The organism is Arthrobacter sp. KKT183 (genome assembly GCF_055657625.1).
The window spans coordinates 3,536,379-3,591,062 of record NZ_CM145770.1; the positions used below are offsets into that span (position 1 = coordinate 3,536,379).

Annotated in this window: 57 protein-coding genes and 1 riboswitch (2 of these 58 running past the window's edge); of the genes, 21 read left to right on the forward strand and 36 right to left on the reverse strand. The window is 63.4% G+C overall.

The genetic code is table 11. From position 1 onward, the window contains the following. The 3 genes from ACZ2GY_RS16705 to murJ form a co-directional block, all read left to right on the forward strand. Positions 1-425: the 3' portion of an IclR family transcriptional regulator gene (locus ACZ2GY_RS16705; protein WP_277357567.1), read on the forward strand. Its footprint begins 337 nt before the window's first position; the window shows 425 of its 762 coding nt (coding positions 338-762); its start codon lies beyond the left edge, outside the window; the stop codon is at positions 423-425. A 23-nt stretch (positions 426-448) separates the two neighbouring features. After that, on the forward strand, positions 449-1,036 hold the full coding sequence (locus tag ACZ2GY_RS16710) for a DinB family protein (RefSeq protein ID WP_471672568.1): 588 nt from the start codon (positions 449-451) through the stop codon (positions 1,034-1,036). A 214-nt stretch (positions 1,037-1,250) separates the two neighbouring features. Continuing rightward, positions 1,251-2,783: a murein biosynthesis integral membrane protein MurJ gene (gene murJ, locus ACZ2GY_RS16715; protein ID WP_471672569.1), complete on the forward strand. Its 1,533-nt coding sequence runs from the start codon at positions 1,251-1,253 to the stop codon at positions 2,781-2,783. A 28-nt stretch (positions 2,784-2,811) separates the two neighbouring features. Here the strand turns inward: murJ and ACZ2GY_RS16720 are convergent, their stop codons facing one another. The 6 genes from ACZ2GY_RS16720 to uraD all read right to left on the reverse strand — a co-directional run bounded on the left by ACZ2GY_RS16720 (position 2,812) and on the right by uraD (position 9,196). Then, on the reverse strand, positions 2,812-4,008 hold the full coding sequence (locus tag ACZ2GY_RS16720; RefSeq protein ID WP_471672570.1) for an ATP-grasp domain-containing protein: 1,197 nt from the start codon (positions 4,006-4,008) through the stop codon (positions 2,812-2,814). A gap of 187 nt (positions 4,009-4,195) precedes the next feature. Further along, positions 4,196-5,542: an 8-oxoguanine deaminase gene (locus tag ACZ2GY_RS16725; RefSeq protein ID WP_471672571.1), complete on the reverse strand. Its 1,347-nt coding sequence runs from the start codon at positions 5,540-5,542 to the stop codon at positions 4,196-4,198. A gap of 172 nt (positions 5,543-5,714) precedes the next feature. Then, positions 5,715-7,268, reverse strand: coding sequence for a nucleobase:cation symporter-2 family protein (locus ACZ2GY_RS16730; RefSeq protein ID WP_471672572.1), 1,554 nt, complete (start codon positions 7,266-7,268; stop codon positions 5,715-5,717). A gap of 139 nt (positions 7,269-7,407) precedes the next feature. Beyond that, complete coding sequence (gene pucL, locus ACZ2GY_RS16735; protein ID WP_471672573.1) at positions 7,408-8,361, reverse strand: factor-independent urate hydroxylase; 954 nt, start codon at positions 8,359-8,361, stop codon at positions 7,408-7,410. 2 nt (positions 8,362-8,363) lie between these two features. Next, positions 8,364-8,705, reverse strand: coding sequence for a hydroxyisourate hydrolase (uraH, locus tag ACZ2GY_RS16740; RefSeq protein WP_277357574.1), 342 nt, complete (start codon positions 8,703-8,705; stop codon positions 8,364-8,366). After that, the gene (uraD, locus tag ACZ2GY_RS16745; protein ID WP_346027732.1) at positions 8,702-9,196 is read right to left on the reverse strand and encodes a 2-oxo-4-hydroxy-4-carboxy-5-ureidoimidazoline decarboxylase; all 495 of its coding nucleotides are present in this window, start codon (positions 9,194-9,196) and stop codon (positions 8,702-8,704) included. Before uraD ends, uraH begins: the two co-directional genes overlap by 4 nt. Before the next feature lie 255 nt (positions 9,197-9,451). Between uraD and ACZ2GY_RS16750 the strand changes: the two genes are divergently transcribed. Further along, positions 9,452-10,471, forward strand: coding sequence for a PHP domain-containing protein (locus ACZ2GY_RS16750; protein ID WP_471672574.1), 1,020 nt, complete (start codon positions 9,452-9,454; stop codon positions 10,469-10,471). Positions 10,472-10,487: 16 nt separating this feature from the next. Here the strand turns inward: ACZ2GY_RS16750 and ACZ2GY_RS16755 are convergent, their stop codons facing one another. Further along, positions 10,488-11,813, reverse strand: a complete 1,326-nt coding sequence (locus ACZ2GY_RS16755) for a bifunctional o-acetylhomoserine/o-acetylserine sulfhydrylase (RefSeq protein WP_277357577.1) — start codon at positions 11,811-11,813, stop codon at positions 10,488-10,490. 43 nt (positions 11,814-11,856) lie between these two features. Beyond that, a riboswitch (SAM riboswitch) is annotated at positions 11,857-11,972 on the reverse strand. A gap of 136 nt (positions 11,973-12,108) precedes the next feature. Then, on the reverse strand, positions 12,109-14,808 hold the full coding sequence (aceE, locus tag ACZ2GY_RS16760) for a pyruvate dehydrogenase (acetyl-transferring), homodimeric type (protein ID WP_471672575.1): 2,700 nt from the start codon (positions 14,806-14,808) through the stop codon (positions 12,109-12,111). Between the two features lie 203 nt (positions 14,809-15,011). Between aceE and ACZ2GY_RS16765 the strand changes: the two genes are divergently transcribed. Beyond that, positions 15,012-15,776 (forward strand): SDR family oxidoreductase, encoded by a 765-nt coding sequence (locus ACZ2GY_RS16765; protein WP_471672576.1) that lies wholly within the window; start codon positions 15,012-15,014, stop codon positions 15,774-15,776. A 493-nt stretch (positions 15,777-16,269) separates the two neighbouring features. Continuing rightward, positions 16,270-16,653, forward strand: a complete 384-nt coding sequence (locus ACZ2GY_RS16770; RefSeq protein WP_471672577.1) for a helix-turn-helix domain-containing protein — start codon at positions 16,270-16,272, stop codon at positions 16,651-16,653. Here the strand turns inward: ACZ2GY_RS16770 and ACZ2GY_RS16775 are convergent. After that, positions 16,633-17,844 carry a PucR family transcriptional regulator gene (locus ACZ2GY_RS16775; RefSeq protein WP_471672579.1) on the reverse strand — a complete coding sequence of 404 codons (1,212 nt, stop codon included), beginning with the start codon at positions 17,842-17,844 and terminating at the stop codon, positions 16,633-16,635. The two genes, ACZ2GY_RS16770 and ACZ2GY_RS16775, sit on opposite strands and share 21 nt — an antisense overlap. Positions 17,845-18,151: 307 nt before the next feature. On the opposite strand from ACZ2GY_RS16775, the gene ald reads away from it, so the two are divergent. Beyond that, positions 18,152-19,273: an alanine dehydrogenase gene (gene ald / locus ACZ2GY_RS16780; RefSeq protein ID WP_346027735.1), complete on the forward strand. Its 1,122-nt coding sequence runs from the start codon at positions 18,152-18,154 to the stop codon at positions 19,271-19,273. Here the strand turns inward: ald and ACZ2GY_RS16785 are convergent. Continuing rightward, positions 19,261-20,283 (reverse strand): Gfo/Idh/MocA family protein, encoded by a 1,023-nt coding sequence (locus ACZ2GY_RS16785; protein WP_471672580.1) that lies wholly within the window; start codon positions 20,281-20,283, stop codon positions 19,261-19,263. The two genes, ald and ACZ2GY_RS16785, sit on opposite strands and share 13 nt — an antisense overlap. Before the next feature lie 139 nt (positions 20,284-20,422). Here ACZ2GY_RS16785 and ACZ2GY_RS16790 point away from each other — a divergent pair, with 139 nt between their 5' ends. Next, positions 20,423-20,923, forward strand: a complete 501-nt coding sequence (locus ACZ2GY_RS16790) for a hypothetical protein (protein ID WP_346027737.1) — start codon at positions 20,423-20,425, stop codon at positions 20,921-20,923. A gap of 37 nt (positions 20,924-20,960) precedes the next feature. On the opposite strand, the gene ACZ2GY_RS16795 is transcribed toward ACZ2GY_RS16790, so the two are convergent. After that, positions 20,961-21,152 (reverse strand): hypothetical protein, encoded by a 192-nt coding sequence (locus ACZ2GY_RS16795; RefSeq protein ID WP_056545370.1) that lies wholly within the window; start codon positions 21,150-21,152, stop codon positions 20,961-20,963. A gap of 53 nt (positions 21,153-21,205) precedes the next feature. After that, the gene (locus tag ACZ2GY_RS16800; protein WP_346027738.1) at positions 21,206-22,168 is read right to left on the reverse strand and encodes a lantibiotic dehydratase C-terminal domain-containing protein; all 963 of its coding nucleotides are present in this window, start codon (positions 22,166-22,168) and stop codon (positions 21,206-21,208) included. Positions 22,169-22,785: 617 nt separating this feature from the next. On the opposite strand from ACZ2GY_RS16800, the gene ACZ2GY_RS16805 reads away from it, so the two are divergent. Both ACZ2GY_RS16805 and ACZ2GY_RS16810 read left to right on the forward strand, forming a co-directional pair. Beyond that, entirely contained in the window at positions 22,786-23,754 is a 969-nt protein-coding gene (locus tag ACZ2GY_RS16805) for a helix-turn-helix transcriptional regulator (RefSeq protein WP_346027739.1), read from the forward strand. A 46-nt stretch (positions 23,755-23,800) separates the two neighbouring features. Then, on the forward strand, positions 23,801-25,102 hold the full coding sequence (locus tag ACZ2GY_RS16810) for an aminotransferase-like domain-containing protein (protein ID WP_277357586.1): 1,302 nt from the start codon (positions 23,801-23,803) through the stop codon (positions 25,100-25,102). A gap of 58 nt (positions 25,103-25,160) precedes the next feature. Here the strand turns inward: ACZ2GY_RS16810 and ACZ2GY_RS16815 are convergent, their stop codons facing one another. The 4 genes from ACZ2GY_RS16815 to ACZ2GY_RS16830 all read right to left on the reverse strand — a co-directional run bounded on the left by ACZ2GY_RS16815 (position 25,161) and on the right by ACZ2GY_RS16830 (position 29,996). Next, positions 25,161-26,576, reverse strand: coding sequence for a dihydrolipoamide acetyltransferase family protein (locus ACZ2GY_RS16815; RefSeq protein WP_471672581.1), 1,416 nt, complete (start codon positions 26,574-26,576; stop codon positions 25,161-25,163). Between the two features lie 10 nt (positions 26,577-26,586). After that, positions 26,587-27,561 carry an alpha-ketoacid dehydrogenase subunit beta gene (locus tag ACZ2GY_RS16820; RefSeq protein ID WP_277358960.1) on the reverse strand — a complete coding sequence of 325 codons (975 nt, stop codon included), beginning with the start codon at positions 27,559-27,561 and terminating at the stop codon, positions 26,587-26,589. Further along, a complete protein-coding gene (pdhA, locus tag ACZ2GY_RS16825) occupies positions 27,561-28,733 on the reverse strand; it encodes a pyruvate dehydrogenase (acetyl-transferring) E1 component subunit alpha (RefSeq protein WP_471672582.1) in 1,173 nt (390 codons plus the stop codon). Before pdhA ends, ACZ2GY_RS16820 begins: the two co-directional genes overlap by 1 nt. A 123-nt stretch (positions 28,734-28,856) precedes the next feature. Next, a complete protein-coding gene (locus ACZ2GY_RS16830) occupies positions 28,857-29,996 on the reverse strand; it encodes a histidinol-phosphate transaminase (protein WP_277358962.1) in 1,140 nt (379 codons plus the stop codon). A 104-nt stretch (positions 29,997-30,100) separates the two neighbouring features. On the opposite strand from ACZ2GY_RS16830, the gene ACZ2GY_RS16835 reads away from it, so the two are divergent. Continuing rightward, positions 30,101-30,505, forward strand: coding sequence for a phage holin family protein (locus tag ACZ2GY_RS16835; protein WP_471672583.1), 405 nt, complete (start codon positions 30,101-30,103; stop codon positions 30,503-30,505). Here ACZ2GY_RS16835 and ACZ2GY_RS16840 read toward each other — a convergent pair. Together ACZ2GY_RS16840 and ACZ2GY_RS16845 are read right to left on the reverse strand one after the other, a co-directional pair. Then, positions 30,467-31,741 carry an alpha/beta hydrolase family protein gene (locus ACZ2GY_RS16840; protein WP_471672584.1) on the reverse strand — a complete coding sequence of 425 codons (1,275 nt, stop codon included), beginning with the start codon at positions 31,739-31,741 and terminating at the stop codon, positions 30,467-30,469. The two genes, ACZ2GY_RS16835 and ACZ2GY_RS16840, sit on opposite strands and share 39 nt — an antisense overlap. After that, positions 31,738-32,037, reverse strand: a complete 300-nt coding sequence (locus ACZ2GY_RS16845) for a hypothetical protein (RefSeq protein ID WP_471672586.1) — start codon at positions 32,035-32,037, stop codon at positions 31,738-31,740. Before ACZ2GY_RS16845 ends, ACZ2GY_RS16840 begins: the two co-directional genes overlap by 4 nt. Before the next feature lie 170 nt (positions 32,038-32,207). Between ACZ2GY_RS16845 and purB the strand changes: the two genes are divergently transcribed. After that, positions 32,208-33,647: an adenylosuccinate lyase gene (gene purB, locus ACZ2GY_RS16850; RefSeq protein WP_346027746.1), complete on the forward strand. Its 1,440-nt coding sequence runs from the start codon at positions 32,208-32,210 to the stop codon at positions 33,645-33,647. Here the strand turns inward: purB and ACZ2GY_RS16855 are convergent. The 3 genes from ACZ2GY_RS16855 to ACZ2GY_RS16865 are packed head-to-tail and all read right to left on the reverse strand — an operon-like array spanning position 33,644 to position 35,322. Further along, positions 33,644-34,159 (reverse strand): 2'-5' RNA ligase family protein, encoded by a 516-nt coding sequence (locus ACZ2GY_RS16855; RefSeq protein WP_346027747.1) that lies wholly within the window; start codon positions 34,157-34,159, stop codon positions 33,644-33,646. The genes purB and ACZ2GY_RS16855 overlap by 4 nt on opposite strands. Before the next feature lie 11 nt (positions 34,160-34,170). Continuing rightward, positions 34,171-35,073: an FHA domain-containing protein gene (locus ACZ2GY_RS16860; RefSeq protein WP_471672587.1), complete on the reverse strand. Its 903-nt coding sequence runs from the start codon at positions 35,071-35,073 to the stop codon at positions 34,171-34,173. A gap of 3 nt (positions 35,074-35,076) precedes the next feature. Beyond that, positions 35,077-35,322, reverse strand: coding sequence for a hypothetical protein (locus tag ACZ2GY_RS16865; RefSeq protein ID WP_277358969.1), 246 nt, complete (start codon positions 35,320-35,322; stop codon positions 35,077-35,079). 284 nt (positions 35,323-35,606) lie between these two features. On the opposite strand from ACZ2GY_RS16865, the gene ACZ2GY_RS16870 reads away from it, so the two are divergent. Further along, positions 35,607-35,993, forward strand: coding sequence for a hypothetical protein (locus ACZ2GY_RS16870; protein WP_471672588.1), 387 nt, complete (start codon positions 35,607-35,609; stop codon positions 35,991-35,993). Here the strand turns inward: ACZ2GY_RS16870 and ACZ2GY_RS16875 are convergent. Both ACZ2GY_RS16875 and ACZ2GY_RS16880 read right to left on the reverse strand, forming a co-directional pair. Next, entirely contained in the window at positions 35,990-36,718 is a 729-nt protein-coding gene (locus ACZ2GY_RS16875) for a response regulator (RefSeq protein ID WP_277358970.1), read from the reverse strand. The two genes, ACZ2GY_RS16870 and ACZ2GY_RS16875, sit on opposite strands and share 4 nt — an antisense overlap. Beyond that, positions 36,715-38,325 carry an ATP-binding protein gene (locus ACZ2GY_RS16880; protein WP_471672589.1) on the reverse strand — a complete coding sequence of 537 codons (1,611 nt, stop codon included), beginning with the start codon at positions 38,323-38,325 and terminating at the stop codon, positions 36,715-36,717. The genes ACZ2GY_RS16875 and ACZ2GY_RS16880 overlap by 4 nt, the downstream gene beginning before the upstream one ends. Positions 38,326-38,535: 210 nt before the next feature. On the opposite strand from ACZ2GY_RS16880, the gene ACZ2GY_RS16885 reads away from it, so the two are divergent. From ACZ2GY_RS16885 to ACZ2GY_RS16900, 4 genes are read left to right on the forward strand one after another with little or no spacing between them, the layout of a single operon-like run. Beyond that, positions 38,536-39,534, forward strand: a complete 999-nt coding sequence (locus ACZ2GY_RS16885; RefSeq protein ID WP_277358972.1) for a Bug family tripartite tricarboxylate transporter substrate binding protein — start codon at positions 38,536-38,538, stop codon at positions 39,532-39,534. Positions 39,535-39,539: 5 nt separating this feature from the next. Next, the gene (locus tag ACZ2GY_RS16890; RefSeq protein WP_277358973.1) at positions 39,540-40,088 is read left to right on the forward strand and encodes a tripartite tricarboxylate transporter TctB family protein; all 549 of its coding nucleotides are present in this window, start codon (positions 39,540-39,542) and stop codon (positions 40,086-40,088) included. Continuing rightward, positions 40,081-41,640 (forward strand): tripartite tricarboxylate transporter permease, encoded by a 1,560-nt coding sequence (locus ACZ2GY_RS16895; protein ID WP_056545406.1) that lies wholly within the window; start codon positions 40,081-40,083, stop codon positions 41,638-41,640. Before ACZ2GY_RS16890 ends, ACZ2GY_RS16895 begins: the two co-directional genes overlap by 8 nt. Then, positions 41,637-42,029, forward strand: a complete 393-nt coding sequence (locus ACZ2GY_RS16900) for a universal stress protein (RefSeq protein WP_471672590.1) — start codon at positions 41,637-41,639, stop codon at positions 42,027-42,029. The genes ACZ2GY_RS16895 and ACZ2GY_RS16900 overlap by 4 nt, the downstream gene beginning before the upstream one ends. A gap of 60 nt (positions 42,030-42,089) precedes the next feature. Here ACZ2GY_RS16900 and ACZ2GY_RS16905 read toward each other — a convergent pair whose 3' ends face one another. The 4 genes from ACZ2GY_RS16905 to ACZ2GY_RS16920 all read right to left on the reverse strand — a co-directional run bounded on the left by ACZ2GY_RS16905 (position 42,090) and on the right by ACZ2GY_RS16920 (position 44,179). Further along, a complete protein-coding gene (locus tag ACZ2GY_RS16905; protein WP_277358976.1) occupies positions 42,090-42,590 on the reverse strand; it encodes an SRPBCC family protein in 501 nt (166 codons plus the stop codon). A gap of 24 nt (positions 42,591-42,614) precedes the next feature. Continuing rightward, on the reverse strand, positions 42,615-42,950 hold the full coding sequence (locus ACZ2GY_RS16910) for an ArsR/SmtB family transcription factor (protein ID WP_277358977.1): 336 nt from the start codon (positions 42,948-42,950) through the stop codon (positions 42,615-42,617). 55 nt (positions 42,951-43,005) lie between these two features. Continuing rightward, positions 43,006-43,548, reverse strand: a complete 543-nt coding sequence (locus ACZ2GY_RS16915) for a dihydrofolate reductase family protein (RefSeq protein ID WP_471672591.1) — start codon at positions 43,546-43,548, stop codon at positions 43,006-43,008. Between the two features lie 73 nt (positions 43,549-43,621). Next, complete coding sequence (locus tag ACZ2GY_RS16920) at positions 43,622-44,179, reverse strand: TetR/AcrR family transcriptional regulator (protein ID WP_277358979.1); 558 nt, start codon at positions 44,177-44,179, stop codon at positions 43,622-43,624. Between the two features lie 63 nt (positions 44,180-44,242). Between ACZ2GY_RS16920 and ACZ2GY_RS16925 the strand changes: the two genes are divergently transcribed. Beyond that, positions 44,243-45,790, forward strand: coding sequence for an MFS transporter (locus tag ACZ2GY_RS16925; RefSeq protein ID WP_277358980.1), 1,548 nt, complete (start codon positions 44,243-44,245; stop codon positions 45,788-45,790). Positions 45,791-45,860: 70 nt separating this feature from the next. Here ACZ2GY_RS16925 and ACZ2GY_RS16930 read toward each other — a convergent pair whose 3' ends face one another. Beyond that, complete coding sequence (locus ACZ2GY_RS16930) at positions 45,861-46,505, reverse strand: DUF3105 domain-containing protein (protein WP_277358981.1); 645 nt, start codon at positions 46,503-46,505, stop codon at positions 45,861-45,863. 59 nt (positions 46,506-46,564) lie between these two features. Further along, complete coding sequence (locus ACZ2GY_RS16935; protein WP_346027755.1) at positions 46,565-47,224, reverse strand: DUF305 domain-containing protein; 660 nt, start codon at positions 47,222-47,224, stop codon at positions 46,565-46,567. A gap of 130 nt (positions 47,225-47,354) precedes the next feature. Between ACZ2GY_RS16935 and ACZ2GY_RS16940 the strand changes: the two genes are divergently transcribed. Genes ACZ2GY_RS16940 through ACZ2GY_RS16950 form a run of 3 tightly spaced genes read left to right on the forward strand, consistent with a single transcriptional unit; the run spans position 47,355 to position 50,234 of the window. After that, positions 47,355-47,666, forward strand: a complete 312-nt coding sequence (locus tag ACZ2GY_RS16940) for a metal-sensitive transcriptional regulator (RefSeq protein ID WP_056545419.1) — start codon at positions 47,355-47,357, stop codon at positions 47,664-47,666. Positions 47,667-47,695: 29 nt separating this feature from the next. Continuing rightward, positions 47,696-47,920, forward strand: a complete 225-nt coding sequence (locus ACZ2GY_RS16945; RefSeq protein ID WP_056545421.1) for a heavy-metal-associated domain-containing protein — start codon at positions 47,696-47,698, stop codon at positions 47,918-47,920. A gap of 37 nt (positions 47,921-47,957) precedes the next feature. Further along, on the forward strand, positions 47,958-50,234 hold the full coding sequence (locus ACZ2GY_RS16950) for a heavy metal translocating P-type ATPase (RefSeq protein ID WP_471672592.1): 2,277 nt from the start codon (positions 47,958-47,960) through the stop codon (positions 50,232-50,234). Between the two features lie 48 nt (positions 50,235-50,282). Here ACZ2GY_RS16950 and ACZ2GY_RS16955 read toward each other — a convergent pair whose 3' ends face one another. The 7 genes from ACZ2GY_RS16955 to ACZ2GY_RS16985 form a co-directional block, all read right to left on the reverse strand. Next, on the reverse strand, positions 50,283-51,260 hold the full coding sequence (locus tag ACZ2GY_RS16955; protein ID WP_471672593.1) for an EamA family transporter: 978 nt from the start codon (positions 51,258-51,260) through the stop codon (positions 50,283-50,285). Positions 51,261-51,361: 101 nt separating this feature from the next. Then, on the reverse strand, positions 51,362-51,940 hold the full coding sequence (locus ACZ2GY_RS16960; RefSeq protein WP_056545479.1) for an HhH-GPD-type base excision DNA repair protein: 579 nt from the start codon (positions 51,938-51,940) through the stop codon (positions 51,362-51,364). Positions 51,941-51,950: 10 nt separating this feature from the next. Further along, entirely contained in the window at positions 51,951-52,328 is a 378-nt protein-coding gene (locus ACZ2GY_RS16965) for a helix-turn-helix transcriptional regulator (RefSeq protein ID WP_277358985.1), read from the reverse strand. Positions 52,329-52,348: 20 nt separating this feature from the next. After that, a complete protein-coding gene (locus ACZ2GY_RS16970; RefSeq protein ID WP_471672594.1) occupies positions 52,349-53,392 on the reverse strand; it encodes a TerC family protein in 1,044 nt (347 codons plus the stop codon). Between the two features lie 225 nt (positions 53,393-53,617). Next, positions 53,618-53,953, reverse strand: coding sequence for a hypothetical protein (locus ACZ2GY_RS16975; protein ID WP_277358987.1), 336 nt, complete (start codon positions 53,951-53,953; stop codon positions 53,618-53,620). Positions 53,954-53,992: 39 nt separating this feature from the next. Then, complete coding sequence (locus ACZ2GY_RS16980; protein WP_346027758.1) at positions 53,993-54,583, reverse strand: hypothetical protein; 591 nt, start codon at positions 54,581-54,583, stop codon at positions 53,993-53,995. 43 nt (positions 54,584-54,626) lie between these two features. Then, positions 54,627-54,684, reverse strand: the 3' portion of a protein-coding gene (locus ACZ2GY_RS16985) for an MATE family efflux transporter (RefSeq protein WP_471672595.1). Its footprint extends 1,280 nt past the window's final position; the window shows 58 of its 1,338 coding nt (coding positions 1,281-1,338); the start codon falls outside the window, past its right edge; the stop codon is at positions 54,627-54,629.

A 54,684-nucleotide genomic window follows, 5' to 3' on the forward strand; every position in this document is an offset into this window, starting at 1 on the left:
TCGTTTACATTGCTCAGGTGCCGTCGTCGCACTCCATGCGCATGTTCACCGAAGTGGGGCGCCGGGCGCATACCCATGACACCGGCGTCGGGAAGGCCATCCTGGCCCAGCTCGACAATGAGACCGTGCGCAACATCGTGACCAGGGCTGGCATGCCCACGCCCACGGAGAAGAGCATCAAGTCCGTGGACCAGCTCCTCTCCGAACTCGACAACATCCGCGAGCGCGGCTACTCCATTGATGAGCAGGAGCAGGAACTGGGGGTTCGCTGTTTCGCGATGGCCGTGCCCAACGCTCCCACCCCTACGGCCATCTCCGTCTCAGGACCAATCTCCCGCGTGGACGAAGGGTTCGCTGACAAGGCCATTCCACTGCTGCGCTCCGCGGCGCAGGCGATCTCGGATGACCTCAACCTCGCAAGCTAGGTGCAGCCAGTAGAGTGCCACCCATGAATGACAAAGAGGTTCTGCACCGCTACCTGCGCCTGCGCCGCGCTGACCTGCTCGCGAAAGTGGACGGCCTCGGCGACTATGACGCGCGCCGGCCGCTGACCCCCACGGGCACCAACCTGCTGGGCCTCGTGAAGCATGTCGCCAGCGTGCAGCTGGGTTACTTCGGTGAGGTTTTCAACCGGCCCAGCGGCCGGGAGCTGCCGTGGTTCGACGACGACGCCACCCCGGAAGCCGATCTGTGGCTCACCGCTGAGGAGACCCCGGAGGAGATCATTGAGCTGCACCACTTCTCCGCGGCGCACACTGACGCCACCATCGAGGCACTGCCGCTCGACGCCGACGGGGAGGTCCCATGGTGGGCACCTGAGCGCCGGCAGGTGACCTTGCAGCAGATGCTCGTGCACATGTGCGTTGAGACGGCCCAGCACCTCGGGCACGCTGACATCCTTCGTGAACAGCTCGACGGCGCCACCGGCCGCGGCCCGGATGATCCGAACATGCCGCAGCGCAGCGCCGAGGAGTGGTCGGAGCACTGGGAACGGATCGAAACGGCGGCCCGGCATGCCGAGCAGGGCGCCACCTGACCCCCTCGCCGCAAAGCTGCTGCGGAAGCATCGCCGGCCACATACCATTCCATGCAGGTTTGGAGCGCTGGTACGGCGTGTCCTCCAAGACACGCCGAAGATAGGGGGCGTTGGCCAGCAAACCTGCACACAGCGGTTTCGTATCCCGCCAATCGTGCACGGAACGGGCGTGGATGCAGCGCTTCACCGCCCAGACAGGATAGCGTGGGATCCCGTGGCCAGACCCGGAGGTAAGTCGATCTCCAGGGTCGCCGTGCTTGTCACCGGTCTCACCGCGGTGTCCACGCTTCTCGGATTCCTTCGGGACGTCGTCATCGCAGCAGTTTTCGGCGCAGGCGCCGAGCTGGACGCCTACCTCGTAGCGCAGGGCCTGATGAACATCGTGCTGGGGCTCGTTGCCTACGCAATGGCCCGTTCAGCTACACCGGCGGTCTCCCGCGAAGCGGCCGCAGAGGACAACGGATGCAAGGGACACACCGGCTTCGATGTCGCCTTCACCCTCACCATGGTGGTGCTCGGGATCGGCGGCGTGGTCATGGCGATCTTCGCCGGTCCTGTGGCCTCGCTGCTCGCACCAGGATTCGACGCCGAGACCACAGCCACAGCTGCCACGCTCACGCGCATCGTGCTGGTGGCAACGGTGCTCGTGGCGGGTACCGATCTGCTGGCCGCACTGGCCCAGTCGCACGGACGCTTCGCCTGGGCATCCCTCCAGGGCGTCCCGTTCAACCTGATCATGATCGCGGCGGCCGGGCTCTTCGGCCCCCGCTACGGCATTGCGGCTCTCGCCGTGGGATTCGTTGTGGGCTCCGGCGCACGGCTCCTGCTGCAGTTGCCCCCGCTGCGCAGCCTCGGCACACGGGTGCGCCCCCGCCTGCAGCTGAAGGATCCAGGCTTCCGGGAGATCGCCGTACTGGTCCCGGCAATGCTGGTGGGCAGCGCGGTCGGGAATGTGAACACACTGGTGGACCGGGCTGTGGGTTCCACGCTTGAGGAGGGCGCGATCACTGCGCTCTCCTACGGTTGGCGGCTCGTGAACCTCCCCGAACAGCTGCTGATCGCCTCCCTGCTCGTGCCGCTGTATCCGGCGATCAGCGCTTCGGTGCGCGATCTTCCAGAGCTCAGGCGGCTCGTGAACCGCGGCCTCTCAGTGACTGTGACCATCCTGGTTCCACTCTGCGTTGTCCTGGCGGTCGCTGCGGAGCCGCTCGTGGAAGTAGCCTTCGGCCGTGGCGCCTTCTCCCCGGAGGACATCGAGGCCACCGCCACCGCAGTGCTCTGGTACGCGCCGGCACTCCTGGCGCTGGGCATCCGCCAGGTAGTAGTGAGTACGGCGTACGCCCTGGGCGACGCCAGGGCTCCCGTAGTGATCTCCGTGCTGGCCATGGTGGTCAACGTTGTGGGTGACATTCTGCTGGCACCGGTGATGGGAGTCGCAGGCATTGCGCTGGCCACCAGCGCCTCACTGGTCCTCGCCGCCGTTGCGAATGCGTGGCTTCTCAGAAGCAGGCACGACGGCGTGAACCTGCGCGAGGCTTTCGTCCTCCTTCTCCGCGCTGCCCTGTTGGCGGCTGTTGCCGGTGCTGTCGGGGTTGTCCTGGCGAGCCTCGTTGCCGGTCCGGCGCTGATGACGTCCGTCGTCGTGGTGTTTGGGGTGTGCGGCACCTACGCGCTCGGGCTGGTTGTGCTGCGCGCTCCCGAGGGCCGGGTGCCCCTCGACATGCTGCGGGCGGCACGACGCCGCTGAGCGGGGGTGCTGCCTTCGACGCTGTTGCTTATGCGGCGGACGGGCGAAGCGTCACCGGTTTGTCCCGCGTGAACCGCGCAAAAATCAGGTTCAGGGTGGGGCCCGGATCCTTCACGTCCCACACACTGTGCTGTGCACGGCTTGCCCAACGGACGGTGTCGATGAGGTCCGCGGCAAGCCCGCCCCGCCGCTCGATGCGCGCGCGGCGTAAATCTCCCGCAGTCCACGCGTACCTAAAGCCGGCGGGCGCGTCCGCAAGATGCGGCACCGTCTCGCCCAGAGCCAGCCTGCCCCATGCGTCGGCCAGGCCGGGGCGGGCTGCATTGGTGAGAGCGATGGACCCGAAGAACCGGCCGTTGAAGTCGATCAGGTGGGAAACGCCGTCGTCGTCTGTCAAGAACTGCAGCTCCACCAGTCCCCACCAGCCGATCTCCGTAAGCAGCGCGTCAACCTGTTGCGCCAGCACCGCGTCGACTGCGACTGTCTGTGCACGAGCTGACGCTCCGTTGGGTGTGGGCCAGAGCCGCGGCGTTTCCTGCTGGACCCTTCCTTCAAGGTGTCCGTCGCGGAAGAAGCCGATGAGCGCGCCGAGTTGTCCTCGTATGGGCTCCTGGAGGAGTGGCTCGGCGCCGAGTTCCTCCATGTGGTTGACGCGTTCCTTGGCGGCGTTCATGCTGTCGAACAGCCGGGCCTCGATGCGGTGCGGCCTCGTCTGCCCCGGAGACCAGTGCGCACGCGACTTCACCACAACGGGACCCTCCCAGTCAGCGATCGCCTCCGGCGTGGCAGGCACTGTGCGGGGCGCCGCCAGTCCCACCCGGCCGGCGCTCTCCGCGAGCAGGACCTTGTCCAGCGCCCGCTCGACCGCGTCCGGGGAAGGGTGTGCCACCGTCGTCGGGATTTGGTGCCGGTAGGTTGCGAGCGCAGCCATCCAGTCGTCGCCGCCGCCGAAAACCACGTCATACCCGCCGGCCTTCACCGCGGCCGCTACTCCGTTGATGAAGGCCTTACCGTCGCCTCGGGGACGAGGAACTGTGTGACAGACGGCGACGGCGCGTGAGGAGCAGAGCATCCCCCTTCCCTCAGGCGTGCCCACCCCCACGGTCCAACCGGCTGCGCGCAGCGAACGAGCGGCCGCGAGCGCACCGCGGTCACGGGATGTGCTGACGATCAGTGCACGGCGGTGCGCGTGTGAAGCGTCATCAATTCTGGGCTGCGTGTCCACACGGCCTTCCGATAGGCGGGAAACGTCTTGTCCCAGCCTAGGAAGCGCAGATGAGAAACAGATGATAGAGCGATTGAACGGCGAGTCGCAAGCACCGGAACCGCCCTGGCAGGCGGAAGGTCTTCCGGAAAAGTGCATCCTCTGCATGCACTGCATGCGCCTGCCAGGATCAGGGGTGCTGCAGCTTTCAGCCAACCAGCCGCCGTGCTGCTGCCGTGTGCTCAGCGATCAGCGATTCGAGATCCAGCCCGACAACGACGCCGTCCTCCACCCGCCATTGGCCACCGATCATCACCCGGTCGGCGCGGTCAGCACCGCAGAGCAGCAGCGCCGACAGAGGGTCGTGGCTGCCCGAGAATCGAAGGTCATCCAGCCGGAACATCGCAAGGTCAGCCTGTTTGCCCACAGCCAGTTCCCCGATGTCGCTCCGGCCCAACGCGGCGGCCGATCCGCGCGTTGCCCACCCCAGAGCACGGGAAGGGGTGGCGCGCTCGGCGCCGTACCGCAGCCGTTGGATATAGAGAGCCTGGCGCGCTTCGAGGATCAGATTGGATGCATCGTTGGAGGCGGACCCATCCACACCAAGGCCCACCGCTACGCCGGCCTCCTCGAGTTCGATGGCCCGGCAGATCCCTGAGGCCAGGCGCATATTCGATGTGGGGCAATGCGCCACGCCGACCCCCGCGGCTCCGAGCTGGGCAATCTCGCTGTCGTCGAAGTGGATGCCGTGGGCCAACCAGGTTCTCGGCCCCAACCAGCCGACGCTGTCGAGGTACTCGACCGTCCTCATGCCGAACCGCTCCCGGCAGAAGTCTTCTTCGTCAAGCGTCTCAGCGAGATGGGTATGCAGCCGGACGTCATGGAGGTCGGCAAGTGCAGCGCTGGCCTTCATGATCTCCGTAGTGACCGAAAACGGTGAGCACGGCGCCAGCGCAATCTGAACCTGCGCACCTGCAGCGCGTTCGTGGTACTGCCGGATCAGCCTCTCACTGTCAGCGAGGATCACTTCGGGGTCCTGCACCGTCTGCTGGGGCGGCAGGCCGCCGTCGTCCTCCCCCAGTGTCATGGAACCGCGCGTCAGGGTGGCGCGCATGCCGAGTCTGCGCACCACGGACACCTGCACGTCGATGGATTCCTCCATACCGCCCGGGAACAGGTAGTGGTGGTCGGCCGCCGTGGTGCAGCCTGAGAGGAGGAGCTCAGCGAGCGCGGCCGTCGTCGCCAGTTCGAGATCGCGAGGCGTGAGCCGCGCCCATACCGGGTACAGGTTCACCAGCCAGGGGAAAAGCGGCACGTTGACCACTGGCGCCCACGCGCGGGTGAGCGTCTGGTAAAAGTGATGGTGCGTATTGATCAGTCCGGGCAGCACCACGTGGCCCCGGGCGTCGAAGACGGAGTCGTACCGTTCGGCCGGCATTGCTCCCGTCGGGACCAGTTCCATAATGGTGGCGCCTTCGATCACGAGCCCGGCGCCGGCGTCGGATTCATTCGCGGTGAAGATGGCGAGCGGGTCTCGTACCCAGATGCGTTGCATGATTGGATTTCCGTTCCGTGATTGTCAGGGGATGACGCTTGAGGGGGACGAAACGGCACAGGACCACCGGCGTGACGGCGGAGTGTGCCGTCAGCTCAGTGGTCCTGTCTGCTGATCCAGGGTGCGGTTCCCTGCCTGCCCTCACTCTCGCGAAGGCAGGCAGGGACCGAAGTCAGTGCTGGTGGCCGGGAGTCTCGTCGCAGATTTTGCGAATGTCCTCGACGCAGCTGATCTCGCCGTTCTCGAGTTTCTCCTTGACTACGGTGTACTGCGCCGCGGTCACCACGGGGATCTCGGTACCGTCTGCTGCCACGAGCTTTCCGCCCTGGAAGCTGTCGCCGTCCTGGAGGGCGGTGAGCTCGTCTGCCCGCACCATGCGCGGTGGGCTGGCAACAAAGACGGAGGAATTCTTGCTGTTTCCGGTCTTGAGGTGGTTGAAGAGCAGGTTCATCAGCACCGCCATGATGGCCGCCGAGCTGATTCCCGAGTGGAAGATGATACCGAACCAGGTGGGGAAGGCATCGTAGAAGGTGGGCGAAACGACGGGAATCGTGCCGAAGGCGAGCGCCACTGCAACGATCACGAGGTTCATGTTGCCCTCATAGTCGACCTTTGCCAGCGTGCGGATGCCGCTCGCTGCCACGGTGCCGAAGAGAACGATTCCAGCTCCGCCGAGTACCGGCGTCGGAACTGCGGCAACCAGGCGTCCCAGGATGGGCAGGAGCCCAAGGATAACCATGATGAGACCGCCTGCGGCCACTACGTAGCGGCTGCGGATGCCAGTGATTGCCACCAGGCCCACGTTCTGTGCGAAGGCAGTCTGCGGGAAGGAGTTGAAGATCGGGGCGACGGCGCTGGAGAGCATGTCGGCGCGGAGGCCGTCGGCGATACGGCGTGAATCGACCTTTGTACGGGCGATTTCACCGACGGCGAGGATGTCTGCCGTGGTTTCGGTCATGCAGACAAGGATCACAATGGTCATCGAAATGATCGCAGCGATATCAAAGACAGGCCAGCCGAAGGCGAACGGCTGTGGGAAGGCGAAGATGGCGCCCTCAGCGACGTTGGAGAAGTCAGCGAGACCCAGGAGCGCCGCGATAATGGTTCCTGCCACAATGGCGAGCAGGATCGACAGGCGGGAGATTGCCGCGCTGCCCAGCTTGCTCATGAGGAGAACCAGAGCCAGCGTTCCGGCGGCCAGCCCGATGTTCGTGAGGCTGCCGTAGTTGTCAGCGGTCCGGTTTCCGCCCATTGCCCAGTTGGCAGCGACAGGCATGAGGGTCAGGCCGATGGTGGTGATGATGACGCCAGTCACTACCGGCGGGAAGAACCGGATGATCTTCGCGAAGAACGGCGCAAGGACCAGACCGATCACGGAGGCCACGAGGACTGCGCCGAAAATGGTCTGTAGTCCTCCACCGCCGCTGATGATCGCAGTCATGGTGGCAACGCCGGCAAAGGAGACGCCCTGCACCAACGGGAGCTGGGAGCCGAAGAACTTCACACCGTAGCTCTGCAGGATGGTTGCGGCACCGCCTACGAAGAGGCAGGAGGCAATCAGGACGGCGATGTCGTCCTGGGATACGCCGGCGGCAGTTCCGACGATGAGCGGAACGGCGATGATTCCGCCGTACATGGTGAGGACGTGCTGGAACCCGTAGGCGAACGATCGTCCGAGGGGCAGCCGTTCATCCTCGGGGCGCTGGGGTTTGGCCTGATGTTTCATAGAGCTGACTGCTTTCATGAGTATGACTTCCTTGTCTCACATGAGTAGTGGGGTGAACGGCCGGGCACGGGCTTGTGCCCGGCCGTTCACGGTTGGGGCGGCGTTCCTGCCGCGCAGGCGCCCGTTCCCAACCGTTTTCTCAGCAGAAGCCGGGGATGTTTGCCCAGATTGCTGCTTCGTTGGTTGATCCGTCGGCGCGCTCGCGTTCTACGGTCGCCTCGATCAGTCCGTACGGCCGGTCGGCCGCGAAGAAGACCTCGCCCGGGTTGTCGACGCCGAACGGCTCGAGATCCACGAGGAAGTGGTGCTTGTTCGGCAGGGAGAGCTTGATCTCCTCGATTTCCGGATGCGCCTCCAGCGCCTGCTTGCCCATCTGGAACATGGTCTGCTGCAGAGCGAGCGAGTGGGTCTGGGCGAAAGCATCGAGGAAGATCTTGCGAACGCTGGCGTACACCGCGTTGAAGTCGATGTCCGTGGTGTCCGCTGCGTAGCGCCAACGGGCGGTCACATCGGTCGCAAGGATGCGGTCGGTGGTTTCCTGGAGGGTGGTGTACTGATCCCGCGGGAACCCGTGGAACTCAGAGCCGGTCGACTTCAATACGGTCAGATCCTCGATTCCGGCGACGATGTGGCGCGTGCCGTTCTCAATGAGCAGCACAGCCGTGCGGGTCTCCGACTTGTTGCGCGAGAACGCGTGATCGTGGTCGCTGATGCGGTCCCAGAAGTACTGCTCCGCCTCCCAGCGTCCGCCGGAAACCCAGTCGAAGCTTTCGGTGAAGTGCTTGCCGAGGCGCAGGAGGAACTGCTCAGGAGAGCCGATACCTTCGCGGGAGAACGCGTACACCGTGTTCTTCTGCGTGTCAGTGGCAACAACGTGTGAGTTGTCTCCCTCGGTGTGGGCGCTCTCGAAGTCGCCGTGCAGCTGCGAGGTGACGTTCAGGTCCTCGATCTGGTGCCGCGCAGTGTCGCGGGTGATCTTCACGAGCCTGCATTCGGCCTTGCCGTACTGGTTCCGGCCCAGGACGATGCGGCCGCTGTTACCTGCGGTGTTCTCGTTGGTGTTGGCATTTGTTTCGATGGTCGGTGTCGTCATTGTCAGCTTCCTCGGTAGGTGGAATAGGCGAAGGGACTAATCAGGAGCGGCACGTGATAGTGCTGCGCTGGGTCGGTAAGTTCAAAGATCAGTGAGACGGAGGGGAAGAATGTTTCCGTGCCGGTCGCCGCGAAGTAGGTGCCGGTCTGGAAGTCAATCCGGTAAGTGCCCGCCTCCAGCGCTTCAGGGCCCAGGGAGGTGATGCGGCCGTCGTCGTCGGTGTTTCCCTCCCCGATGTCCTCCCAACCATCCGCACCCAGCCGGTGCAGTGCGGCAGCGACGCCGGCGGCGGGACGTCCCGTACCGGTGTCGAGCACGTGGGTGGTTATGTGGCTGCGGCTCATGCTGCGAGGACCCCCTTGAGTCGAAGGATGGCGATTTCACGCAGTTGCTGGGCGATGATTTCCAGCTCCTGCGCGGGCGTATTCTGCAGCCGCTCATCGAGAGCGGCGAGGATGTCCTCGGCGCTTCGACCGGCGGCCCGGATGAGGAAAACCCTCCCGAACTTCTCCTCGTAGGCACGGTTGCCTGCCTGGAGCGCGGTCTGGGTTTCGACGGCGGTGCTGACGCCGGCCTGCTCACCACGCGACATGGTGGCTTCAGTGGTATTCCCCTGCGCCCGGTCACCGATGCGCGGGTGATGCGCCAGGGCGCCGTCGATCTCGGCTTCCGTCCAGGGATAGGCTGCCTTTTCGGCGAACGCAATCAGGTCGGCTTCCGAGGAGAAGGGCCGCGCGTCCACGATGGCCTCAACCCAGCGCGGGATGTCAACGCATGGCGTGAGTTGGGCAGCGGCCACTTCGGGGGTACAGGTATTGAGGGTTGCAAGAGGCATGGGTGTCAGCTTTCTATGAAGCGCTATCGCCAGCGCTGAACACCCTTACCCTCGAACGAATTCGATTTGACTCGATGTTTCCGGCGACAGTCCAGGAACCGTGTGGCTCTGGTTCAGTTTCTATATCGTGGAATTTTTATTCCGATTTCATTGTAGCCCTGATCACATGGCAGCTGTCAAGCGTTACCTGGATCACATGATAGGGCTGCTTCTCTACACCAGGCCACCACCGCGTAAATGGTGGAAGATGGGCCTATGGATGCCACCGCCGCATTGAATGAGATCGCCTTCTGGCTGGAACGGGAACTGGCTCCGAGTTTCAAGGTTCAGGCGTTCCGCAAGGCCGCAGCGGCCATTGCCGAGCTGGAGCCCGACGAACTCGCACAACGCGCCCGCGACGGCCGGCTCAAGCGGATGAAGGGCATCGGAGCGCGCTCCCATGAGGTCATCACCCAAGCGCTCAACGGTGAAGTGCCGGCCTATCTCGCCGACCTCCGCGAGCGCTCGAAAGAAGCCCTGGCCAGCGGCGGCTCGGAGCTGAGGGCCCTCCTCCGCGGTGACCTGCACAGTCACAGCAACTGGTCCGACGGCGGGAGTCCCATCCCGCTCATGGTCGACGCCGCGCGTGCGCTCAATCATGAATACCTGGCGCTCACGGACCACTCCCCCACCCTGAAGATCGCGAACGGCCTGAGCGCGGAGCGCCTCACGGAGCAACTCCAGACCGTGGACCAGATCAACAACGACGACGGCGGCAACGGCTTCCGCCTTTTGAAGGGCATCGAGGTGGACATCCTTGAAGACGGAACACTGGATCAGTCGCCGGAGATGCTCGATGAGCTGGACATCGTTGTCGCCAGTGTCCACTCCAAGCTGCGCTCCGACCGCCGCACCATGACCGCACGCATGCTGGGCGGCATTCGCGATCCCCATACCAACGTCCTTGGCCACTGCACGGGCCGTCTTGTCCAGGGTTCCCGCGGCCAGCGTCCACAGTCCGAGTTCGACGCCCGGAAGGTGTTCACCGCCTGTGCCGAGAACAACGTAGCGGTGGAAATCAATTCACGTCCCGAGCGGCAGGATCCGCCGGATGACCTGATCCAGCTGGCACTCGAAGCCGGGTGTCTCTTCAGCATCGACAGCGACGCGCACGCCCCCGGTCAGCTGGATTTCCTCCAGTACGGGGCGGAGCGCGCCGAAACAAACGGCGTGCCGGCGGACCGCATCATTACGACGTGGCCGTTGGACAAGCTGCTCGCCTGGGCGCGCTCCTGAGAGCTTCCCAAGCTCCTTAGGCGTCCAGGAATTCCTTGGCTGCCCTGAAACCGGCTTCAAGGTCCGCCAGAATGTCATCAATGTGTTCAATACCCACTGAGAGCCGCACCAGCCCGGGGTTAACGCCGGCAATGACCTGCTGCTCCGGCGATAGCTGGCTATGGGTGGTCGACGCCGGGTGGATCACCAGCGAGCGCACGTCGCCGAGGTTCGCCACATGCGAGTGCAGGTCAAGGGCATCGACGAAGCGCTTCCCGGCCTCCGCACCGCCGGCCAGGTTGAAGGAAACGATGGCGCCGATTCCCTTCGGACCGTACGTGCGTCCGCGCTCATACCAGGGGCTTGAGGGCAGCCCGGCATAGGCAACCGACTCGACATCCTCACGCGCTTCCAGCCACTGAGCCACTTCGACAGCGTTGGAGACGTGCCGCTCCATCCGCAGGCTCAGGGTTTCCAGGCCCTGGGCGATCAGGAACGCGTTGAACGGGGATACCGCCGAGCCGAGGTCCCGCAGCAACTGGACCCGGGCCTTGAGGATGTAGGACAGGTTGGCCCCGAGGGCACCATCCGCACCCAGATCCCGTGCGTACACCAGACCGTTGTATGTCGGGTCCGGCGTATTGAAGCCCGGGAAACGGTTGGGATCCTTGCCGAAATCAAACTTTCCCGAGTCAACGATCACGCCGGCGATCGCCGTACCGTGGCCGCCCAGGTATTTGGTGGCCGAGTGGACAACGATGTCCGCGCCCCACTCCAGGGGCCGGATGAGGTAAGGGGTGGCAAGGGTGTTGTCCACGATCAGCGGCACACCGGCGTCGTGAGCGGTCCGGGACACGCCCTCAATGTCGAGTACGTCCTGCCGCGGGTTGGAGACGACCTCCGCGAAGAACAGCTTGGTGTTGGGCTGCACAGCGTCCCGCCACTGGTCCAGATTGTCCGGATCCGCCACGAAGGTGACCGAAATGCCGAACTTCTTCAGCGTATGGGCCAGCAGGTTGTAGGTTCCGCCGTACAGGCTCGGACTGGCGACGACGTGATCGCCGGCCTCCGCGACATTCAGGATCGCGAAGGTCTCCGCCGCCTGACCTGAGCTGAGCAGCAGCGCGCCCAGCCCGCCTTCAAGGCTGGCGATCCGCTGCTCAACAGCATCCTGCGTGGGGTTGCCGATCCGCGTGTAGATGGGAGCCAGTTCGGCAAGGGCAAACCGGTTGGCGGCGCTTTCGGCACTGGGAAAGACGAACGACGTGGTCTGGTAGATCGGCAGGGCGCGGGCTCCCGTGGCGCTGTCGGGTTCCTGGCCGGCGTGGATCTGGCGGGTTTCGAAAGACCATTGGTTGGACATTCAAGGCTCCTTTGGCATGGGCCCGGCATGGTGGGAGCACCGCGGGCCGCGCTTGCCGTCCGGCTGGTGCCGGGCGGCCAGGTCTTCACCCGGAGCACCCCACCGCAGCTGGAGGGTTGCTGGCCAGCAAGCCGGGGCTTGGTGCTGGCACTCATGACCACGGCCAGTGTAGGCACAGGAGTATCACGCCGCACGAAGATGACGTTCCATGTAAACCACCCGTTGAGTTGCAGAAGTTTTTGTCGCCTAGTTGCAGGTAAAAGTGTTTCCAGGCCGCAACTAGGCGACAAAAACGTCAGGGGAGGGTGAGGAGTGCGTACTTCTCCATCGCTTGGCGTGGTGCGTCCGCGTCAATTTCTCCCCGCTTCGCGAGGAGCTGAAGAATGCGTACGACGACGGAGGCTGGGTCGATCTTGAAGTACCGCCTGGCTGCGGCGCGTGTGTCGGAAAAGCCGAACCCGTCCGCTCCGAGTGTGGCGAAGTCCTGCGGCAGGAACTGGCGGATTTGATCCGGAACAGCCTTCATGTAGTCGGTGACGGCCACGATCGGTCCGGGTGCGTCCCCAAGCTGCTGGGTGACGAAGGGAACGCGGGCCTCTGCATCGGGGTTGAGGAAGGCCTCCTCCTCGGCGGCGAGTGCGTCACGCCGCAGCTCCGTCCACGAAGTCACCGACCACACATCGGCCGAAACACCCCAGTGATCTGCCAGGAGTTCCTGCGCCTCGAGCGCCCACGGGACGGCCACGCCGGAGGCGAGGATCTGCGCCTTCGGCCGGCCGCCGTCGTCGTTGCCGGGCTTCAGCCTGTACACGCCGCGCACCACGGCGTCGGCATCCAACCCGGCGGGAAGCGGCGGCTGGATGATCGGCTCGTTGTAGACGGTCAGGTAGTACATGACGTTTCGATCGTCGGAATTCGCGCCGTACATGCGCTCCAGTCCTGCACGCATGATGATGCCGATCTCGTATCCGTAGGCCGGGTCGTAGGTGATGACGGCGGGGTTGGTGGAGGCAAGGATGGGTGAGTGTCCGTCGGCGTGTTGGAGGCCTTCGCCGGTGAGGGTGGTGCGGCCTGCGGTGGCGCCGATGATGAACCCGCGGGTCATCTGGTCACCGGCTGCCCAGAAGGAATCTCCCGTGCGCTGGAATCCGAACATCGAGTAGAACACGTAGATCGGAATCAGCGGCTCACCGTGGGTTGCATAGGCGGTACCCGCAGCCGTGAAGGCAGCCACCGCACCGGCCTCATTGATCCCCGGATGCAGGATCTGGCCTTGAATCGATTCCTTGTACGCGAGAACCAACTCCCGGTCAACGGAGAGGTAGTTCTGGCCGTCCGGGTTGTAGATCTTCGCTGTCGGGAAAAAGGCGTCCATGCCGAAGGTTCTGGACTCATCCGGAACAATGGGGACAATCCGGGACCCCAGCCCTTTCTCCCGCATGAGATCTTTCAGGAGGCGGACGAAAGCCATCGTTGTGGCGGCCTGCTGCTTCCCCGAGCCACGGTTCGCAACCTCGTACGCCTTATCCCCCGGCAGCTCCAGTGCCGCCGCCTCGGTACGGCGTTCAGGAACAAATCCGCCCAGGGCACGGCGCCGGTCCAGGAGGTATTTGATTTCGGGGGAGTCGGGTCCGGGGTGGTAGTAGGGCGCGTTGTAGAGGTCGGCTTCGAGTGCTTCGTCGGGGATAGGGATGCGCAGGTGGTCGCGGAAGTCCTTGAGGTCCTGAAGGGTGAGTTTCTTCATCTGGTGGGTCGCGTTACGGCCCTCGAAGTGTGAACCCAACCCGTATCCCTTGACCGTTTTGGCCAGAATCACGGTCGGTTTGCCCTTGAACTCGGTGGCGGCCTTGTACGCCGCGTACACCTTCCGGTAATCATGCCCGCCGCGCTTGAGTCCCCACACCTGCGCATCATCCATATCCGCCACGAGATCCTTCGTGGCCGGGGTCTTCCCGAAGAAGTGATCGCGCACAAACCCACCGGATTCTGCCTTGTAGGTCTGGTAATCCCCGTCAGCGGTCTCATTCATGATCTTCACCAGATCCCCGGTGGTGTCCCTGGCAAGCAGGTCATCCCACTCCCGGCCCCACACCACCTTGATCACGTTCCACCCCGCACCGCGGAAGAACGCCTCGAGTTCCTGCATGATCTTCCCGTTACCACGCACCGGCCCGTCCAGGCGCTGCAGGTTGCAGTTGATCACGAAGTTCAGGTTGTCCAGATTCTCATTGGCCGCCAACTGCAACAACCCACGCGATTCGGGCTCATCCATCTCCCCGTCCCCCAGGAACGCCCACACCTGCTGATCACTGGTGTCTTTCAACCCGCGGTTCTGCAGATACCGGTTGGACTGCGCCTGATAGATCGCGTTCATCGGCCCGATCCCCATCGACACCGTCGGGAACTCCCAGAACTCCGGCATCAACCTGGGGTGCGGATACGAGGACAACGCATGACCGGCCTTGGACTTCTCCTGCCGGAACCCGTCCAGATCCTCCTCGGTCAGCCGGCCCTCCAGGAACGCGCGCGCATACATCCCCGGCGACGCGTGGCCCTGGAAGAACACCTGATCCCCACCCGAGGGGTGGTCCTTACCCTTGAAGAAATGATTGAACCCCACCTCATACAGGGTCGCCGCACCCGCATACGTGGAAATATGGCCGCCCACACCGATCTCCGGACGCTGCGCCCGATGCACCATCACCGCAGCATTCCACCGCATCCACGCCCGGTACTTCCGCTCGATCTCCTCATCCCCGGGGAACTCAGGCTCCTCATCGACCGGAATCGAGTTCACATAATCAGTAGTCACAACACTGGGAAGACCCACCGACCGGCCACCAGCACGCGCCAGCAAACGCCCCAAAACATCACGGGCACGATCAGAACCACGCTGATCAATCAACTGATCAAAGGACTCAATCCACTCAGCCGTCTCCTCAGGATCCGAATCCCCACCAACACCCGAACCCACAATCCCCTGATCAGCAACCATGCCAAACCCTCTTTCGCTGCGCGGAACCTGCCCGCTCGATTCACTGCCTGACCGGCATCGCACCCTTGCAATGCGGCAGATGGCCTTTGTCCCTCCGGGTCCATTCCAACCCGCGCTTTCGCAATATGGAACTATTATTCCATTACTATAGGGTGAATGCCTGCCAAGATGGGAATGCCAACCAGAAAGGGCACCGGAACGTCATGAATGAACTGCCGATTGAGTCTCCACGCATTGCCGTCATCACCGGTGCAGGCTCCGGCATCGGCAAGGCGGTGGCGCACGCATTCCTGGACGCCGGCTGGGCAGTGACCCTGGCGGGCCGCCGTCGTGAACCGCTCGAGGCGACCGCACAGGGCCGGGAATTGGCTGACGTACTTCCAACCGATATCAGCCGGCCCGACGACGTCGCCCACCTCTTCGCGCACGTACATCAACGCTGGGGCAGGCTCGATTTCCTGTTCAACAACGCGGGAACCATTGGTCCCGCGGGCGCAGTTGACGAGATCAGCCCGGAGGAATGGACGTCAACGGTGGCGATCAACCTGACGGGTTCGTTCCTGTGCGCGGCGGCAGCGTTCCGCATCATGAAGCAGCAGGACCCGCAGGGCGGGCGCATCATCAACAACGGGTCCATTGCTGCCCACTCTCCACGGCCGCGGTCGGCGGCGTACACCGCAACAAAACATGCAGTGACAGGGCTGACCAAGTCGATCGAACTGGACGGACGCGCCTACGGCATTACGTGCGGTCAGATCGACATCGGCAATACCTCCACAGGGCTTATGACCACCCTCGGCGTTGGCGAGGGCGCGCTGCAGGCGGACGGCTCCCGTCGGGTGGAACCCACGTTCCCGGTGGAAGAGGCCGCCCGCACCGTGCTGCATATGGCGCAGCTACCGCCATCAGCCAACATCGGCACAGTGGTCATGACGGCCAGCGGCATGCCCTTCATCGGCCGCGGCTAGGCGGTCATGCGCGGGGAAAGTGTGGGTAATAAAAGGAAAGCCCTCCGAGGAGACGGAGGGCTTTCAACGGTGCGGAGTTACGGTCTTCAGCTGTACCAGAACCAGTGCGGAGGACTCCACATGGGTGGAACCTGATGTCCATTGAAGGATCCGCAGACGGAGCAGGAATAACTGACACTGGCAGGAAGCAGATCCCGCCCTCCAGAGGAAACACGCGCAGGAACAAAGTCCTCGTAGATCAGGAACTCATCGGTTCCACAGGTTCCGCACCACGGCAAAGCGCTATCCCGCTCGGCCAGCTGCCCCGTTGAGGGCAACATGGTACTTCGATGGTCCGGGTTGATAATCGTCATTGTTTGCCACCGTCCAACTGCAGTCGTTCTGAGAAGCAACAACTAAGCTCGCTTAGTTAAGGTTTAATAACGATAGCGTTTGTGCGCTAATTACGGAAGTCCTTAGTGTTTCGAAGCAACCGGATTGGCAGAATAGCGTTATGATCCGATCCCGCTCCCGCACCGCCCCGGCTCTCCCCACCACGCAGCGCCTGTCGCTGGCGCGAACCCTGGCTGAGAGCAACGATGTCACGGTGTTCGTGGACGGCACGGCCGTCAAGCTTCCCGGTGAAGCGAGGGACGCCGTCGTCGATCTTCTGCAGAGACTGGCGGCGGGCGACTCCGTGACGGTGACCTCCGTCGCTGACTCGCTGACCACCTCGCAGGCCGCGGAAGCGGCCGGAATTTCACATACTTATCTGCGGAACCTGACCGACGCCGGCGTGATCCCGGTGGAATACCGTGGAACTCACCGGCGCATCAGGCGGGACGCCATCGACGCCTGGCTTGCTGCCCAGAAGAAATCAGATGCGGGGACGCCGTGACCAGCGCCGCGCCTTCAACGCAAGGTGCAGCTCAAGGCGGACCGGCCCGCTGAGCGGATCAGCGCCGATCACGGAACGGACGCGGGACAACCGGTTGTACACGCTACTGCGATGCAGGTGGAGTTGGCCCGCCACGTCCTGCACCGAACCGTTCTTGTCGAACAACAGCTCCAGAACGGGCAGCAGCTCATTGTTGCGGTCATAATCCTCAAGTTCTTCGAAGTAGACCGACCGCGGCGAGGAAGCCTGCCACCCGCCGCCCGCCAGAAACTGGTACACGCCGATCGAGCGGTAGCGCACGGAATCGCCCAGCAAGGGATCGACCGCGGCTGCCTGCGCCGCCGATCGCGCCTGTTGGTATCCACCCGCCAGGCCATCAGGGGCAGTGAACGGCTCGCTGGCCCCGCTCATCAACGGAACGCCTGCTGCACCCGCGACAGCGGTCAGCCGCTCACCATACCGGCGCCGGATCGCGGCCAGCTCCGCCTGGCCCGCATCATGACGGACCAGCAGGACCGAATGGGAGGCCTCACCGGCACTGAAGACAACGACGTCGGCCCCGACGGTGGCCTGCAAAGCTGCGGTACGCCGTGCCAGCGTCCCATCATCGGTGCCTTCCCCCCGGTGTGCCGTCGAACGATCGAGCAGCACCTCGACGTGCCACGGCGAAGTGCCGTCAAGTTCCGGCCAGCCCGCACACTCCTCCAGTGCCTGACCATCACCCGTGGCGGCAGCGAGGAAGACCCGCTCCCGGCGCGTACGGTGCTCGGAACCGGCCGTGTTGTCCTCCAACAGCAGGGCCGCAAGCCGCTCGACGTCCTCGCGCACCCCGGGCAGCTGCTTGAGAATATGAGCGGCACTGTCTTCGCCGGCGTCCTGCTGCACCCACAGGTAGCCGACGCGGAAGCCGCGCACCAGCAGCGGTACGCATACCCGCCCGAGCATCCCGAGTCCGGGATTGGCCGGAACCGCAACAGGACGCACCGCCGTCGTTATTCCGTGCTGCACCTGCCAGGCGCTCACGTCCGCCGGGACCTTCTTGCTGAGCAGGAAGTTGACCCGCACGCGGTCTGCGGAGGATTGGTGGCTGCTGTAGGCGAGGAGGACGCCGTCGAGGTCCTCCAGGGAGAGGCCGCGGCCGAGGCGTGCGGCAATCCGCTCCACCTCGAGCTCCACCTGTGTTGTCTGCACTGACTCATCCTAGGACCGCGACGGCGACACTTGGCGCCCTACAACTCGACAACTGTCGACTGGAACGGATGATGGGTCCGTGTTAGTGATGCCAGTCACAGCGCTCCGCCTTCCGCTTCCCTGCGCGGAAGGCAAGACAAACGACGACGGCGTCACCCGGCGTCGTCGTGCTCGCCCTCCTTCGATGGGCGGCGGGCGCCCTGTCCGGCGGAGGGAACCGCTCGTATCCTTGAGGAAACAGGCCACAAGCCTGCTGATCAGGTTCCATGGTCAACTTCAGTCAATTCGAGAGCAGACGGAGAATCCCGTGATCATCGGCGTCCCCAAAGAAGTGAAGAACAACGAGTTTCGCGTAGCCATTACGGCCTCAGGCGTGCACGAGTTCCGCACCCATGGCCATACGGTCCTGGTGGAGCGGTCGGCCGGTGTGGGGTCCAACATCACCGATGATGAATATGTGGCCGCTGGCGCGGAGATCGTCGACGATGCCGATGATGTGTGGGCGCGGGCTGACATGGTCATGAAGGTCAAGGAACCGATCGCGGAGGAGTACCACCGCTTCCGGGAGGGCCTCATCCTCTTCACCTATCTTCACCTCGCCGCTGAACCGAAGTTGACCCATGCTCTGATCGAAGCCGGCGTCACGGCAATTGCCTATGAAACCGTCCAGGATGGTCGGGCACTTCCGCTGCTGGCCCCCATGTCCGAGGTGGCCGGGCGGTTGTCGGTTCAGGTTGGAGCGCAGGTCATGACCGCGCCCTCGGGTGGTCCGGGCCTGCTGCTGGGCGGCGTGCCCGGCGTGCGGCCGGCAAAGGTTGTGGTGCTGGGTGCAGGTGTTGCCGGAACCAACGCCACCGCCATGGCTGTGGGCACCGGAGCCGACGTCACCGTTCTGGACATCAATATCGCCCGGCTCCGGGAGCTCGACGCCCAGTATGCGGGCCGCGTCCGGACCATCGCGTCCAACGCCTTCGAGATCGAGCGGGCGGTGCTGGAGGCAGACCTGGTGATTGGCTCGGTGCTTATCCCGGGCGCCAAGGCGCCGAAGCTCGTCACCAATGACATGGTGTCGCGGATGAAACCGGGCAGCGTCCTCGTGGATATTGCCGTGGATCAGGGCGGCTGCTTCGAGGATTCACACGTGACCACGCATGAGGAACCCACGTTCACCGTGCACCAGTCGCTCTTCTACTGCGTAGGGAACATGCCCGGCGCCGTGCCCAACACGTCCACCTACGCGCTGACCAACGTGACCCTCCGGTATGCCGTGGCGCTGGCTGATCGCGGAGTGCGGGGTGCCTTCGAGGCTATTCCTGCCCTGGCATACGGGCTCAACGTTGCGGGCGGTGCGGTGGCGCACTCCTCAGTGTCCGAGGCACACGGCCTCGAACTCACCGAGGACTGGCGCCAGCTCGTCTATACGGTGTGAGCCGCTTCAATGATCCGGTGGGCACGCAGACTGTCCGCCGGATCAACCGGGACGAGCCCGCCGTCCTGCAGCGCAGCCGCGAGGAGGTCATAGAACGCGGGATAGTTGCCGTCCTCCGTGGGATGCCGCGTTGCCTCGTGGTCGAATCCGAGCAGGCCCCAGGCGAGTTTGTCCTCCACACCGTAGCCGGGATCGGAGGGCAGCATGCCTGCATCAACGGCTGCTTCCTGAACGTCCACTCCCCACTTGGTGTACGCGGATCCGGAGCCCGTGACCCGGAACCGCGGGGCCGCCTGCGGCGCGAGTGCGTTCATCCAGAGGTGACTGATCACGCCTGAGGAATGCTTCAGGGCCACAAAGACGTCATCGTCCGGCCCTTCGGCTTCGCGGTAGGCCGCACGTTCCGCATGAATGAGCTCAGCGTCTCCGAAGAGCTGCAATGCCTGATCGATCAGGTGCGGGCCGAGGTCATAAAGGATACCGCCGCCCTCCTCGGCTCCGCTGGTTGCTTTCCAGGGTTTGGTGACCAGCGGCTTATAGGTTTCCATCCGGGATTCGAACCGCCGCACCTGGCCCAGCTTGCCCGCCTCGAGCAGCTTTTTCACGGTCAGGAAATCGCCGTCCCAGCGCCTGTTCTGGAAGACCGTCAGCAACTGCCCCTCCGCCTGTGCCAGCGCGATGAGCCGCTCACCGTCCGCTGAATCAACGACAAAGGGCTTATCCACGACGACGGCGGCGCCTCCCCTCAGCGCCCGCTCGGCCAGCTGTGCGTGCGTGGCCGGAGGCGTAGTCACGACAACGAGATCCAGCAGGTCCAGCTGCTGCCACAGCTCATCGACGGTGGAAAGGGTCCGCGTGTCCGGATAGCGGGCTTCAACCTGCGCAATACGGTCCTCGTTGGATGTCACGACAACATCGAGTGAATACCGGCTGTTGGTGCTGATGAAGGGCGCGTGGAATACCCGCCCACCAAGGCCGAATCCGATGAGGGCAGTCCTGATTTTCTCCATGGCCCAACCCTAGGGCCACGGTGGGACTTGAGCACCAGGATTTGTTTCACCGGTCCGAATTTGCGGACGGGTGAAGCCATACTATGATCATCTATCGGTCAAGCAGTGGCTATTGCATCTCTCACCTTTAAGGGACCCTATGGCCACCGCTTCGGACCCCGGCACTCACACACCTTCTGATCCTGGCACCGACCTGCCCGATCCCTTCAGCACTGCTGAAATCAACGGGCACGACGGCGCGCCGCTGCACACGCATTCAACGCGGCTCATGCTGACCACGGCAGCACATTTCGTCCAGGAGCACCTGCATTCCCAACTAGCCGAACTCCGGCTGACTCCGGTTGACCTGTCGGTCCTGAGCGGTCTGGCGGAGTTGTCTGCAGCCTCCATCCCCGATGTTGCAGCGCAGTGCCTCCTGTCACAGGAGATCACCGCACGCTCCCTCGCCGAACTCAGCCAACTGGAGTTCGTGAAGGCGGAGAACGCCAGGTATACGATGACCGCCGCCGGCCGCCGCGCGCTCACCGAGGCACGCGATCTCGAGGATGATCTGTTCGCCGAGAAGAGCACAACACTGCGCATGGAACTCGGCTCATTGATCAGCCGTCTTCGCGACGGCGGAGTACTCGACCCGAAGTAGCTTGAGCGTCAGTGCTTCCGGAGAGGGCCCTGCTGGGCTAGTGCCAGAGACTGCCTGCCCACGCAGCATCGCGCAGGTAGTCGCGGGCCGCTCCCACGTCCCAGAGCTCTCCCTGGGAGGCGATCACACCCATGCCCCGAAGGTCCTCGACCGTATCGGGGGAACACCCCAGGGCCTCGCTCAGGTCGTGTGCGTCTGCGGCGAGGATGACGTCTTCGTTATAGGCCATGCGTGCACTTTTCCTTTCTCGTCTGGGGTGGCGACGATCGAGCAGGACGAAGGTCAGTTCCGGCTGAACAGGGCGCGTTCCCGTTCAACGCTCCAGGTACGGGCATACAAACCAAGTACTGCTTCCTCACGGGGGCTGAAACCCAGGCGGTTCAGTGTCATATGCGCGTGGTGGACTGTCAGGTGCTGGGCGCTGCGGCTGACTCGGGCCCTGTCCGCGCGGTACAGATAGGCGTCCAGTGTGCGGAACCACCGGCGTCTCCAATTGTGAACCGCTGACTCGGCGGCGGTAGCGGCCATCAGACTTTGGAACGCGGGCGTCTTGGCGCTCACCTGGTTGGCCATAGCCTCCCGGACGGCCGGGCCGCGGGCACCGAGATCCGGCGTGCAGGTCCTGAGATGGCTGTCCCAGTAGTAATCCCACGAAATACGGCGCCGATCAGCCCAACTGGCTGATCGCGAGCCCTTCATCATGCTGCGTGCAGAGTCGAAGAGAACCAGCGCGGCGAAAGCGGACCGACTGTGCATCTTGGTGAAGCGCTGAGTGCCCCAGGCAGCGAGCTCGGAGGAGAGTTCGAAAACTTCCTCTGCCAGCTGCAGGCCTTCAACGCCGCCATACTTGAAGAGCTCAGACTCAAGCTGGGGATCCGCATCTTCCGCCCCGCGCAGATAGTAACCATGCGTAGCGGGAGTTGAGATAGATTGCCGGGAGGGCGCCGCGGCCAGAGCGCCGCCATTGCGCTTCAGAAGTACTTGATGGACTGTTTGCAACCGTTCGATGGTGGCGGGCTGCGCCAGAATGTGCAGCCGTACCTGAACAGATGACGATGGTTCTACACTCCGCGTATAGAACCATCTTTCGGCCCGCAGTACGTGGGCCTGCGCCGCCAGCGGGGTAACCAGGTCTCCAATGATGCCGTCCGCTACATCGAAGCCGCCTGCATGAGTGGAAAGATGCCACCATTGAGTGCTGAGTGCGGTTCGTGAGGCGGTTCGAACTGCGGTCAGCTGACTCATGGCATCCTCCTTCGGGCTAATGGTTACCCCCGCTGGGGCGAGTCTTTGGGGCGTTTCAGCTTCGCGACGAAGACCTGAATCGCTGTGTGGTTGGTCTTATTTCGGCCAATCCCAACTTGCGGTTACCGTCTTTGGCCAGTCCCAGCTAGCTGCTCCAACTGCCGGGGTTGCCGGTGCAAGAACCGCTGCTGCGACAAGGATCCCTGCGGCTGCGCCGATAATCTTCTTCACTGGACGTTCCCTTTCGTCAGGTTGCATGTGACGCGATCCGGCTCGCCGTCGAGCCGGTAAAACCAGCATGTGCGTGGCGGTTGCGGCTTGTCCAGCTGAGAAGGCGCCCTATTCAGGACATGGCCTGATGAGGACAAATGCCGCCTCAGACGTTCCCGGCGGACTGTCCAAGGCGAGCCCATCCGCCCGGCAATACCGCGGTTTGCGTTCCATTTCATTCCTGCACCGGCGCGCAGACAGGACGATGTCATTAACCTGACATGTCATGTTTTTACAGCACCGATTTTGGCGTTCAGCGGCCAACTTCGGGACGGGCACGGCGAGCCCAGCCCCGAGGTCTGTAGGCTACCCCTAGAGAAACGCGACAGTCGGAAAGGGAAACCGGGATGCTCGACGGCATATCCATTGAGCTCTACCGGTATGCCGTTGGCCACCCGGGATGGATGAAATCCGAGGCCTCCGAGGCGCTTGGGTACACCCTACGGGAGATTGACTCGGCGATGGAAGTGCTCGTGGAGCGCCGGCTGCTCAGCGAGCAGGGCGCCTCCGCACACGCGTACATCGCCGTTTCTCCGGACGTTGCTCTGGCTGATCTTGTTGACGCCGATGAGCGCGCTGTGCAGGATCTGCGGGCGAGGATAGCTGCCCGCCGGCGGGAACTCTCCACCCTCGTGCCCACCTATCTTGAGGCCCGCAAGAGTGTTATCACCAGCTCCTCGGTGGAGACGCTGGAAGATCCTCATCTGATCCATCGCGTCCTGATCGACTATGGCAGGGATGTCACGGAAAAGGTGCTGATTGCCCAGCCCGGACAGGGATCCACGGCCGATGTGCAGGAAGAAAACGTTCGTAAGGACCTGGAACTGCTGAGACTGGGGGTGGAGCGCAAAACGTTGTATGACGTCAGCACCCGTGACCACGTTCCGACGCGCAAGGCAGTTGCTGCCATCACCGCCGGAGGCGGGCGTTTCGGTGCCCTGCCGCGAGTCCCGCTACGGATGCTGATCTTCGACCGGAAACTCGCCCTCGTAGCCCGTCAGCTGGGACATGACGACAAGGCCGCACTAGTGGTTCGAGACCCGCATTTAATCCACATTTTTACCCAGCTGTTCGAGTTCGCCTGGGAACTCAGCGAGCCCTTCCTGATCGACGAGCCGACCGTCTCCCCTCTCAACAGCACGCAGCAGGCTATCCTCAAAGGTCTCGCAGCGGGCTATTCCGATGAGGTCATCGCCCGGCGCCTGGGCATCAACGTCAGGACTTGCCGCCGCCACATTGCGTGGATGCTCGAGACTCTCCACGCTGACAGCCGGTTCCAGGCAGGCATCAAGGCACACCAGGCTGGGTGGATCTAGAAAACTTCCGTTGCCTATGAGTGAACGCGTCCTCTAGACTCATCGCGTGACCTCCCAGGATGAACTGAACTCAACGCTGCTGCCCGCCGAAACTGAAGTGGCCCTCGAACGGGCCGTGGATTCAGCTCACCGGCACGAGAATCTGTTCTCCGAGCGAGCCGCAAACATCAAGCAGTCAGCCGTTCGCGATGTCTTCGACATCTCCATCCGGCCAGGGCTCGTCTCGCTGGCCGGCGGCAGCCCCTATCTGAAATCCCTCCCCATGCAGGACCTCGGCAAGACCGCCGAGCGGATCATCGCCGAACACGGGCTGGAGGCCCTGCAGTACGGCGGCGGTCAGGGCATGGAACAGCTGCGCCGGCAGATCTGCGACGTAATGGCCGCCGAAGGCATCACTGATGCGGATCCCGCGGACATCGTCGTGACCACAGGCTCGCAGTCAGCTCAGGATGTGGCAGCCAAGGTGTTTTGTGACCCGGGTGATGTGATCCTGTGCGAAGACCCAACCTATGTCGGTGCACTTAACACCTTCGAGGCGTACCAGGTGGACGTTCAAGCCATTGAGATGGACGAGCAAGGACTGGTTCCGGAGCGTCTTGAACAGCGGATCGCGGACTTGCTCGCCGAGGGCCGCCGCATCAAGCTGCTTTACACGATTCCCAGTTTCAACAACCCCAGCGGCATCACCCTGGCGGCTGACCGTCGCCAACGGATTGTCGACATCTGCCGTGCGCACAACATCCTGATTCTTGAAGACAACCCCTACGGTCTGCTTCGCTTCGACGGTCACCCGCTGCCGCCGATGCGGGCGGAAAACCCTGATGACGTCATCTACCTTGGATCATTCTCGAAGATTTTCGCCCCCGGAGTCCGTCTGGGCTGGGCGCTTGTGCCCCGGCATCTGCACCGCCGGTTCTACCTTGCGTGCGAGGCAGTAGTGCTGTGTCCATCGCCATTGACCCAGATGCTGGTGTCGGCGTATCTGAGCGACTACGACTGGCAGGGCCACCTCGCCAACACCCGGTCGCTGTACAGCGAGCGGTGTTCCACCATGTTGAAGGGGCTTGCCGCGCACCTCCCCGAGGGCGTCAGCTGGACAACGCCGGACGGCGGTTTCTTCGTGTGGGTCACGCTGCCGGAGGGCGTGGACACCTATCCGCTGCTCTACCAGGCCATCGACGCGGGAGTGGTCTTCATTCCCGGTGCCGCCTTCACTCCGTCCGATGAGCCGTCGAACAAGCTGCGCCTCGCCTTCAGCGCCGTCTCACCCGAGGACATCGAAGAGGGCATCCGTCGACTCGCCCCGATCCTGAGGACCGCGATCGAGGAAAACGCGTCTCGCGCATAAAACACTACGACGCCGCATCGCCCCGAATATTCAGGCCCTGGGATCCAGTCCGGGAAACTTAGTCCAGGAGTAGAGCGGGTTCTTCCAGGATCGACGCGACGTCGGCCATGAAGCGGGCGCTGAGATCGCCGTCGACGACGCGATGATCGAACGATCCGCCGAGGGTGGTGATCCAGCGGGGAATCACCTCGCCGTCAAGCACCCACGGCTTTTGCTTGATGGTTCCAAAAGCTACGATCGCGACTTCACCGGGATTGATGATGGGTGTTCCGGTGTCGATACCGAGCGCACCAATGTTTGTCACCGTCAGGGTTCCGCCCTGCATCTCCGCCGGCTGGGTTTTGCCGGCCCGCGCACGGGCCGCCAGATCATTCAACGCCACCGCCAGTTCCTTCAGGGAAAGATCCTGTGCGTCCTTGATGTTCGGCACCATGAGTCCGCGCGGCGTCGCCGCTGCAATTCCCAGATTCATGAAGTGCTTGACCAGGATTTCCCGGTCCGTCCAGGTTGCGTTGACCGACGGGTTGCGCGCCGCCGCCCAGATGACGGCCTTCGCGAGAATGAGCAGCGGTGACACCTTGATGCCCTCGAAGTCGCGGGAGGCTTTGAGCCGCTTCACGAACTCCATGGTCCGGGAGGCATCAACATCGACGAAGATACTCACATGCGGTGCTGAGAAGGCGCTCTCCACCATCGCCCGCGCGGTGGCCTTACGGACACCCTTGACGGGGATGCGCTCGATCCGCTCCCCCTGCGGACGGGTGGCTGCACCCCAGAACGACGGCGCGTGGTCCTGCTCAGCGTCCCGCTGGGCCTGGTAACTCAGCAGGTCCTGTTTGGTCACCTCACCTGAGCCGCCGGTAGCGGGAACGTCGGCCAGGTCGATGCCAAGATCACGGGCGGCCTTGCGTACGGGCGGCTTCGCGAGGGCGCGCCGCACTGCCCCGGATATTGCTGCGGCCGTGCGGGAAGTCGGCGTCGCGGGGGATTGCACATCGGTGACGTGCCCCGCCGGTGGTGCGGGCGTCGTCGTCGTCATTGGGGTTGCCTGCGTGCCGGCGGGACGGTTGCTGCGCGGCCTGCGGCGGGAGGAATCGGCCTTGGGTCCGGTTCCGACCAGGGGTGCGTTGGCGTCCGCAGCCGTTGTTGCTGGCGCTGCAGGTGGAGTGACAAGTTCACCGGGGACGTGGGCCGCGGCCGGGGCATCGTCTGTGGCGCCGGGCTCGGCGAGTGCAGAGTCCGAAACGGAGATGATCGGGGTGCCCACCTCGACCGTCTCGCCCTCCCGGACAAGGAGTTCGGCAACCACACCGGCGTAGGGAGACGGCAACTCAACAAGCGATTTGGCTGTTTCGATCTCGACGATCACGTCGTTGACGGCGACGGTTGCACCGGGTTGTACCTGCCAACGGACAATCTCGGCCTCCGTGAGACCCTCGCCCACGTCAGGAAGGTTGAAGGTATTCAGCGTCATGGGAGTCCTTCTAGTAGGCGAGCACCGTGTCGAGCGAGTGCAGGATGCGGTCGAGGTCCGGCAGGTAGTGTTCCTCGGTGCGTGCAGTGGGGTACGGCAGGTGGAATCCGCCCACCCGGGTGACCGGCGCCTCGAGGGACAGGAAGGCGCGCTCAGTGATGCGCGCGGCGATCTCCCCGCCGATGCCACCGAAGGTAGGCGCTTCGTGTGCTATCAGCAAGCGGCCGGTCTTGAGTACCGACTCCGTGACGGTGTCGAAGTCGATCGGTGAAATGGACCGCAGATCGATGACCTCGACGCTTGTGCCGTCTTCAGCGGCCGCGTTCGCTGCGGCGAGAGCCACCGGTACCAGCGGCCCGTACGCCACAATGGTGGCATCGGTGCCTTCGCGGAGCACCTCTGCCTGGAACGGGCTGGCGGGCACCGCCGATACGTCCACTTCCCCCTTCAGCCAGTAGCGGCGTTTCGGCTCAAAAACGATCACCGGATCCGCGCAGGCCACCGCCTGCTGAATCATCCAGTACGCGTCATGCGGATTGGACGGGGTGATGATCCGCAGGCCTGCGGTGTGGGCGAAGAGCGCTTCGGGCGACTCTGAATGGTGCTCCACGCTCCCGATCCCGCCGCCGTAGGGAATACGAATGACAACCGGCGCGGTCAACAGTCCGTCGCTGCGGGCGTGAATCTTTGCCAGCTGAGTGGTGATCTGGTTGAACCCAGGAAACACGAACCCGTCAAACTGGATTTCGCAGATGGGGAGGTACCCCCGCAGGGCAAGACCGATGGCAGTCCCGATGATCCCGGACTCGGCCAGCGGGGTGTCCACCACGCGTTCCGCCCCGAACTGTGCCTTGAGCCCCTCCGTGACCCGGTAGACACCTCCGAGATCCCCGATGTCCTCGCCCATGAGGAGGGCACTAGGGTGCGCGCCGAGCGCGGCCCTGAGGCCCTCGTTGATTGCCTTGGCTATGGTCATCACTGCCATTAGCGGGCACCTCCCTCGACGTCGAAGCCCGCTTCATAGTCTCTCCAGGCTTTCAGCTCCTCCTGGATGAGTGAATGGGCCTCCGCGTACGTTGTGGCGAAGCGGTGCTCAAGCCCGGGCGCGCTCATGGACAGGACGGCGGTGCGCAGGTCCTTGGCGAGCCCCACCGCCTCCTCCTCCAGTTGCTGAAAGAAATCGTCACCGGTGCCGGCTGCGCGCAGGTGACGTTCTACACGGGTGAGTGGATCTCGGGCGACCCACTGCTCCTCCTCGGTGGCGAGGCGGTACTTCGTGGGGTCATCGGCAGTGGTGTGTGCACTCATCCGGTAGGTGAAGGCTTCGATGAGCACAGGTCCCCCGCCGTTTCGCGCGCGATCCAACGCCCAGCGTGTTACGGCCTGCACGGCGAGGACGTCGTTGCCATCAACACGGATCCCGGGGAAACCGTACCCCTGAGCGCGGTGCGCCAGGGGAACCCGGGACTGGACTTCCGTGGGTACCGAAATGGCCCAGTGGTTGTTCTGGCAGAAGAAGACCGCGGGCGCGTTGAAGGACGCGGCGAAGACCATCGATTCATGGACGTCGCCCTCGGAACTGGCGCCGTCTCCGAAGTAGGCCACCGTCGCGGCTTTTGGCAACGATGGCTCCGCGAACTGATCCCGCTGCATGCCCATGGCGTAACCGACGGCGTGCAGGCACTGGGCCGCGAGTACCAGTGTGTACAGATGGAAGTTGGTGTCCTTGGGGTTCCATCCACCGTTGGTGACGCCCCGGAACAGCTTGAGCAGGTCCGCGTGGGCGACTCCGCGCGCCACCGCGACGCCATGCTCGCGGTACGTGGGAAACGCGTAGTCCTGGACCTGCATGGCGCGTGCGGAGCCGATCTGCGCTGCCTCCTGGCCGCGCATCGGCACCCACAGCGCAAGCTCTCCCTGACGCTGAAGTGCGGTAGCTTCCTGATCGAAGCGCCTGATCAGGTACATGTCCCGATACAGCGCGGCCAGCTCATCCTCCGCGGGGAGATAGCCCCTGAAGGCCGAGCTCTTGAGCTCCCCTTCAGGAGAGAGCATCTGCACCATGCCGGACGGGTCCCGAGGGAACTCCGGCAGGTGCCGGGCGTCGAGCTGCTCCTCTGCATCAAACTCGGCCGCAGGCAGGCGGGATGTGGCCATACTGTGGATCCTCGCAGGTAATATTCCGTGGGCGTTATATCTATTCGACCGTTCATGCACTGCAGTGCATGCGCAATCCTACAAGAGTAACGACGACGGCGCCCACGTCCTATTTGTGAAGTGCTAGGAAACTCCCGGACCCTTTGTGTACGTTGCACAAAGCTCGAGGAACCGTGAGTTTGCCTCGGGTTCGCCGATACTCACCCTGATGCCTTCTACGCCGAAGGGCCGGACGGAGAGAGCCTGCTGTTCCGCCAATGCTGCGAATTCCGGCGTGTTTTCTCCGAGCGCGAGCCAGATGAAGTTACCCTCGGCCTCCGGCACCTCCCAGCCGAGGTGCTTCAGCCCGTCGACCACGCGGTTGCGTTCGTCAACGATCGTCTGAACCCGTTCCCGAACCTCGTCAATGTGCTGCAGGGAGGTGACTGCCGCATGCTCGGCAATCTGGGACACCGCGAAAGGGGTTGCACTGACACGAAGGTGCTCGGTGAGTGCCGGCCGGGAGATGGAGTACCCGACCCGCAGCCCGGCGAGGCCATGAGCCTTGGAGAAAGTGCGAAGGACAATGACGTTGGGGTAATCGCGGTATAGCTGAAGGCCCTCGACGGCCTCTTCTTTCCGAACAAACTCCACGTACGCTTCATCCAGCACCACAACGATGTTTCTCGGCACCTTGGCGAGGAAACCGCGCACTTCCTGCTCTGCCAACGCCGGGCCGGTCGGGTTGTTCGGTGTGCATAGGAGGATCACCCGGGTGCGGTCGGTGATTGCTGATGCCATCGCGTCGAGGTCATGGGTCGAATCCGGAAGCAGTGGGACCTGCACGCTCATGGCTCCGGCCAGTCCGACGCAGATCGGGTATGCCTCGAAAGACCGCCAGGGGTAGATGACCTCGTCGGGTGCGTCGTAATCGTTCTGACCTGCGAACGCGGCGAGGATCTGATTCAGCGCTCCGAGGCTTCCGGCGCCGGTGACGATGTCCTCGGGAGGCACTCCCAGAAAAGCCGCGAGTTCGGTGCGCAGTGTTGTAGTCATGGGATCCGGGTAGCGGTTGACTGCCGTCTGACTGCCAATCGCCTGCAGTACTGCCGGGAGCGGTGGAAGCGGATTCTCGTTTGAAGAAAGCTTGAAGCTTTGTAGGCCCTCGATCACTACCGGGGGTTTCCCGGCGGCGTAACGGGGTAGGCGGCCAAGTACGCTGCGCGGGTGGATGCGGGTGACCTCTTCCGCAGCAGCATCGGTGTGGTGTTCGGGTGCACTCATGTGCACAAGCGTACTGGGCAGGGGATGCACGTCGGGCGTCGGCGGAACACCGGAACTTCTGCCGGATCGATGAACCGCAACCGGAGATGTGACAGCATTGGTGCATGCTCAGGTTCATAGTGAGGGTACTCATCAATGCTCTTGCCCTCTGGGTGGCAGCATGGCTGCTGCCCGGCATCGAGGTGGGGTCGGAAGCCGCTGCTGAAGTGTCCACCAATGAAACCGTCGCAAGCGTGCTCTCGTACCTCTTCGTTGGTCTGGTATTCGGGATTGTCAACGCGCTGGTCAGGCCCGTCGTGTCCCTGCTCTCACTGCCCCTGACTATCCTTACCCTCGGGCTCTTCACGATCATCATCAATGCAGGCATGCTGATGCTGACCTCCTGGCTGACCTCCTTCACGCCTATCGGCTTCGTGGTTGACGACTTCTTCTGGACGGCGATCCTGGGAGCGATCATCATCAGCCTTGTCTCACTTGTTGCGGGTTCGATCACCGGAACCAGGCGTTAGCACCGGGCCCAGCTTCCGTTCGCTGCGTGGTGCGTTGGGCGGCGCCGGCTGCGGGCCCAGCAACGAAGGACGGGTGATCTGGAAAACGTGACGCTTGGCCGAGGCTCCCGTAACAGCCGCGCCGAGCGCCGCAGTAACCGGTGCAATTGAAGGGTGCGTGCTCAGGTCCACGGCTTGTGCGCCTTCTCGGTAACTGTCGATCTTGTGCGCCGGGCCTAAACCAAATTCTTCTCCTTCCGCCAGTTTGGCGTGGTGGTCGAGGACCACGGAAACCTGGTTGGGCTGGTCTTCACGCGGAAGGAGGTCTACATGGGGCACGATGTCCCAGGTATGGGCAAGATGGAGGAATGTGGTCTCATCGGGGGTTTCCTCCAGTTCCACCGGCGATCCCGCCGTCACAACGTGAGCGATGGAGTACTTCTCAGACACAGGGCCGCTGTTGGCGAGGTTCATCGCATGCATGCCGCCCTGGCTGTAGCCAACGAGAACCACTGAGGCGCCCTCTTCGGCATCTACGCCTTCCAAAGCGCGAGCCACAGCATCGCCGACGTACGCACTGTTCATTCCTCGCGCCTCTGCCACGCCATGGAAACTGAAAGGTTCTTCCCAACTACTCCCTTCCGAGCCTGGAATCACCACAACATAGGTAGATTCTGATTCGCCCGCCACTTCAAGGATCTCGAAGGCGCTTCCTGGCTCTGCGCTGGCGTGGGAGACCTGCGCCAACAAGTTGTCGACGGTTCCATCCAGGCGTGCGGTCTCCGATCGTGTGTGCTCGACGGTCAACGGAGCAGCCACCAGTGGGAGCGAACCAAAAGGATCTCCAGCAGTTCGCGTGTCACCGATGAGCCCACGAACCACGACATCAGCCGCCTCATACGCAAAGCGGCTCAACCGGATCTTGTCCGCGGTGCTCCGGAGCTCAGAACTGCTGTCAAGGAGCCTTCGGCGCGCCAGGTTGATCGCTTCTGCGGCCGCTGCGCCAGTTGAGAACGACGCGGCGGTAGCAACTGCGTTGCCTGCTGCCATCAACTGGAGCGTCGACAATCGGGCGTCCACAGCGGCAACGGTCTCGGCCACACTGCTTAGTTCTTGCCCAGCGTCTGCAACAATCTGCGCTCCCCTGTCCAGCTCATCCCATTGGAAGCGGATGCCTCCGACGCCGCCAATAACCCTTGCGACGCCGTCGACGTCCGGTGACGTGTGCACGGGTGTCAGGTCATGCTCGGTGCTCATATTTGCGAGCCGTTTGTTGTTTCGCCCATACGCAGTGCAACCCCATACCCCTCCATTGATACAGCGGCCTCACGCAAGAGAACTGATGCGCTGCGAAGGCCGGTTTCCCTCTCGATCAGATATGCGCGGAAATTGCGTCCTGCCGGAGATTCCCAGCCGATACTCCGAGCGACACCGAGCCGCTCGCGCACGGCGTCGACAACATCGGCCTGTAGACGCAGTTGTCTGGCGAAGTCGCGTGCTGCCTCGCTAGGCTCCTGCTCGCAAATTGAGCCCGACGACATACTGAGATACATGCTCCGCACTCTCCTCACCTCGCTGTTGTATCTGCCCATGACGCTAGGCGCCGACGAAGGTCCGGAGCTCGGCAGGCGGGGCGTATGTTGATATCCCGCAGGAATCCTGTGCCTGTGGAGGAGTTGTCACGCATGGGAGGTATACCGCCGGTCATGGAATGATTGGTCACATGCCGCACACTCCTTCCTCCCGGGTCAACCTTGCGTCCGTATCGATTCACCAGGGTGACAGCCAGGTGCCGATCGCCCTTGGGCCCCTCGACGGGAGATACCGTCCAGCAGTTGCTCCGCTGGTCGATTACCTGTCTGAAGCTGCACTCAACCGGGATCGCGTTCACGTTGAAGTGGAGTGGCTCATCCACCTCACCGGCAAGAGTGTCCTGCCTGGAACGGCTCCGCTCACAGACGTGCAGGAAGCAGCGCTCCGGGAGATTGTCAGCACGTTCGACGGCAGCGCCGTCAGCGAGCTTGGCGAAATTGAGCGGGTCACCGTGCATGACGTCAAGGCCGTTGAATACTTCATTGGAAGCCGGCTTGAAGGCATCGGCATCAGCCGTCTGAAACCCCTCGTCCACTTCGGCTGCACCTCAGAGGACATCAACAACCTGTCCTACGCTCTCGGAGTGAAGGGCGCAGTGGAGAATGTCTGGCTTCCTGCGGCGGAGGCGCTCGTGAACCAGGTCAAGGCAATGGCCAAAGAATCCCGGGCCGTCCCCATGTTGTCGCGGACCCATGGACAGCCCGCCACGCCCACCACGCTGGGCAAGGAGCTCGCCGTCGTTGCGCACCGCCTGTCCCGGCAGCTCGAACGCGTCCGCCGTACGGAGTACCTGGGGAAGATCAACGGGGCAACCGGCACCTTTGCCGCCCACGTCGCCTCCGTGCCGGGCGCCGAATGGCAGAGCATCGCCAGGGAATTTGTGGAAGGGCTGGGCCTGACGTGGAACCCGCTGACCACGCAGATTGAATCCCACGACTGGCAGGCCGAACTGTACGCCGACGTTGCCCGCTTCAACCGCATCCTGCATAACTTCTGCACGGACGTATGGAGCTACATCTCGATCGGTTACTTCGCGCAGGTGCCGGTAGCGGGAGCAACCGGTTCCTCGACCATGCCGCACAAGGTCAATCCCATCCGATTCGAGAACGCAGAGGCCAACCTTGAGATCTCCTGCTCGCTCCTGGATGTCCTGGCCTCCACCCTGGTGACCTCACGGTGGCAGCGCGATCTGACCGACTCCTCCTCCCAGCGCAACATCGGTGTGGCTTTCGGGCATTCACTGCTGGCCATCTCCAACGTCTCCAAGGGGCTCGATCGCCTGGATGTCGCGGAGTCCGTGCTGGCTGCTGACCTGGACACCAACTGGGAGGTCCTTGGGGAAGCCGTCCAGATGGTGATGCGTGCCGAGGCGATCGCTGGAACTCCGGGCATGGAAGACCCCTACGAGCGGCTGAAGGACCTCACCCGTGGACACCGCGTTGACGCAGCTCGAATGCGTGAATTCGTTCTCGAACTGGGGCTCTCAGCGGAGGCCGAGGAACGGCTGCTCGCTCTCACTCCAGCAACCTACACGGGCATTGCGGAACATCTTGTGGACCACCTCCGCTAACCGGTCGTGCTGCCAAGCGCCGTCGTCGTTTTTTCATGGCTGTCCCAGCGCCGCAGGGTGGGGAGAATGAGCTGGCCGTGATCGCCGGGCAGCAAGTCCAATGCCTCAGCCACCTGCCCCGGCGTCATGCCGCGGGCGAGCGTGATGTGCGGTACCCAGCGGTCAGGGACGCAGTTCCCGGTGACACCCGGCACGCCGTCGAGAGCTTGGTGCACGGTTTGATGAAAGTCAAGAAGTGCTCTACTGACGACGCCGAGGCGCGCCAGCACCTGGCCCCGGCCGGTCCTGAACAGCACCAGACCCGCCGTGTGGATGGGAAGCGGCAGCGCCTCGGCGAGCGCCGCAAGAGTGCTGTCATACTCAGCCGGAATCCGTGGCGCAGCCAGCAGGGTGATATGAGCGCGGTTCGAAGCCGCGGTATGCCGTGCCTGGGAAGGTAAGCCGGCCCGCTTGAGGATGTCCCAATCTGAGCGCAGAAGCTCCTCCCCGGTTGCTTCGAGGAGGAGTTCCACACTGTCCATCGTCAGTGCGGATTCTGCCGGTAGTCTCCGATGCCGAAGGAGCCGTCTTCCTCGACCGTGCCTGATCTTGGATCGTATTGCGGCCGCTGGTACGCCATCTCGCCGCCGCTGCGGCCGCCGAATGGACGCCCGTGGTCGGCATATTCCTCGCGGAAGTATGCGAGGCACCAGTCACCGAGCTGGACACGTGCGCCGGTCCTCAGGATGGACGGTCCGTCCGACCGCACACTTCCCCGAACGGGTCCATGCGGTATGAGCACGTACTCGTCGTCGACGTTGTGCTCTACTGTGGCATGCACGGGAAGCAGGCCGTCGAGCACCAGGTCGGCGTCCGGCGAGCTTCCTATCACCAGCTTCTCCCCAACCAGATTCACTTCACGAGGGACCTGCCCGTTCCAGGTCTCGGAATCCTGCACGAAGATGAGGCGCGGACGCCCGCTGCCCCTCGTGTGGTGGGTGGTGGTCACCTGGCGACGGATGCGGCGGTTCACCGTGGGAACGAGGGGAAACGGGGTCGACGGCGGCAGTAGCGGCACGCTGGATTTGCGGCTGCCGCCCCGGATCAGAGGAGCCAGTGCCGTGATTGAGCCCGCACGGATGTGCGCTGACCGCGTCATCAGGCGCTGGGCCATGGACGTTTCCACCTTGCCGATGCTTACCAGGGTTCCGGCAGGACCGGCGATGGTCACGGTGAGGCCCTTGGTGGCCAGGTTCGCTGCGAGCTCGCGGACACTCTCCAGAGAGGGCATACCCCCGAAGCCTGCTACCGCTGGATCCTCGCAGTAGATGGTCACCTCGGACCCGGCCGCGCTGACGGTGCCGCTTGTGGCGCGGGTGGATCCGCCGTCGTCGTTCTCCGAGAATGAGAAGGCGAGATCGATGTCGAGGCGTACCCGCTGTGACACGGGTCAGCTCCGGTGGGTGTCGGAGCCCGCGGCGTCGTTGTCGCTGGTGGTGACCCGTACGGTTCCGTTCAGCTTCCAGGTTGCGCGGGGTGCGTCCGGGCCGATGTCCCGCGGCACTTCGACGGTCATGTCGATGAAGCTGTAATTGACGGCAGCGCCCTTACCGGTGAGGTAGGACCACATTTCCTCGGCGAGGTCTGCCCAGTCCCGGATGCTGCGGTTGTTATCAACAGAGGTGTTTTCAGACATGGCGAATTTTCCTTGCGTACTTTCGGTTCTGTCCGGCGCCCTCTACCCGCCTGACCTGACAAGTCCGAGCCTAACCCGCGCCGGCCCACAAGTGAACCCTTCATCCACAGACTGGCAGAAGCTGTCAGTGCGGACTGCCAGAATGGGGCCATGGCATTCGACCGGTACCCCGTCCGGCGCGTGGAGGAGGCCCGGGACAAGACCTTGGCACGCACTGTATGGCCAGCCACGCTGGCGCCGGTTGCGCAGGTTCTGCAGGAAGGGCTGGACCTCGAGCGGGGACCATGCACGGATTCTTCACCTACCTGGAGAAAAACCCCAGTAGCCGTGGGGATGCAGCGTTCCACGACATGTCCCATGGGGAATCCTTCCTGGAACTGGTCGTCGACCGTTTCCGCGGAGCCGGTCTATGGGTGCTGGATGAGCCGGAATCAGCGCTGTCCTTCTCCGGATGCCTGGCGCTGGTGGGGGTGCTCAAGCAGCTGCTCGCGGACGGCAAGTCCCAAGTGCTCCTGTCGACCCACTCCCCGCTTCTCGCCGCCCTGCCGGGGGCGCAGATTCTCGAGGTGGGCGAATGGGGGCTGCGGGAGCGGGAGTGGGAGGACCTGGCGCTCGTGGACAACTGGCGTGAATTCCTGAAGGCGCCTGACCGGTACCTGCGCCATGTCTAGCGCTGGGCACCCGTCCACACATAGAACTTCTCCGGCCTGCCCGCCGCACCGTACTTCGGCACAATGCGCGCGCTGCCCTTCGTCACGAGGTACTCAAGGTACCTCCGCGCGCTCACCCTTGCGAGACCGAGCTGGGCGGCAACCTCGGACGCAGAGAAGCCGACGCCGGAGGTCCGGAGCGCACCGACCACGGATTCAAGGGTGGGCTGGGACAACCCTTTCGGCAAGGATTCTGTCAGCATCGGAGGCGGCGTCGGCGGAGTCCTCGCCGGCGTCGCGGAGAGCAACCTGTCGATGCGGTCCTGATCCAGGGGACCGGCTGAAACGGAGCTGTGCTCCGCGATGCTCGCGCGGTGCTGAACGTAGTCGTCCAGCCGCTGCATCAGGACCTTCGAGTTGAATGGCTTGACGAGGTAATGAAGTACCCCGCCAGCCATTGCCGCACGCACCGTTTCCAGTTCCCGGGCCGCTGTGATGGCAATGATGTCCACCGGGTCACCGGGGATGGTGCGGGCGGCCCGCAGCACGTCGATTCCGGACATGTCCGGCAAATGAATATCGAGCAGCATCAGCTCCGGCTTCATTTCACGCACCTTCTCAAGCGCCTCGCCGCCGGAATTTGCCACGCCAACGACGTCGAAGCCTCCGTGCGCAAGCAGGAACCCTGAGTGCACACCGGCAATCTCCTGATCGTCGTCGACGACCAGCGTTCGAATCAGGCTCACGGAGCGAGCACCCCGGCGGCGTGAGGTTCCACTGAGCTCGGAATTTTCTGCTCCAGCGGAACAGGCGCCGGGCCGAGCGTCACCGCAATGTGAGCGCCGCCCAGCACCGACTCCATGAGCGTCACGCTGCCCGCGCGGCGCTCTGCAACGCGTTGCACGAGCGCCAGCCCGAAGCCGCGGGAACCTGCGCCTGCGGCGTCCTTGGTTGAGAACCCCGTTGCAAACACCTGCGAGCGCAGGTGTTCGGGGATCCCGGGGCCGTCGTCGGACACCGCTATGGAACAGCCGCCGGCGTCAGAGGTGAGCCGGACGTGGATTGTCCCGTTGGAACCGACGGCGTCGACGGCGTTATCGATGAGGTTCCCCAACACCGTTACCGGATCCGTGGTGCCGTCCGCCTCGAAGGCCGAAGCCTCGTCCACGATCAAACTGATGCCCTTTTCGGCGCAGATGGTGGTCTTGGCCATGAGGAGACTTGCGGTGTCCGGATCGCTGACACCGGGCGAGAAGTCTCCGGACACCACCGACCCGCCATGGCCTGAGCGGGAAATGAAATCCACCGCCTTGTCTGTGCGGCCAAGCTCGAGCAAACCCGAGATGACGTGCATCTTATTTGCGAACTCATGCGCCTGGCTGCGGAGGGCCTGCGTGACATCACGCGCACCATCCAGGTCCAGCAGCAGCTGGTGGAGTTCCGTGCGGTCGCGCAACACCAGCACGCTTCCCACGCGGCAACCGTCAACGACGGCGTCGCTTGAGCGGGCGAGGAGCACCCTTTCACCCACCAGAACGGTCTCATCGGCGTCCCCTGCCGAACCGAACATGCCGGCCAGGGCGGGTTCCAGGACGGCGTTTGCCGGCTGCCCCTTCACCTCATCTCCCAGCTCGAGCAACCGCTTGGCCTCGTCATTGAGCACGGCAAGCCGTCCGCGTTCATCAACCGCGACCACCCCTTCACCGATGCCGTGCAGCATGGCGTCACGGGTCTCGAGCAGCGCTGCGATTTCTTCCGGTTCGAGCCTGTAGATGCGACGCCAGACCAGCCGTGAGATCCAGATCGATCCAGCGGTTCCGGCAAGGGCAGCCACGATGAGCCAGGCGAGGAGCACAGGCAGGTCTTCCTGCAGATCCGCCGCGAGAGTCGACTCCAGGGTGCCCACGGAGGCCGTCCCGATCACGGTGCCGTCCTCCCCCCGAATGGGAACCTTCACGCGCCAGGACTCGCCGAGTGTTCCGGTCTGCGTGCCCACGAAAGTTTCACCGGACAGCGGGACGGATGGATCAGTGGACACCATCTGACCGATCATGTCCGGGTTCGGGTGTGAATACCGGATTCCGACGTCGTCAGTCACCACCACATACGTGACTCCAGTGGCCTGAGTGGTGAGTTCAGCAATCGGCTGGATGACCGCGCTGGGATCCTCGTCGTCGAACGCGTCCACGACGGACGGCAACTGGGCGATTGATTGCGCCACTCCGACCATGCGGCCCTGGTAGGCATCGCGAATCTGCTGTTCCTGCAGCCGGACGGCGACGGTGCCGGCAACCAGCACAATGATCAGCACAATCAGCAGCTGCAGGAAGAACAGCTGTGATCTAAGCGACATTGACCGGATCATCCTTCCATTCTCGCATGATCGGGTGTATGGAACCGGCGGAAAGCCAACGGTGGATCCGGAATTTTCCCATGACCATAAAGACCACTACGCACGTTGTGACCGTATGGTTCCCGCGCGGCTCTTCCCTTCCTACGCTGGACCGGAACGTGTGGTGAGGCGCATCACATGTCGGTATTGAACGTAGGAAGGTTCCACCCAATGAAGCACGAGAGCACAATGAAGCGCTTGTCGGCTGTAGGCGCCATCGGCGTCGCATCTGTCCTTGCCCTGTCCGCCTGCGGCAGCACGTCCGGCGGCACGGAAGCCGAGTCCGGAATCGACCGGCTCAACATCATCGTCCCCGCCGATCCGGGTGGCGGTTGGGATCAGACCGGCCGTGCCATGCAGAAGGATCTGCAGGATAACGACCTGGTGGGCAACGCTTCGGTAGTGAACGTCGGCGGCGCGGGCGGCACAAACGGGCTTGCGCAGCTGGCCACCGAGCAGGACCCCAACACACTCATGGTGATGGGCTACGTCATGGTCGGCGCCGTCGAAACCAATGCAGCCCAAACGCGTATCGAAGACACCACGCCCATTGCGCGGCTGACAGAAGAACCGCTGATCGTCGTCGTGCCGGCAGATTCACCGTTCCAGAGCATCGACGATCTCCTCTCCGCAGTCGAGAAGGACGGTCAGGGCGTTTCCATCACCGGCGGATCAGCCGGCGGCGCTGACCACATCCTCGCAGGCCAGATGCTGAAAGAGGCCGGAATCGCCCCCGATAGCCTCAACTACATTCCCTACTCCGGTGGCGGTGAGTCGCTCGCTGCGCTGCTCGGTAACAAGGTGTCTGCCGGCATCTCAGGCGTCGGCGAGTACGCCGAACAGGTGAAGGCCGGCAAGCTGCGTGCACTCGCAGTGTCAGGTGCAGAGCCCGCAGCTCTGTTGCCGGACGTTCCCACCCTGACGGATGAGGGCGTGGACCTGGTGCTGACCAACTGGCGCGGCGTTGTGGCCCCGGGAACCATCGACGAGGCCAAGGCAGCCGAGCTGACCGAACTGGTCACCGAAATGTCCGAAACCGAAGCCTGGCAGACCACGCTTGAAACCAACGCCTGGGACGACGCCTTCCTTGCCGGCGAGGAGTTCGACGCCTTCCTGACCGAAGACATCGCCGCCGTAAAGACCACGCTGACCGAGATCGGTCTGCTGTAACGGCGATGAGCTCTTCAATCAACGAGGCGCCGGGCGGGAGCGGCACGAAAGCCGCGACCGCCCGGCCACTCGGCGAACTGATCTTCGCGGGAATGATCGTCGGCGTCGGCGTCGTCGGTTTCGTTGCCGGCGCGCAGATTCCCATCCCGCCGTCCGCGGGCGTTGTTGGCCCCCGTGTCTTCCCGTTCATCGTCTCCGGCATCATGGTGGCCATCGGCATCGGGCTGGTCATCCAGCTCCTTCGCGGACACACCGGTGCTGCCGAGGAAGGCGAGGACATTGACCCCAACGTAAAGACCGACTGGCTCACCGTCGGCAAGCTCGTCGGGTTCCTCGCCATTCACATCGCACTCATTGTTCCGCTCGGCTGGCCGGTAGCGGCCGCCGTCCTCTTTTTCGGTGCCGCCTGGTCCCTCGGTGCCAAGCCGTGGTGGCGCAACGCAATCATCGCCGTCGTTCTCGCGCTGATCCTCCAGTTCGTGTTCGCGGGACTTCTCGGGGTCTCGCTGCCGGCCGGTTTCCTCCTGGAAGGAGTTGAAATCTTCAATGGATAATTTCATGGCATTGCTTGAGGGTTTCAGCGTTGCGATGCAGCCGATGTACCTGCTGTATGCGCTCGGTGGCGTGCTGGTGGGTACCGCTGTAGGCGTCCTGCCGGGCATCGGCCCGGCCATGACCGTGGCACTGCTCATGCCCATCACGTACAGCCTCGATCCGACGGCTGCGATCATCGTGTTCGCCGGCATTTACTACGGCGGCATGTACGGCGGCTCCACAACCTCGATCCTCCTGAACACGCCCGGCGAATCAGCCTCCATTGTGACCGCACTTGAGGGCAACAAGATGGCCAAGGCGGGCAGGGGCGCCGCGGCACTGGCGACGGCGGCGATCGGCTCGTTCATTGCCGGCACGGTCGCCACCGTGCTACTGAGCTTCGTTGCACCCTATGTCGCTGAATTCGCAGTGCAGATCGGGCCCACCGAGTACGTGGCGCTCATGATCGTTGCGTTCCTGACCGTCGGGGCACTGCTCGGTGCCTCCGTGCTGCGGGGGCTTGCGTCGCTGGCGCTGGGCCTGTTCATTGCCCTGATCGGCGTCGACGCGCTGACCGCCCAGCAGCGGTACACGTTCGGCAACCCGTTCCTGGCGGACGGTATCGACGTCGTTCTGGTGGCAGTGGCGCTCTTCGCGGTGGGTGAGGCGCTCTATGTCGCCTCCCGCCTCCGCCACGGTCCCGTCAAGGTGATTCCCGTGGCCGGGCGCTGGACCAACTGGATGCGCAAGGAGGACTGGAAGCGGTCCTGGAAACCCTGGCTTCGCGGAACGTTCATCGGCTTCCCGGTGGGAACCATTCCCGCCGGCGGTGCGGACGTCGCAACCTTCCTGTCCTACGCCTCCGAGCGGAAGCTCGCGAAGGGCGAGCGGAAGAAGCAGTTCGGCAAGGGCGCCATCGAGGGCGTCGCCGGTCCCGAGTCTGCCAACAACGCGGCCGCGGCCGGTGTCCTGGTTCCGCTGCTGACGCTTGGCATTCCGACGACGGCCACTGCAGCCATGATGCTCGTCGCGTTCCAGCGCTACAACATCCAGCCCGGACCCCTCCTGTTCGAGGTTGAGGGTGCACTGGTGTGGGCGCTGATTGCGAGCCTCTACGTGGGCAACTTGATGCTGCTGGTCCTGAACCTGCCGCTCGTGGGTATCTGGGTCAAGATCCTGCAGATCCCCCGGCCCTACCTCTACTCCGGAATCATGGTCTTCGCTGCGATGGGCGCCTTCTCAGTGAACTTCACCCCGGTGGACGTGTTTGTCCTGCTGGTTATCGGCGTACTCGGATTCTTCATGCGCCGTTACGGCTATCCGATCGCTCCGATGGTGGTGGGACTCATCCTCGGTCCGATCTTCGAGGATCAGCTCCGGCGTTCGCTTGCCATCTCGCAGGGTGATCCAACCGCACTGGTCAGCACACCGATCGCCGCGACCATCTACGCGGTGCTCATTGTCATCTTTGCCCTCTCCTTCTGGTTGAAGAAACGTCAGAAGGCCATGGAGTCCGAGGTGGCCGATGAAACCCCTGTTGCCACCGTCGAGCTGAAAGAAGGCGGAAAATGAGTGCCGTTGTGCTGGGCTACGTGCCGAATGCGCTGGGAGATGCCGCCGCGAAAGTTGCGGTGGACGAGGCCCGCCAGCGCGGCGCGACCCTCGTGGTGGTCAACACCACCCGCGCGGACCGCCTGGTGGACCCGACCTATGCCGACGACGACGACATGTCCCGCCTGCAGGACACGCTGCGCACCTCCGGAGTGGACTTCACCGTCCACCACGGAACGTCGAAGGACACGGCCGCGGAGGACGTGTTGGAGGCTGCTGTTCGCTATGCCGCCGAACTCATCGTCATCGGACTGCGTCACCGAACACCGGTGGGCAAGCTCATCATGGGTTCCACCGCGCAGTCGATCCTGTTGGGCGCCGCGTGCAACGTGCTCGCAGTGAAGGCCTGACTGCTGACAGGTGAATGGCCCCGGCGGAGATATCCGCCGGGGCCATTGCTTTTTCCGGCCTCAGACGCTGGCCCGCTCTGCCAGGATTTCGTCGATCTGGCCCATTGCCTCTTTGAGCCCCTCCTCCATGCCCATCTCGATCATCTGCTGCAATTGCTCGGCGCTCTCGAAGCTGGATGCCACCGTCATCCGTGTGCGGCCCGCTTCAACCTCCTCCAGGATGACGACGGCGTGGGTCTCCCCCATTTCGCCCGTGGGCGCACCGGACTCATCGGCGAAGCCGTCGTTGAACTCCAGCCGCCGGGGCGAGTCAATCGCGGTGAACTTCCACCAGCCGCGGCTCTTCTCCCCATCCGGGCCCGTCATGAAATAGCTTGACGAGCCGCCCTCGCGGAACTCGTGCTTGTCGAACGTGGCCGGCCACGTCGGCGGGCCCCACCAACGCTCGAGCTGGCGTGGATCCTCCCAGATCTGCCAGACGCGTTCGACGGCGGCGTCAAACTCCGCAACGATCGTGAGGCTGAGCGCCTCGAGGTCCTTTTCGGTACTGATGACAGCCATGATGACTACCTTTCCTGATATCGACTACTCATCCTCTGCGAGGATCTCGGTGATCCGGTCGACGCGCTGCCGCCAGATCAACTCGAACTCGTCAAGCAGCTGCCGCGCCTTCCGAACTGTTTCCCGGTTGGCACGCACCATCTGCTCCCTTCCGCGTTTCTCCTTGGTGACCAGCGACGCCTGTTCCAGCACCGCTACGTGCTTCTGCACCGCCGCGAAACTCATGGCGTAGTGCGCAGCCAGGGCTGAAACTGAGTACTCCTCGCTGATTGCTCGGAGCACAATGCTGCGTCTCGTGCTGTCCGCGAGTGCGTGGAATAACCGGTCCACTTCAGGTTCCGAAAGCTGATCTACAACCATTTGGTTGTAGATTATTCCTCTACCGTTGCTGGGTCAAGGGGTTTTGCGGCTGTTTTTAGAGGACCGTGTAACGCGTCTGCACAGCCCCGTCCTTGAGTGCTCTCACGTCGTCCAACTGCAGCCGCACATCGGCCGAGAGTGCGCCGAACAGTGGTTTCCCTTCGCCAATGAGAACAGGAACCCGCGTGAGGGTGAGAGTTCGGATCAAACCAGCGGCAAGGAAGGTGCGCACAATTCTGCCGCCGTCCACATAGACGTTGCGGGCGCCGTCGTCATCCAGCAGCGCAGTGGCCTCGCCGAGTGAGCGCACAATCCGGATACGGGGGTCATCCGTTTCGAGCGTGGTACTCAACACGAGCACCGGTGTATCGCCGTAGAACCACTCCCCCATCCCCTGCACCACGTCATAGGTGCTTCTGCCCATCACCAGGTGGTCGACCGAAGCCATGAATCCAGTGAAACCTGATACGTCCGGATTGTTGGCCTCCCCGGCTGATGCGTCGCCTGTCAACCAATCGAGGCTGTCGTCTGCCCTGGCGATCATCCCGTCGACGCTCATGCCAATGAACACATGCCCGGACCACTGCCGCTGAGTCATGGAAGCATCGTAGACCCGGCACGTGTTTCCAGGGCAGCGGTGGCCTCGAATTCAAGCGCCCTCAGCACAGCGGCTATGCCCCTCGCTGGATCTGTGCACCCTCCCGGACGATCAGGTCCACGATTGCGAGGACGTCCTTGAGGTCATCCCCGCTCTGCTGTTCGGAAGCCGCGCCGGCGAAGAACGCGGCGTCGTAATACAGTCCGTCTCCTAACAGCTTCACGGCGCGGGCAACGGCGCGGCTCCCGAGCTCGGATTCGAGGGCACCCAGCCACTGCTCCTGAATGAGCGCGAAGGTTTCCTGTGCTTTCGGGTGGCCCTGCTGAGCGAGGCGCGCCATGGCTACGAGCGCCCGGTCCAGGGGGCTGTTCTCATACATGGAGGTACGGACGTAATAGCGCGCCGGACCTTCCGGATCCGCCGCCATTGCCTCCCGGTCCCGGGCAACGAGACTCTCGAGGCGATCAGCAAGCCCGTCAACGAGGGCCTCCTTGGATGGGAAGTGATAGAGCAGCCCACCCTTGGACACGTCCGCTGCCGCGGCCACCGATTCCATGGTGGCACTGCGCTCCCCATCGCTGATGAGGATGCTTTCGTAGCTGTCAAGAATCCGTTCGCGGGCACTGGCCATGACCTTCATCATACTGACGCCGATTCGCTTTACTGTACCGGCTGGACGGTATAGCTTAAACCCATGACCCAGTTCTACACTTCTGTCCCGGCTGCCACCCGCTCGCTCGCTGTCCCTCCGCGTGCCGGTCGCCGTGAGTGGTGGGCGCTGGCGGCTCTGATGCTGCCGGTGCTGCTGGTGGCAGTGGACAATACGGTCCTGAGTTTCGCCATGCCGGAAATCTCGCTTGCGTTCAACACCAGCGGTACAACCCTGCTGTGGATCATCGACAGTTACCCGCTGGTCCTCGCCGGCTTACTGGTTGCAATGGGCAGTTTCGGCGACCGATTCGGACGGCGCCGGCTTTTGATGATCGGCGCCACCGGGTTTGCTGTCTTTTCCGTGGTTGCCGCCTTCGCACCCACGGCCGAGTTTCTGGTGGCAGCCCGCGTTGGTCTCGGTGTGTTCGGCGCCATGCTGATGCCGTCAACGCTCTCCCTCATCCGAAACATCTTCCTCGACCGGAACCAGCGCCGCCTCGCTGTCGCGGTCTGGGCAGCCGGTTTTTCGGCGGGTGCTGCCCTCGGTCCGCTGGTGGGCGGCGCACTCCTGGAGCATTTCTGGTGGGGCTCGGTGTTCCTGTTGGCTGTTCCCGTACTCCTGGTCCTTCTCGTTGTTACGCCCCTGCTGGTTCCGGAGTCAGCGGATCCCAACCCGGGCCGCGTCGACTACCTGAGCATCATGCTCTCCGTCAGCACCATGCTGCCCATCGTCTTCGCCATCAAGACCTTCGCGAAAGGCGGGTCCGCAGCGGTGGTTGCTGCCGCCGTCGTCGTTGGTCTTGCCGCGGGTACCGCGTTTGTCCGCCGCCAGTTGAGGCGGCAGAATCCCATGCTCGACGTGCGCCTCTTCACCGTGCGGCCATTCACCGGTGCGGTGCTGGTGAACCTGCTGGCAATCTTCTCGCTGGTCGGGTTTCTCTACTTCGTGTCTCAGCATCTGCAGCTGGTGCTCGGGCTCAGTCCGCTGGAGGCCGGCGCGGTCCTGGTGCCCGGCCTGGTCATGACGATTGTTGCGGGACTCGCCGTCGTGCCGCTGGTCCGGAAAGTTGCACCACATGTGGTGGTCCCGGCTGCCCTGCTGCTTTCGGCGGGAGCATATGCGTTTGTCGCGCTGCTGAGCCAGGGCGGATCGATCGGCGCCTTGCTTGCGGCCTTCGTGCTGCTCGGCGCGGGCGTGGGCGCATCCGAGACGGTGTCGAACGACCTGATCCTGTCCAGCGTGCCGGCAGCGAAAGCGGGCGCAGCGTCAGCCATCTCGGAGACTGCCTACGAGGTCGGCTCCGTCTTCGGCACCGCGCTCCTCGGCAGCATCCTGCTCGCTTCCTACCAGGAGCACCTGAGGCTTCCTGCCGGGCTGAGTCCTGAACAGGGGACGACGGCGACAGAAACGCTGGGCGGCGCCATCAACGTCGCGTCGGAACTGCCTTCGGAGAGCGGGGCGCTCCTGTTGGAGTCGGCGTTCCACGCGTTCGACAGCGGCGTTGTTCTTACGTCAGGAATCGGCGCGGTTCTCATGCTCGCCGCTTCCGGCCTGGCCTTCTGGAGCCTGCGCAAGCCGTCCGCCGCCTGAGCCTCATTAAGCAGGGCACGCCCCCTATCCCGAGGGATAAGGGGCGTGCCCTGCTCATTCAAGGTAAGGGTTATGCGGAGGGGTCCAGCGCTCCGCTGCAGGCCGCACCCGGCTCGCGGGTCTGCTCGCCCTGGATGTACTTGGTGAGGAAGGCAACGAGACGCTCATCGTCAGCCGAGTCAACGCCCAGCTGAAGGCCCCAGGCGCTCGCCATGATCGGTGATTCCTGGCCTTCGTAAGGGCTCAGGAGGACGTAGCTCCGCTCCCCCACGAGATCGGTGAGGGCATCGATCTCGGACTGCTCCAGATCCGGCTGGTAGGTGATCCATACAGCGCCATGCTCAAGGGAGTGGACGGTGTTCTCATTGGGGATCGGCTCCGTGTAGATACCGCAGTTGGTCCAGATGGCGTTGTGGTTCCCACCGACGGGAGGATCCTGCTCATACTCAACGGGTCCGGGGACGTGCTCGAAGGATGTCACCTCGATGGTTTCAAGACCCTCAATGGGCTGCTCGGCGAGCGCATCCAGGCGATCGTTCTCCCGCACCTGCTGCACAATTACGATGGTGACAGCGACGATGATGGCGACAATCACCAGTGCAATGCCGCCGAAGATCAGGCTGTTCCGCTTCCGTTCGCTGGCCCGCTGCTGTGACTGGAGCGCCTTCAACCGTGCCTGCCGGTCCACGTTCTCCTGAGCTCGTTTCTTATTCAACGCGCTGGTTTCCTTCTGTTTTTGTAAGGGTTCGGGTCTAAATGTACCGGGCGGGTGGCCTAGAGCTGCGCCAGGAGCTTTTCCATCTCCACGATCTCAATCTGCTGGCCCGCCGCCATCTTGCGGGCGAGCTCGCGGAGTTCCGGGTCCTCCGCCAAATCCACTCCCGCCTGGGCCATGTCCACACCGGCTATGTGGTGGTCAATCATGAGCTCGAGGTACAGCCGCTCAGCGTCCTCGCCGGTCGCCTCGGCGAGCGCCTGCATTTCTTCGGGCGTTGCCATGCCGGGCATCAGAGTGTCCGCGGCGGCGTCATCCCCGCCCTCGGCGCCTGTGCCGCCATCGGCATGTGCGGTGTGTCCGCTGCCTGCCATCCACGCCATCCGATCCGCGTCACTGCTTTGCGGCAGACCCCATTCCTCCAGCCAGGCGTACATCTGGCCGACCTGGTGCTGCTGGGTCATGGCGATGTCATACGCAATAGTGCGGATGACGACGTCGTCAGTCTGGTCACGCACGATGCGCGACATCTCCACGGCCTGGGAATGGTGGACCTGCATGTCACGCGCGAATCCAGCGTCCGCACTGTTGGTCCCCGGCGTCTCAGGATCTGCCGCCACCCTGCCCGCGGTGAAGGCGAGGGCAAATAGGGCGGCCACCGCGATGAGGCCGAGAAGGAGGAGGACGCGCTTCTGCCACGCCTCAAGGTTGAGGGTCATGAGGGGTTGCCTTTCGTGTCTTGTTATCTAACGTAGGGCACCGGGCGAATCGTTCCCAATCCATACCCCCTAGGGGTACTTGACGCATACCCCCGGCGGGTATATGTTGGAGTGACAACCGGGAGGAATCATGACGCAGACAACAACGGAACACGGTTACACCGCTGACAAGGAGGCCTACCTCCTCAGGCTTAAGCGCATTGAGGGGCAGGTCCGTGGAATTGCGCGGATGGTGGAGGAGGACAAGTACTGCATTGACGTCCTCACCCAGGTTTCCGCCGTGAACAAGGCACTGCATGCGGTCAGCATCGGGCTCCTTGAAGAGCACATTGCTCACTGCGTCGTCGGTGCCGCAAATGAGTCACAGGCGTCCGGAGACCCCCGGGCAGTTAACGAAAAAGTTCAGGAGGCAACAGCGGCCATCAGCCGGCTGTTGCGGTAATTCCTGCACATCACCGAAGGAGAACAATCATGAGCACCACAACAGTCAGCATCTCGGGAATGACCTGCGGCCACTGCGTTGACTCAGTCAGCGAGGAGATCTCCGCCATCGAGGGCGTCCAGAACGTCTCCGTTGAGCTGAACAAGGGTGGAATTTCCACCGCAACCGTCACCTCAGAGGGTGACATCGACTCAGAGCAGATCGGCGAAGCCGTGGCGGAAGCCGGCTACGTCGTCGTTTCCAACGACGCGTAGTAGAACTCCGGCGAAAAGCCGGCCTGGAAGGACCATCATGACCACCACACCGGACACTACAGAAACCGCGAGCGCAACCAGGGTAGTTGAGCTCGATATCCAGGGCATGACCTGCGCTTCATGCGTGGGTCGGGTGGAGCGCAAACTCGGCAAGCTCAGCGGCGTCGAGGCGAGCGTCAACTTGCCACTGGAATCCGCGATGGTGACGGTGCCTGCGCACATCTCGGATGAAGACATCGTCAACACGGTGAATGCCACCGGCTACACCGCGCAGCTGAAGAAGTCGCCGCACGGGCCCGGGCCATCGACGGAAGGCGAACCCGCGGCGGACGGGATGGACCATGATCACATGTCGCACGGAGGCACGGCGTCCCAGCTGCGTCCCCGCCTGATCACCGCTGCCATCCTGACCGTCCCGGTATTCCTCATCTCGATGATCCCGGCGCTCCAGTTCCCGCACTGGGGTTGGGTGGTGCTTGCCCTCAGCACGCCGGTAGTGACGTGGTCTGCGTGGTCCTTCCATAAGGCCGCGGCCATCAACGCGCGGCACTTCTCCTCCACAATGGACACGCTGGTGTCGATCGGCGTCACCGCCGCTTATCTGTTCTCACTGGGCCAGCTCCTCGCTGACCCGATGGTCACGGCGCATGTCGGTATGGATATGGGCGGGCACGCGCTCTATTTCGAGGTTGCCGCCGTCGTGGTCACCTTCCTCCTGCTCGGCAGGTATCTGGAAGCCAACGCCAAGCAGCGGGCCGGTGATGCACTGAAGTCCCTCCTCAATCTCGGGGCCAAGGACGCCACCGTGCTGCGCCAACAGGGCGGCGAGCGTGTGGAAGTGAAGGTGCCGGCGTCGTCGCTGGTGCATGGTGATGAGTTCGTTGTCCGGCCGGGTGAGAAGATCGCGACCGACGGCTTTGTGGTCGAGGGGCGCAGCGCCGTGGACACCTCCCTTATCACCGGAGAGTCAGTGCCCGTCGAGGTTGGCCCGGACAGCACCGTCACCGGCGCAACCATCAACACGTCCGGCCGGCTGATCATCCGGGCAACCCGCGTCGGCAGCGAGACCACCCTGGCGCAGATGGGCCGGCTGGTGAGCCAGGCGCAGAGCGGCAAGGCGCCGATCGCACGGCTCGCCGACCGCATCAGCGCAGTCTTTGTGCCCGTGGTCCTTGTGATCGCGGTGCTCACCTTCGCGGCGTGGCTCGTCTTCAGCGGTGATGTCGAAGCAGCGTTCACGGCCGCCGTCGCAGTGCTGGTCATTGCCTGCCCGTGCGCGTTGGGGCTCGCAACACCGACCGCGCTGCTCACCGGTACGGGCCGGGGCGCCCAGCTGGGCATCCTCATCCGGGGTCCCCAGGTCCTCGAGGACACCCGGACGGTCGACACCATCGTTCTGGACAAGACCGGCACCGTGACCAGCGGCCGGTTGTCCGTGACGGACGTCGTCGTGCTTGGTTCCCGCAGCCGGGAAGACGTGCTGTCGCTGGCTGCGGCTGTGGAGTCCGCCAGCGAACACCCCATTGCGCAGGCCATTGCGGCCGCCGCTCCGGGGCACCCGCCGGTGAGCGACTTCATCAGCTCCGCAGGCGGCGGTGTGCGTGGGACCGTTGACGGTTCTACGGTGCTGGCCGGGCGTGCCGGTTGGCTGGAGGAGAACGACGTCGACATCACCGAGGCGCACCGTTCGGCTCTTGCTGCGGAGCAAGAGGCCGGTTCCACCGCCATTTGGGTTGCCGTCAATGGTGAGGTTGCCGGGCTTATCAGTCTGCAGGACACCGTCAAGGAGTCCTCAGCAGCTGCCATTGAGCGGCTCAAGCAACTCGGGCTGCGGCCTATGCTCCTCACCGGTGACAACGCCGCCGTGGCACGGAAAATCGCCGTGGAAGTAGGCATTGCTCCCGAAGACGTCATGGCGGATGTGCTCCCCGAGGGCAAGGTAGAGGCCGTGAAGCGGCTTCAGGCGGAGGGGGCAACCGTTGCCATGGCAGGTGACGGCGTGAATGATGCCGCTGCCTTGGCGCAGGCTGACCTTGGCATCGCGATGGGCTCGGGCACAGACGTGGCGATTGAAGCCGCTGACCTCACCGTGATGGGCAACAGCCTGGAACAGGTGGCCCAGGCCATCGAGCTGTCCCGGAAGACGCTCGGCACCATCAAGTCCAACCTGTTCTGGGCGTTCTTCTACAACACGATCGGCATTCCGATTGCCGCGCTGGGCCTGCTGAACCCGATGGTCGCGGGCGCTGCCATGGCAGCTAGCTCGGTGCTGGTGGTCGCCAACTCACTGCGGTTGCGCCGGTTCGGGAAATAGCGCTTGGTGTGGGGCCAGCCGGACTTACTGTTCCGCTGGTCCCACTCCCTAGCTGCCCGGCGTTGTCGGTACAGGTTCTACGACGTTTGCCTGGTCGAGCGGGTCGCGGGAGCCAGACGCCTGCCGGAGTTCGTCGATGCGGACCAGGATCACGCCGCCGACAATCAGCGCACCGCCAAGCAGCTGGATGACTGAGGGCAGCTCGCCGAGAATGAGCCACGATGCCAGGACGGCGAACATCACTTCAGTAAGACCGACGAAGGATGCCACCTTGGACCCAAGGCCCCGAGCGGCGAAGATTCCGGTGACATAGGCGAGCACCGCCGCAATCAGAACCAGCATCAGGACGGGAACCAGCCAGGACGTCTGCCAGCCTGCGAGGGTCACGTCTCGGAACTCGAACGCAAAAGGCATCACGCCGATCAGCCCGAGCACGAGGATCGTGAAAGCGCCGACCAGCATACCGCCGCCGGCCATTATCAGTGGCGGCAGGTCGTCGTCGGCTTTTGCCGACATTACAAAGAACACCGCGAGGCAGACCGCGGCTCCGAGTCCATACAGAACCCCGATGGGGTCCAACCGCTGATCGCCGGTCAGGTCAAGGACAAGAAGCAGTCCGAGCATGGCGGTGATGGATCCGCAGATGGTGAGCCTACTCGGCGCCCTGCGGGAGCGGAGCCATAACCATCCGACAATGAGCACGGGCGCGAGGTACTCGAGCAGCAGTGAAACGCCGACTGACATCCGCTGAACAGCACTGAAGTAGAAGAACTGACAGAGCGCAATGGCGGTTGCGCCGTAGATGATCAGCGTCAGTGCGTTGCGCCGCAACGTGCCCCAGCGGCCTCGGAGCGCAACCACCACGGGGACAAGCAGCACCAGGGCTGCGCCACCGATACGGATTCCGACGGCGGCACCAGGGCTCCATCCGATCTCCAGCAGCGATTTGGCGAAGGGTCCTGACACGCCGAAGGAGGCGGCTGACAGCAGCGCAAACCACAGTCCGGTAGCTGTACCGCTTCTCATGGGTGTCCCTCATAACGTCATAACCAAAGTGTACTTACGGTAATGACGTTACGCAGAGAATTGGTTATGAGTCAACACCAGCTACGGTCATGACGCACCAGCTATGCTTTCTGCTTCGCGGCTGCCTTCGCCGCGCGTTTGGTCTCACGAACCTTCGCCAGTGACTCTGCGTCAGTGATGTTCGCAACGGACCGGAAGCAGCCGTTCTCGCCGTAGTGGCCTGCTGCCTCCCGCCACCCGGAGCCCGTGAAGTCATAGCGTTCGCCGAGCAACGCAAGGAAAATCTGCGCTTTCTGGACCCCAAAGCCCGGCAGGCCCTTCAGCCGCTTCAGCACCTCGGCGCCGTCAGGTTCACCACGCGTCCAGATGGCCGACGCGTCGCCACCCCATTCATCCACCACCGTCCGGCAGAGTGTCTGGATCCGGGCCGCCATGTTGCCGGGATAGCGGTGCACAGCGGGAGGGGTCCGGCAGAGCTCAACAAAAGCGTCGGCGTCGTACTCTGCGATGGTGGCGGCATCCAGCGCGCCCAGCCGTGCCTTGATCTTGGCCGGCCCCGCAAAGGCCGTTTCCATCGCTACCTGCTGGTCGAGGAGCATGCCCAGCAGCAGCGCGAGCGGATTGTTGGACAGCAGCTCATCAGCTTCGCTGTCGCCGGTGATGTGAACATGTGGCGCCATGGATCCAATGCTATCGACCGGACGGGCGTTTAGAGTCGGAAGCCACTTCGTCATCCTTGAAGATGCGGAGGAGGGCGCCGACGTCGTGGTGTGATTCCGCAGGATGCCTGAAGGGCTGGGAACCCTCCACGACGTAGTGTGTGCGGCGCCCTTCCTTCAGACGGTGGATGTACCCGGCTTCCTCGAGATCCTTGAGGATGTGCAGGGCGGCACGGCGGGTGATTCCCACCCGGAGCGCAAGGTCCTCCACCAGAATGTCCGGATGGGCTGCCACCGCGAGGAGCACGTGCCCGTGATTCGTGAGGATGGTCCACGACGGGCGGCTTTCACCGCCCGTCGCAGCCGGGGGGCCATCTCCGGGATGGGGGTCCGGTCCAGCCTCCGGCATAGTGCCTCCCCGTTGTCGTTTTAGGTGTCGTTGCGGGGGTCAGTTCCCGCCGCTACACCTTTTCTACCCCAGACCGGTTGCAGATCTTCGAACTCTTCCGGTGTGGCCGTGCGGAAGGGGGAAGTCAGCGGACCGGGAAGCGCCCGGCGTTCCTCCCCGCGGGTCGCCAGCAGGCTCGCGCCTATGGAGATGGCCAGAATGGTGATGATGACACCCAGGGAAATCGCCGTCGGGATGTAGAAGACGTCCACCTTGAGGAGCATCTTGATTCCCACCCACACCAGCACCAGGGAAAGCCCTACCTTCAGGTAGATGAAGCGGTGAATGAGGTCGGCAAGCAGAAAGTACATGGCACGCAGGCCCAGAATAGCGAACGCGTTAGCGGTGAAGACCAGGAACACCTCATCCGTCACCGCGAAGATCGCAGGGATGGAATCGACCGCAAACACAATGTCCGTCACCTCTACCATGACGAGGACCGCGAGCAGCGGAGTGGCAAGCAGTACGCCTTTTTTGCGGATGAGAAGACGCTGACCATAAAAGGCGTCGGTCATCGGGACATAGCGGCGGAACAGCTTCAGCGTGCGTGACTTCTCCGGATCAATGTGCTCGTTGCGCTGCTTGAGCATCTTGTAGCCGGTGAAGATCAGGAACGCGGCGAACAGGTAGAGAACCCACTCCGCACTGGCAATGATGGCCGAACCGGCAGCAATGAAAATGCCTCGGAGAACCAGGGCTCCCAGCACGCCGAGAAACAATACGCGGTGCTGGAACTCGCGGGGGACTCCGAAGAAGGCAAAGATGATGGCCCACACGAAGACGTTGTCGACGGCGAGAGATTTCTCAATCACGTATCCGGCGAAATACTGCTGGCCGAACTCAGCGCCATAACCGAGCCAGACCACTCCACCGAACGCCACGCCCATCAGGACCCAGACAGCAGACCAGATTGCAGCTTCCCGGACAGAAATGACATGCGCGCGCCGGTGCGCAACGAGGTCGAACGTCAACATCAGGAGTATGAGGCCAATGACAGCAAACCACAGCCACAAGGGCACGTTCATGGGGTACCTGCTTCCAGTCAGTTACTACCAACTGGAGGTCTCTCCCGGCCGCTGCCGGCCTGTCCACCGGGAAGCGCTGGGGCTGCCGGAATGACGATGGACTGGTTAGGGGATACTCCCCTCCGTGAAAATAAGTGAACCAGAGTTCACCTTTTCGCGCAAGCGCCCTGGTTCCCGCGCCTCCTCTGATCCGGTTGACGGCAGCCTGCCGTCTTCGCTTGCGTGTTAGCGGGCGTCGTCGTCCGTGCTTTTCGGCTTGGTGCCCCGGGGGTTGCCGTGCTCATCGAGGTTGGCTGATCCGCCGGGAATCTTCGAGGACGAGCGATTGATCCCCGTGCCCTTCCCGAGGTGATCTTCATTGGGTTTCTCCGTCATCAGCAACAGCGCGCAGATGACCATCGAGGCGATGAAGGCGATGCCCGCGGCGGTCAGGCCCAGGTCCACCCGCAGCTCCCGGGTGCCACCGCCGGTGGCGAACACCATGGTCGCGATCCCCGCTATTGCTGCCAGAACGGCCGAAAAAATGAGAGGACCCTTGACGCCCTTGACCTGCTTGGACACGGTTCCTTCTCCTCAATGTTTTCTACGAATAGTAGAAATCTAGTTTACGGGTTTGGCGTGGGTTACGGGACCGGTAACTTCCCGTGCGTCATGCCGGTAGCTGAGGGCTGCAAGAGCAAGCACGACGGCGGAAATCACCGCGCCGCCGCCGGCCACACCGAGCAGGGCATGCGCTCCGAGAGGCTGGAACAGCGGCAGCAGAGCTCCGGTCAACGTTGTCACGATCCCGATCAGGAGGAAATCGCGGGCAGCAATATAGGCGCCGCGGTTCCTGAACCAGATAATCAGGTACACCAAACCCATCAGGATCAATGCAAGCGCCCCGGCTTGGGCAAACACCTGGTCTGCATGCACCCACAGATTGAGCAGACCGGCAATTGCCAGGAACACCGGCACCGTTCGGGTGAGCCACGCGGGTATGGCGCCCTCTAGCAACAGGCTCTGCTCGGTGAAGTAGACGGCGGCGGCCAGCCCCAGAAAATAGAGCCCTCCCGCGACGGACATCACATGGACGGAGGGCTGTCCCCAGAAGATGGTCAGCAGCCCGAAAGCACCGGCCACTGCGGCGTGAAGCAGAAAAGCACGCCAGAGCAGAGTCAGTGCGGGCCTGCCTGCCTTTTCCACGCTCATGTCCTGCCTTTCCGTGCGCCTGAGGAACGATGCAAGTTTAGTCTCAGGCGGCCCCGGTCACCATCCAGCGATCATTCCGGACCCGCCAGCCCAGAGTCAGT

What these genes read in the sequence shown, in the direction of transcription:
- ACZ2GY_RS16965 (WP_277358985.1), bottom strand. Translation starts at nt 52,328, where the DNA reads ATGCCGGAGGCTGGACCGGACCCCCATCCCGGAGATGGCCCCCCGGCT.
- ACZ2GY_RS16910 (WP_277358977.1), bottom strand. Translation starts at nt 42,950, where the DNA reads ATGGTTGTAGATCAGCTTTCGGAACCTGAAGTGGACCGGTTATTCCAC.
- ACZ2GY_RS16890 (WP_277358973.1), top strand. Translation starts at nt 39,540, where the DNA reads ATGAGCTCTTCAATCAACGAGGCGCCGGGCGGGAGCGGCACGAAAGCC.
- ACZ2GY_RS16935 (WP_346027755.1), bottom strand. Translation starts at nt 47,224, where the DNA reads ATGACCCTCAACCTTGAGGCGTGGCAGAAGCGCGTCCTCCTCCTTCTC.
- ACZ2GY_RS16785 (WP_471672580.1), bottom strand. Translation starts at nt 20,283, where the DNA reads ATGGAGAAAATCAGGACTGCCCTCATCGGATTCGGCCTTGGTGGGCGG.
- ACZ2GY_RS16925 (WP_277358980.1), top strand. Translation starts at nt 44,243, where the DNA reads ATGACCCAGTTCTACACTTCTGTCCCGGCTGCCACCCGCTCGCTCGCT.
- ACZ2GY_RS16945 (WP_056545421.1), top strand. Translation starts at nt 47,696, where the DNA reads ATGAGCACCACAACAGTCAGCATCTCGGGAATGACCTGCGGCCACTGC.
- ACZ2GY_RS16765 (WP_471672576.1), top strand. Translation starts at nt 15,012, where the DNA reads ATGAATGAACTGCCGATTGAGTCTCCACGCATTGCCGTCATCACCGGT.
- ACZ2GY_RS16920 (WP_277358979.1), bottom strand. Translation starts at nt 44,179, where the DNA reads ATGGCCAGTGCCCGCGAACGGATTCTTGACAGCTACGAAAGCATCCTC.
- ACZ2GY_RS16750 (WP_471672574.1), top strand. Translation starts at nt 9,452, where the DNA reads ATGGATGCCACCGCCGCATTGAATGAGATCGCCTTCTGGCTGGAACGG.
- ACZ2GY_RS16885 (WP_277358972.1), top strand. Translation starts at nt 38,536, where the DNA reads ATGAAGCACGAGAGCACAATGAAGCGCTTGTCGGCTGTAGGCGCCATC.
- ACZ2GY_RS16795 (WP_056545370.1), bottom strand. Translation starts at nt 21,152, where the DNA reads ATGGCCTATAACGAAGACGTCATCCTCGCCGCAGACGCACACGACCTG.
- ACZ2GY_RS16900 (WP_471672590.1), top strand. Translation starts at nt 41,637, where the DNA reads ATGAGTGCCGTTGTGCTGGGCTACGTGCCGAATGCGCTGGGAGATGCC.
- ACZ2GY_RS16800 (WP_346027738.1), bottom strand. Translation starts at nt 22,168, where the DNA reads ATGAGTCAGCTGACCGCAGTTCGAACCGCCTCACGAACCGCACTCAGC.
- ACZ2GY_RS16905 (WP_277358976.1), bottom strand. Translation starts at nt 42,590, where the DNA reads ATGGCTGTCATCAGTACCGAAAAGGACCTCGAGGCGCTCAGCCTCACG.
- ACZ2GY_RS16960 (WP_056545479.1), bottom strand. Translation starts at nt 51,940, where the DNA reads ATGGCGCCACATGTTCACATCACCGGCGACAGCGAAGCTGATGAGCTG.
- pdhA (WP_471672582.1), bottom strand. Translation starts at nt 28,733, where the DNA reads ATGGCCACATCCCGCCTGCCTGCGGCCGAGTTTGATGCAGAGGAGCAG.
- uraH (WP_277357574.1), bottom strand. Translation starts at nt 8,705, where the DNA reads ATGAGCCGCAGCCACATAACCACCCACGTGCTCGACACCGGTACGGGA.
- ACZ2GY_RS16865 (WP_277358969.1), bottom strand. Translation starts at nt 35,322, where the DNA reads ATGTCTGAAAACACCTCTGTTGATAACAACCGCAGCATCCGGGACTGG.
- ACZ2GY_RS16915 (WP_471672591.1), bottom strand. Translation starts at nt 43,548, where the DNA reads ATGACTCAGCGGCAGTGGTCCGGGCATGTGTTCATTGGCATGAGCGTC.
- ACZ2GY_RS16895 (WP_056545406.1), top strand. Translation starts at nt 40,081, where the DNA reads ATGGATAATTTCATGGCATTGCTTGAGGGTTTCAGCGTTGCGATGCAG.
- purB (WP_346027746.1), top strand. Translation starts at nt 32,208, where the DNA reads ATGCCGCACACTCCTTCCTCCCGGGTCAACCTTGCGTCCGTATCGATT.
- ACZ2GY_RS16815 (WP_471672581.1), bottom strand. Translation starts at nt 26,576, where the DNA reads ATGACGCTGAATACCTTCAACCTTCCTGACGTGGGCGAGGGTCTCACG.
- ACZ2GY_RS16980 (WP_346027758.1), bottom strand. Translation starts at nt 54,583, where the DNA reads ATGAGCGTGGAAAAGGCAGGCAGGCCCGCACTGACTCTGCTCTGGCGT.
- aceE (WP_471672575.1), bottom strand. Translation starts at nt 14,808, where the DNA reads ATGGTTGCTGATCAGGGGATTGTGGGTTCGGGTGTTGGTGGGGATTCG.
- ACZ2GY_RS16845 (WP_471672586.1), bottom strand. Translation starts at nt 32,037, where the DNA reads ATGTATCTCAGTATGTCGTCGGGCTCAATTTGCGAGCAGGAGCCTAGC.
- ACZ2GY_RS16820 (WP_277358960.1), bottom strand. Translation starts at nt 27,561, where the DNA reads ATGGCAGTGATGACCATAGCCAAGGCAATCAACGAGGGCCTCAGGGCC.
- ACZ2GY_RS16790 (WP_346027737.1), top strand. Translation starts at nt 20,423, where the DNA reads ATGGCCACCGCTTCGGACCCCGGCACTCACACACCTTCTGATCCTGGC.
- pucL (WP_471672573.1), bottom strand. Translation starts at nt 8,361, where the DNA reads ATGACGACACCGACCATCGAAACAAATGCCAACACCAACGAGAACACC.
- ACZ2GY_RS16880 (WP_471672589.1), bottom strand. Translation starts at nt 38,325, where the DNA reads ATGTCGCTTAGATCACAGCTGTTCTTCCTGCAGCTGCTGATTGTGCTG.
- ACZ2GY_RS16940 (WP_056545419.1), top strand. Translation starts at nt 47,355, where the DNA reads ATGACGCAGACAACAACGGAACACGGTTACACCGCTGACAAGGAGGCC.
- ACZ2GY_RS16805 (WP_346027739.1), top strand. Translation starts at nt 22,786, where the DNA reads ATGCTCGACGGCATATCCATTGAGCTCTACCGGTATGCCGTTGGCCAC.
- ACZ2GY_RS16835 (WP_471672583.1), top strand. Translation starts at nt 30,101, where the DNA reads ATGCTCAGGTTCATAGTGAGGGTACTCATCAATGCTCTTGCCCTCTGG.
- ACZ2GY_RS16730 (WP_471672572.1), bottom strand. Translation starts at nt 7,268, where the DNA reads ATGAAACATCAGGCCAAACCCCAGCGCCCCGAGGATGAACGGCTGCCC.
- ACZ2GY_RS16770 (WP_471672577.1), top strand. Translation starts at nt 16,270, where the DNA reads ATGATCCGATCCCGCTCCCGCACCGCCCCGGCTCTCCCCACCACGCAG.
- ACZ2GY_RS16710 (WP_471672568.1), top strand. Translation starts at nt 449, where the DNA reads ATGAATGACAAAGAGGTTCTGCACCGCTACCTGCGCCTGCGCCGCGCT.
- ACZ2GY_RS16950 (WP_471672592.1), top strand. Translation starts at nt 47,958, where the DNA reads ATGACCACCACACCGGACACTACAGAAACCGCGAGCGCAACCAGGGTA.
- ACZ2GY_RS16955 (WP_471672593.1), bottom strand. Translation starts at nt 51,260, where the DNA reads ATGAGAAGCGGTACAGCTACCGGACTGTGGTTTGCGCTGCTGTCAGCC.
- ACZ2GY_RS16830 (WP_277358962.1), bottom strand. Translation starts at nt 29,996, where the DNA reads ATGAGTGCACCCGAACACCACACCGATGCTGCTGCGGAAGAGGTCACC.
- ACZ2GY_RS16725 (WP_471672571.1), bottom strand. Translation starts at nt 5,542, where the DNA reads ATGCAACGCATCTGGGTACGAGACCCGCTCGCCATCTTCACCGCGAAT.
- ACZ2GY_RS16970 (WP_471672594.1), bottom strand. Translation starts at nt 53,392, where the DNA reads ATGAACGTGCCCTTGTGGCTGTGGTTTGCTGTCATTGGCCTCATACTC.
- uraD (WP_346027732.1), bottom strand. Translation starts at nt 9,196, where the DNA reads ATGCCTCTTGCAACCCTCAATACCTGTACCCCCGAAGTGGCCGCTGCC.
- ACZ2GY_RS16870 (WP_471672588.1), top strand. Translation starts at nt 35,607, where the DNA reads ATGCACGGATTCTTCACCTACCTGGAGAAAAACCCCAGTAGCCGTGGG.
- ACZ2GY_RS16755 (WP_277357577.1), bottom strand. Translation starts at nt 11,813, where the DNA reads ATGTCCAACCAATGGTCTTTCGAAACCCGCCAGATCCACGCCGGCCAG.
- ACZ2GY_RS16840 (WP_471672584.1), bottom strand. Translation starts at nt 31,741, where the DNA reads ATGAGCACCGAGCATGACCTGACACCCGTGCACACGTCACCGGACGTC.